This window comes from Bacillus thermozeamaize (assembly GCA_002159075.1).
Taxonomy (GTDB): Bacteria; Bacillota; Bacilli; order ZCTH02-B2; family ZCTH02-B2; genus Bacillus_BB; species Bacillus_BB thermozeamaize.
The window spans coordinates 1-44045 of the sequence record LZRT01000142.1; the positions used below are offsets into that span (position 1 = coordinate 1).

At 56.3% G+C, this 44045-nt stretch carries 33 protein-coding genes and 2 pseudogenes; 7 read left to right on the top strand and 28 right to left on the bottom strand.

Annotated features, from left to right (window positions below):
- From BAA01_04175 to BAA01_04185, 3 genes and pseudogenes are all read right to left on the bottom strand, one after another.
- Positions 1 to 352 (bottom strand): annotated as a pseudogene (locus BAA01_04175) (transposase).
- Positions 353 to 535: 183 nt separating this feature from the next.
- Complete coding sequence (locus BAA01_04180) at positions 536 to 1522, bottom strand: phosphotriesterase (protein OUM84139.1); 987 nt, start codon at positions 1520 to 1522, stop codon at positions 536 to 538.
- A 13-nt stretch (positions 1523 to 1535) separates the two neighbouring features.
- Positions 1536 to 3200 carry a long-chain fatty acid--CoA ligase gene (locus BAA01_04185; protein OUM84140.1) on the bottom strand — a complete coding sequence of 555 codons (1665 nt, stop codon included), beginning with the start codon at positions 3198 to 3200 and terminating at the stop codon, positions 1536 to 1538.
- Positions 3201 to 3434: 234 nt separating this feature from the next.
- On the opposite strand from BAA01_04185, the gene BAA01_04190 reads away from it, so the two are divergent.
- On the top strand, positions 3435 to 4301 hold the full coding sequence (locus tag BAA01_04190) for a hypothetical protein (protein ID OUM84141.1): 867 nt from the start codon (positions 3435 to 3437) through the stop codon (positions 4299 to 4301).
- 15 nt (positions 4302 to 4316) lie between these two features.
- On the opposite strand, the gene BAA01_04195 is transcribed toward BAA01_04190, so the two are convergent.
- Positions 4317 to 5828, bottom strand: coding sequence for an acetyl-CoA hydrolase (locus BAA01_04195; GenBank protein OUM84142.1), 1512 nt, complete (start codon positions 5826 to 5828; stop codon positions 4317 to 4319).
- Between the two features lie 330 nt (positions 5829 to 6158).
- Positions 6159 to 7253: a transposase gene (locus BAA01_04200; protein OUM84143.1), complete on the bottom strand. Its 1095-nt coding sequence runs from the start codon at positions 7251 to 7253 to the stop codon at positions 6159 to 6161.
- 258 nt (positions 7254 to 7511) lie between these two features.
- Here BAA01_04200 and BAA01_04205 point away from each other — a divergent pair, with 258 nt between their 5' ends.
- Complete coding sequence (locus tag BAA01_04205) at positions 7512 to 8552, top strand: transposase (protein OUM84144.1); 1041 nt, start codon at positions 7512 to 7514, stop codon at positions 8550 to 8552.
- Positions 8553 to 8904: 352 nt separating this feature from the next.
- Here BAA01_04205 and BAA01_04210 read toward each other — a convergent pair whose 3' ends face one another.
- Positions 8905 to 9576: a hypothetical protein gene (locus BAA01_04210; GenBank protein ID OUM84145.1), complete on the bottom strand. Its 672-nt coding sequence runs from the start codon at positions 9574 to 9576 to the stop codon at positions 8905 to 8907.
- Positions 9577 to 9827: 251 nt separating this feature from the next.
- Here BAA01_04210 and BAA01_04215 point away from each other — a divergent pair, with 251 nt between their 5' ends.
- Both BAA01_04215 and BAA01_04220 read left to right on the top strand, forming a co-directional pair.
- Positions 9828 to 10817, top strand: a complete 990-nt coding sequence (locus tag BAA01_04215; GenBank protein OUM84146.1) for a hypothetical protein — start codon at positions 9828 to 9830, stop codon at positions 10815 to 10817.
- A gap of 30 nt (positions 10818 to 10847) precedes the next feature.
- Positions 10848 to 11612 carry a cyclase gene (locus BAA01_04220; GenBank protein OUM84147.1) on the top strand — a complete coding sequence of 255 codons (765 nt, stop codon included), beginning with the start codon at positions 10848 to 10850 and terminating at the stop codon, positions 11610 to 11612.
- Positions 11613 to 11792: 180 nt separating this feature from the next.
- Here the strand turns inward: BAA01_04220 and BAA01_04225 are convergent, their stop codons facing one another.
- Complete coding sequence (locus BAA01_04225) at positions 11793 to 12542, bottom strand: hypothetical protein (GenBank protein OUM84167.1); 750 nt, start codon at positions 12540 to 12542, stop codon at positions 11793 to 11795.
- 319 nt (positions 12543 to 12861) lie between these two features.
- Between BAA01_04225 and BAA01_04230 the strand changes: the two genes are divergently transcribed.
- Positions 12862 to 15597, top strand: coding sequence for a hypothetical protein (locus BAA01_04230; GenBank protein ID OUM84148.1), 2736 nt, complete (start codon positions 12862 to 12864; stop codon positions 15595 to 15597).
- A gap of 243 nt (positions 15598 to 15840) precedes the next feature.
- Here BAA01_04230 and BAA01_04235 read toward each other — a convergent pair whose 3' ends face one another.
- A complete protein-coding gene (locus BAA01_04235; GenBank protein OUM84168.1) occupies positions 15841 to 17358 on the bottom strand; it encodes a hypothetical protein in 1518 nt (505 codons plus the stop codon).
- Positions 17359 to 17741: 383 nt separating this feature from the next.
- Here BAA01_04235 and BAA01_04240 point away from each other — a divergent pair, with 383 nt between their 5' ends.
- On the top strand, positions 17742 to 20264 hold the full coding sequence (locus BAA01_04240) for a hypothetical protein (protein OUM84149.1): 2523 nt from the start codon (positions 17742 to 17744) through the stop codon (positions 20262 to 20264).
- Positions 20265 to 20571: 307 nt separating this feature from the next.
- A complete protein-coding gene (locus BAA01_04245; GenBank protein OUM84150.1) occupies positions 20572 to 22947 on the top strand; it encodes a hypothetical protein in 2376 nt (791 codons plus the stop codon).
- Positions 22948 to 23113: 166 nt separating this feature from the next.
- On the opposite strand, the gene BAA01_04250 is transcribed toward BAA01_04245, so the two are convergent.
- The 20 genes and pseudogenes from BAA01_04250 to BAA01_04345 all read right to left on the bottom strand — a co-directional run bounded on the left by BAA01_04250 (position 23114) and on the right by BAA01_04345 (position 44034).
- Entirely contained in the window at positions 23114 to 24232 is a 1119-nt protein-coding gene (locus BAA01_04250; GenBank protein OUM84151.1) for a hypothetical protein, read from the bottom strand.
- A gap of 71 nt (positions 24233 to 24303) precedes the next feature.
- A complete protein-coding gene (locus tag BAA01_04255) occupies positions 24304 to 25554 on the bottom strand; it encodes a hypothetical protein (protein OUM84152.1) in 1251 nt (416 codons plus the stop codon).
- A complete protein-coding gene (locus tag BAA01_04260) occupies positions 25551 to 26048 on the bottom strand; it encodes a hypothetical protein (protein OUM84153.1) in 498 nt (165 codons plus the stop codon). Before BAA01_04260 ends, BAA01_04255 begins: the two co-directional genes overlap by 4 nt.
- Positions 26049 to 26103: 55 nt before the next feature.
- Complete coding sequence (locus tag BAA01_04265) at positions 26104 to 26811, bottom strand: N-acetylmannosaminyltransferase (GenBank protein OUM84169.1); 708 nt, start codon at positions 26809 to 26811, stop codon at positions 26104 to 26106.
- 114 nt (positions 26812 to 26925) lie between these two features.
- Positions 26926 to 28479 carry a murein biosynthesis integral membrane protein MurJ gene (locus BAA01_04270; protein ID OUM84154.1) on the bottom strand — a complete coding sequence of 518 codons (1554 nt, stop codon included), beginning with the start codon at positions 28477 to 28479 and terminating at the stop codon, positions 26926 to 26928.
- A gap of 181 nt (positions 28480 to 28660) precedes the next feature.
- Positions 28661 to 29812 (bottom strand): hypothetical protein, encoded by a 1152-nt coding sequence (locus tag BAA01_04275; protein OUM84155.1) that lies wholly within the window; start codon positions 29810 to 29812, stop codon positions 28661 to 28663.
- 57 nt (positions 29813 to 29869) lie between these two features.
- On the bottom strand, positions 29870 to 31174 hold the full coding sequence (locus tag BAA01_04280; GenBank protein ID OUM84156.1) for a nucleotide sugar dehydrogenase: 1305 nt from the start codon (positions 31172 to 31174) through the stop codon (positions 29870 to 29872).
- A gap of 94 nt (positions 31175 to 31268) precedes the next feature.
- Positions 31269 to 32423, bottom strand: coding sequence for a hypothetical protein (locus BAA01_04285; protein OUM84157.1), 1155 nt, complete (start codon positions 32421 to 32423; stop codon positions 31269 to 31271).
- A 32-nt stretch (positions 32424 to 32455) separates the two neighbouring features.
- Entirely contained in the window at positions 32456 to 33541 is a 1086-nt protein-coding gene (locus BAA01_04290; protein OUM84170.1) for an undecaprenyl-phosphate alpha-N-acetylglucosaminyl 1-phosphate transferase, read from the bottom strand.
- 133 nt (positions 33542 to 33674) lie between these two features.
- Positions 33675 to 34127 (bottom strand): 3-hydroxyacyl-[acyl-carrier-protein] dehydratase FabZ, encoded by a 453-nt coding sequence (locus BAA01_04295; GenBank protein OUM84158.1) that lies wholly within the window; start codon positions 34125 to 34127, stop codon positions 33675 to 33677.
- Between the two features lie 207 nt (positions 34128 to 34334).
- Entirely contained in the window at positions 34335 to 34877 is a 543-nt protein-coding gene (locus tag BAA01_04300) for a CDP-diacylglycerol--glycerol-3-phosphate 3-phosphatidyltransferase (protein OUM84159.1), read from the bottom strand.
- A gap of 293 nt (positions 34878 to 35170) precedes the next feature.
- A complete protein-coding gene (locus BAA01_04305) occupies positions 35171 to 36013 on the bottom strand; it encodes a hypothetical protein (GenBank protein OUM84160.1) in 843 nt (280 codons plus the stop codon).
- Positions 36014 to 36030: 17 nt separating this feature from the next.
- The gene (locus BAA01_04310; protein ID OUM84161.1) at positions 36031 to 36861 is read right to left on the bottom strand and encodes a hypothetical protein; all 831 of its coding nucleotides are present in this window, start codon (positions 36859 to 36861) and stop codon (positions 36031 to 36033) included.
- Positions 36862 to 37125: 264 nt separating this feature from the next.
- The gene (locus tag BAA01_04315) at positions 37126 to 37425 is read right to left on the bottom strand and encodes a sporulation transcriptional regulator SpoIIID (protein OUM84162.1); all 300 of its coding nucleotides are present in this window, start codon (positions 37423 to 37425) and stop codon (positions 37126 to 37128) included.
- A gap of 163 nt (positions 37426 to 37588) precedes the next feature.
- Positions 37589 to 38515 (bottom strand): hypothetical protein, encoded by a 927-nt coding sequence (locus BAA01_04320; GenBank protein ID OUM84163.1) that lies wholly within the window; start codon positions 38513 to 38515, stop codon positions 37589 to 37591.
- A gap of 62 nt (positions 38516 to 38577) precedes the next feature.
- The gene (locus BAA01_04325; protein ID OUM84164.1) at positions 38578 to 39612 is read right to left on the bottom strand and encodes a stage II sporulation protein D; all 1035 of its coding nucleotides are present in this window, start codon (positions 39610 to 39612) and stop codon (positions 38578 to 38580) included.
- Between the two features lie 238 nt (positions 39613 to 39850).
- Positions 39851 to 41119, bottom strand: a pseudogene (locus tag BAA01_04330) (UDP-N-acetylglucosamine 1-carboxyvinyltransferase).
- Positions 41120 to 41374: 255 nt separating this feature from the next.
- Complete coding sequence (locus BAA01_04335; GenBank protein ID OUM84165.1) at positions 41375 to 41644, bottom strand: hypothetical protein; 270 nt, start codon at positions 41642 to 41644, stop codon at positions 41375 to 41377.
- 160 nt (positions 41645 to 41804) lie between these two features.
- Positions 41805 to 43328: a hypothetical protein gene (locus BAA01_04340; GenBank protein OUM84171.1), complete on the bottom strand. Its 1524-nt coding sequence runs from the start codon at positions 43326 to 43328 to the stop codon at positions 41805 to 41807.
- A gap of 10 nt (positions 43329 to 43338) precedes the next feature.
- Positions 43339 to 44034: a hypothetical protein gene (locus BAA01_04345; protein OUM84166.1), complete on the bottom strand. Its 696-nt coding sequence runs from the start codon at positions 44032 to 44034 to the stop codon at positions 43339 to 43341.
- Between the last annotated feature and the right edge of the window lie 11 nt (positions 44035 to 44045).

The window sequence follows — 44045 nt, forward strand, 5'->3', positions numbered from 1 at the left end:
CGTTGGAAAGGATGAGATTTCCGTTCCGGACCCGGATGGCAGACGACTTCCACTGGACCCGAAAGTAGCGCCGCCGACGGTAGGGAGGTTTGGCTTGAGGATCTGCCTTCCGTCGTTTACGCCAGGACTTGAGGGCGGCGTAGAAGCTCTGCACCACTGCGTCCGCGCTGTGGGCATGGAGCAGGCTCGAGTTGTGCCAACGCATCATGGATGACGCTTTTAGCCAGATTCCTTTTTTGCGAACAGTGCGCCAGAACGAAACCATTACACGGCTGTACAGTTCCCCTGCGGCCATGGCAAGCGCGTCCAATTGTTCTGTTTTAGGAAGTTTCATCTTGCGAACCGAATACACGTTCTCACTCTCTCTGTCTACATTGTACTGGAGTGAGAACATGGATGAAAGATGGAATTTGGAGTGCTAAACGCCCTTACCCACCGCTAAAGCAGTGGGGTTGCGGGGGGAGTTTTTTCTGTCAACAAAATAAAAAAACCGGATCATGCCGATCCGGCCACAGCCTGTAGACTGTCATGCCAATCACTGATTTCCGCCAAACAGACGCTTCGGATTTTCCACCAGCATCTTTTGAATGGATGCTTCTGTCACACCCCCTCGCCGGAGCGCCGGCAGGATGTTTTCAAAAAGATGCGTCGGCGTCCAGTGGGCCAGAAGCTTTTTCGCCACCTCATTGGGTGTATAGGGCCGCCCCAGCCAGACGGTAATCGTGTCGTGCGAGAGCATCAGCCGATTGTCGTATCCTGCACCGATCAGGCCGAAGAGGCAGGCCAGACGTTCCTCGTCCATCGGCATCCCCACCACCTTCTGCAGACCGATCCGGTCAAAAGCGATCAACACCCCCTTTTTCAGGGTCCGCAGGTGATAGGAAAGGTCGGTGCTGCCATCCATGTGCCCGATCATGATGCGGCCGGGGTCGGCCCCTTCGGAAATCAGCAGTTCCGCCTGTTCAGGCCCCATCGTTCCCTCCTGGGTATGGGTGATGATCGGCACGCCCGTCTCCCGCTGCACCCGGGCCGCCGCCCGGAAAAACACCTGCTCGTAATCGGTGATTTGACCTTTGCTGGAGGCCAGCTTGATCACGCCTGCCTTGATCCCTGTCCCGGCAATTCCCACGGTGATCTCTGTCATCATCATTTCATACACTTCCTGCTGGATATCGCTGAACGCCCGGCGAAACTTGAAATAGGCGGGCGCCCCTTCGCCTTCATAGTAATATCCGGTGGAACAGACGATCTGCAAACCGCTTCGTTCGGACAGTTCTCTCAGGAATTCAGGGTTTCTGCCCGCCTCATTGGTCGTGGCATCCACCACCGTCTTCACCCCATGGCTTTTCAGCCGCTCAGCCACCGCCAGGCAGGCCTGCATGGCCTCCTCGTGCCGGAACGGCCCCAACGTCACATCCCCCGCATACCCCGGATAACCGAACAGAAAATGCTCATGCATCAGCGTCACACCCAACTGCTCAGGGGAAATCTCCCCCGTCACGGTCCGCACGTTTGGGGTCATGGAGGTCACCTCCTCACTTCGCCTCGCGGCCAAATTCCCGATCCTGCAACACGCGCCAGAGGATCTTACCGCTGCCGCTTTTCGGCAGCTCCTTGATAAACTCCACGACGCGAGGATATTTGTATGCCGCCATCTGCTCCCGGCTCCACTGAATGATGTCCTCCTCCGTCACCTTGCCTTCATATTCCGGCCGTAACACCACAAACGCCTTGACGTTTTCCCCGCGCCGCTCATCAGGGGTGGCCACCACGCAAGCCTCCGCCACCGCAGGGTGTTTGTACAGGACGCTTTCCACCTCAGTCGGCCAGACCTTGAACCCGGATGCGTTGATCATCCGCTTGGCCCGGTCGACGATGAAGAAGTACCCTTCTTCATCATAACGGCCGATATCCCCCGTCCTCAGGAACCGCTTCCCGTCAATCGTGACGAAGGCCTTCTCCGTCTCCTCCGGCTTGTTCCAGTAACCCTTCATCACCTGCGGCCCGCTGACCACGATCTCCCCTTCCTCGCCTGGACCCAGTTCCCGGTCGGTGCCCAGCTCCAGCACCTTGCAATCGGTGTCGGGGGCGGGGACGCCAAGGCACTGCAACTTGGGCCGGTCCGGCGGATTGCTGTGGGTTTGCGAGATGGTTTCCGTCATCCCGTACCCTTCCATATACCGGATCCCCAGCTTCTGAAACAGGCGCTCTCCCACGGCTTCCGGCAGCGGCGCGCCACCGCCGCTGACCGACCTCAGGGAACTCAAATCGTACTGATCCAACTTCGGATTGGCCAGAAAATCCACCACCATCGTGCTGATATTCACCCAGTGGGTGCAACCATACTTCTCGATGCACATGGCCGCCACGTCCCGATCCCAGCGGCTGAGGAGGACAATCGTCGCCCCGACAAAAATCGGGGTATTCATGCAATGCTGCAAACCGGTAACATGAAAGAGAGGAAGGACCGCCAGGCTCACCGCGCTCGGCGCAACGTTGTTCCAATATGCGGCACCCACGATCGTGGCAATCACAGAGGCATGCGTATGGATGCACCCTTTCGGCATCCCGGTGGAACCGGAGGTATAAGGCAACACGGCCCAATCTTCAGACCCCACCTCCAGTTCCGGCACTTGGGCGGCAGAAGACAGAAACTCCCGCCAGGACATCGTCCCCGGAACCGTCCGTTGCGGCGCCCGGACAAAATCCGGCGCCGGAATCTCCGGCTCCTCGTTCAGGTAATCGCGATACGTCACCGTCACCACGTCAAGCGCTCGTATACGATCCTTGATGGCCATGACACGTCCGGCCAGATCCTGCCCGACAAAGATTACTTTGGCGCCGCTGTCCCGCAGCATGTAATCGATTTCATTTTCCAAAAGCATCGGATTGAGCGGCACCACCATGGCATTGGCCCGCAAAATGCCGTAAAAGGCGATGATAAACTGCGGCGCATTCTGCATGTACAGGGCCACCCGGTCCCCTTTTCTCACGCCTTTGGCCGCCAGGCCGGCGGCTACCTGTTCCGCTTCCTGCTTCAACTGCCGATACGAAATCCTGTTTCCGTAATAAATGATGGCCGGTTTGTGCGGATAACGCCGCGCCGAAGTCTCAAGAAAATCCCACAACGGAACCTGCGGATAATCCAGCGACTTGGGCAAACGGGACGGCCAAAACGGAAAATGACGATCAAACGGCATTGGACACAAGACACCTCCAGCCAATTTTCGCAAGGTTATCGTTTTCAACATATCTCCCTATAAATGCGAAGATTCAATAAAGATTCAACAAATTCGCTCCAGACTCTAACAAAATTTTATAATTGTAGATAACTTTTTTCAATCGTTGATCATTGTTTTAGTTTTAATCATCCGTTAATTAGTTCAGGATCTTTACGCATCACATGCATCATGCATCGATGGGGAGGCAAAGCCATGAGTGGCAAAGATGAAAAAAGGAAAGCACCAGGACATGACCTGGTGCTCATCCATGGATTGCAAAACATGCACCGCTGGGGCCGGGCATTTCTTCAGACGCTGGCGGACATCTGGGGCTCGGGAAAGGTGTATGTCCTCTACACCAACCCATCCAACCGGATCTGGACGCGCCAGTACAGCGGAAAAACCATTACCTTTATCGGCAAAAACAGTTACACGGCCGGCAGGGCCAGTGTGGAAATCCAGGCTGCCCGTGTCGCGGAAAAAGTGCGCATCTTGCAAGAAACATATGGTTTGGGCAAAAACTTCCACGTCATAGCCCACAGCATGGGCGGCCTGATCACGCGCAAATTCATCTACGATCATCCCGGCACCGTCGTCAACGTGGTCACCCTCGGCACGCCGCACCACGGTTCCCCGCTTGCGCACACCTTCCGTTGGCTAGGGGTCCTGGCCGGTTCCAGCCAGGCCTTCGCCAACCTGACGCCTGAGTGGGTGGCGGAATTCAACCGCCAATACCCGGCCGTGGGAGCCCCTCTCTGCCCGGGCGGAAAGTTCTACACGTTGCGCGGCTTTGCCACCGGCAGCCTGAAACATCGGGGTGTATTTGGAGAGGTCTGGTTCGGCTGGCACACGCTCCGCGCCCTCCACCGCCAGACGGCAAGCGATGGCTTGGTTCCCGCCGATTCCGCCCTGATCGAAGACGCCATTCACTTGGCTGACTTTGACGACTGCGACCACTTGGGCCTCACCACCCGCGCCGACGTGGCCAAAACGTGCGCCGCCTGTCTGCTTGGTGACCAAGCCGTCATCGATGGGGATATCGATGATGTTTCCGAAAATGGGCACATGCGCCTCTCGTAAGGATTCACAAGGCGTTCATGAAAGCATGGAGACCTTTTCCAGCATGGTGCCTTCCTTCTCATAGCGGATGTGCCACTGCAACGCCTTTTCCAAAACATGCGGCGTATGCCCGCCCCGGGCCGCCGCTTCTTCGTAATAGGCCAAAAGCTGCGGACGGTACATGGGGTGGGCGCAATTCCTGATGATGGCCAGCGCCCGTTCCCTCGGAGACAACCCCCGCAAATCCGCCAGCCCTTGTTCCGTCACGATCACATCCACATCATGTTCGGTGTGATCGACATGGGACACAAAAGGCACGATGCTGGAGATGGCCCCGCCTTTGGCGGTCGATTTCGTCACAAAAACCGTCAAGCGCGCATTCCGCGCAAAATCGCCGGAACCGCCGATCCCGTTCATCATCCGGGTTCCCAGAACATGGGTGGAGTTGACGTTCCCGTAAATGTCCACCTCAATCGCCGCGTTCATCGCGATCAGGCCCAGCCGCCGGATGATCTCCGGATGATTGGAAATCTCCTGGGGGCGAAGAATCAATTTGTCGCGATAGCGGGCAAAATTCCCCATCACTTCCTTTGCCTTCCGGGGCGACAACGTGATGGAACTGCCCGACGCAAAGCGAATTTTTCCCGCATCCAACAGATCGAATATCGCATCCTGGAGTACTTCGGAATACACTTCCAGATCCGTGAAATCGGAATGCAAAAAGCCGTGAAACACCGCATTGGCGACCGACCCGACGCCCGACTGCAGGGGGGCCAGACTGGCCGGAAGGCGGCCGGCCTTGACTTCATGCCGCAAAAAATCGATCAGAAAATCGGCCATCCGCTGCGTCTCGGCATCTGGCGGAACAATGTTTGCCGCCGCATCCGGTTCGTTTGTGATCACGATGCCCTTGATCTTTCCGGGATCCACCTGCATCGCCGGCGTCCCGATCCGCCTGTCCCCGGAGGTGATCGGAATCGGCCGGCGCTGCCCCTGCGCTTCAGGTATATACAGATCGTGCACCCCTTCCAGCTCTGCCGGCTGCGCTTCATTCAATTCGACGATGACCATCTTCGCCTTGTTCACAAAAATGGGCGCATTCCCCACCGACGTGGTCGGGACAATCCATCCCTCTTCCGTTATGGCAACCGCTTCCACCAAAGCCACATCAATCGGCGGCAGGCACTCCTGACGTATCAGCTCGGCCGTGTGGGAAAGATGCTGGTCAATATACTTGACCTCTCCCGCATTGATCCGTTCGCGCATCCGTTTTTCCGACTGGTAAGGCAGCCTCAGGTTGACAATCCCGGCTTCCGCAAACAGGCCGTCGATTTCCGAATTGATCGAAGCTCCGGTAAACACGTTGATCTTAAACGGCTTCCCCTCTCTTCTGACACGTTCCACAAGGGCCCTGGGCACCGCCTTGGCATCGCCTGCCTGCGCGAACCCTCCCATGGCCAGCGTCATCCCATGCCCAATCCACTGCGCCGCCTCTTCCGCTTTCACGACCCGCGATGCCAAATCCTTGTTGCGAATGCGCTGCGACAACCGAATCCCCCCTTTGTAACCGTTTTGTCGAATTTTGATTTTTAATGACTATACCACGTTTGCTTCCCTCGATCTCCAAAACACCGATAAAACAGCATGATTCCCGTTAAAGCAGCCGATTTTTCTGCAAACCCTTCATTTTTTGAGCAAAAAATCCCGCCTCTATCCATAGAATGAGGCGGAACCATGACTTCAATACCCATAGCCCATATAACTTAAATCCCCATTTGACACTCCACACGGCTTTAAGCCGTGGGATTCTCGGGAACAGCGGCCCAACGGCCGCTTCTTGACCGAGCGATCCCCGTGTGTGTCCCACGGTTCAGTTGGCTAGGCCAACAGACGCAAGCCTTCCTGCAAGATGTTCCTTGCGGCATTGACATCCCTGTCGTGGTGAGTACCACACTCTGGGCATGTCCATGCTCTCAAGCCAAGGTTTTTCACTTCTTTGTTGCGAAATCCGCAACAGGAACAAAGCTGGCTTGATGGAAATGTCCTGGCCACAAGCACGAGGCTTCGTCCGTACCAATTCGCCTTGTATTCCAGCATGGAACGGAACGTTGCCCAGGATGCATCAGAGATAGGCTTGGCCAGCCAGTGGTTCTTCTGCATGTTCTGCACCTGCAGGTCCTCCAGGCAGATCACTTGGTTCTCGCGAATCAGCCTGGTCGACAGCTTGTGCAGAAAGTCCCTTCGGCAGTTGGACACTTTCTCATGCAGACGGGCCACCTTCAGGCGGGCCTTCTCCCATCGCCTGCCGCCTTGGGTTCGGCGGGAAAGGATGCGCTGCCAGCGGATCAACCGCCTTTCGTGTTTGTACAGATGTTTCGGATTAGCAATGACCTCACCGGTGGAAAGGACGGCAAATTCCTTTACGCCAAGGTCAAGGCCCACTTTACTATCACAAGCGGGTAACGGTGGAATCTCCTCATCCACCAGCACCGAGATAAAGTACTTCCCCGTCGGGTTCCGCCGGATGGTGGCGGAGATGATCCGGCCCTTGACCTCGCGGGACCTGGCAAACCTGACCCACCCCAGTTTGGGGAGACGAATCCGGTTTCCTTGGATGGCGATGGTTCCCTTGTTGTTTTTGGATGTGTAGGATTGCACCGGGTTCTTCCGGCTCTTAAAACGTGGGTAGCCCTTTTTTTCCCGGAAGAAACGTTTGAATGCGTCATCCAGATGCCGCAGTTCCGTCTGCAGCGCCGTGGCATCCGGTTCCTTGAGCCAATCCAGCTCTCTCTTGAGACGGGTGAGCAAAGCGGAGCAGGCGTTATACCCAAGCGTCTTTCCTTCCGCCTCGTGCACTTCCTTCCGTCTGGCAAGGAAGTGATTGAAGACGTATCTGCAACATCCGAACGTCTTATGGATGAGATCACGTTGCGTCCTGCTTGGGTAGATGCGAAACCGGTACGCCTTGTGCATTTGTTCCACCTTCTTTCCTTGTCCTTATGATACCATGGGAGAGAAGGACGGAACAAATGTTTGCCGGGAGGGGTCCATGTATCCCACCCCTGAAGGAGTGGGTTTTATTGCCCCTCCCAGACCCTCCCCTGTTTTTATAATACCTGAATCAGTGAACAATCTAGCTAAAAAATTGCTGTTATAGCAGGCAATCGCGCGTCCGACGGAGAATTTTTTTCGTAGTCAATGAAAACCATCCTTCACCTGTGAGGTGCAATCATGAGGATTCGATTTACCCGCTCAAACGACCTCCTTCTTTCAACACATGCTGGGCTCGCTACCGTCGGCGCATTGCTGGCCCATACCCGGTTGGGAAAACGCCTGAATCGGACACGTCTGACGGACATCGAGCATCCTTACCATTCCCATGCCGATGTGCTCAAAAGCTATCTGGGTCTGCTTTGCCAAGGGAAAAGCGACTTCGATCACATCGAACCGTTTCGGGACGACGAAGTGTTCTCCCTTTGTTTGCAACGTCAAAGCGTGCCTTCCAGTCCTACGCTGCGACAACGCCTGGATCGTGATTTCTTGTCCGAAAGCATCACCTATGCGCGGCGGGTCACTGATCGGCCCCTCCTTGTCCGGATGGACGCAGGCCATGACAGTCTGGAAAATCTTCACCGATGCCATGACCACCAAGTGGACTACATCATCAAAGTCAATCTGCGCCGGGAATCCAAAGAAACCTGGCTGCACATCGCACAAACCCGTGGGACTTGCCATGAGCCGCGTGAAGGAAAAAAGGAATACGTCGGTTCAATCGAGGTAAGCAAGGCCGGGTTTCCCCATCCCCTTCGCCAAGTCTTTTACGTGATCGAACGTACCATTGACCGCCACGGCCAGATCCTGCTCGTGCCTGATGTGGAAGTACAGGTTTACTGGACGTCACTTCGTTGCCAACCGTGGCGTATCATTGAGCTGTATCGGGAACATGGAACCAGCGAACAGTTTCACAGTGAAATCAAGACGGATCTGGGCTTGGAACGCCTGCCTGCAGGGAAATTTGCGACCAATGACTTGGTGCTGCATGCGGGGATGTTGGCATACAATCTGCTGCGCATCATCGGTCAGGAAAGTCTGCGCAAAGACGATGCACCCATTCGCGGGAAAGTAAAAAGGCGACGCATTCGGACTGTCATTCAAAACCTGATTTACATGGCGGTTCGGCTTGTTCGGCATGCACGTCGCTTCTATTTTGCCTTTGGCAGATACAATCCGTGGGCCAATGTCTTAGAACGAATATACCAGGCTTTTGCATAAGCTGAGGAACCAGCAGCCCCATTACCAGAAGCGATTTGTTTCAGGACTTTGTAAAAACCTGTAAATTGACAGGTTTCTTTGGCATGCTCAAAAAAGGATGAAACCTGGTTCGATTGGGGAACGAAAAGGTTGCTCCACTGATTTAGAGGTGTTCGCAGTTGAAAACTTAACCCATCGTGTCAATCCGTTCCCGACATGAATCACCGTTTGGTAGACCTTCACGGATTCAGGTATCCATCAGCATCCCCTTCCTGCCTAATCAAACCTTCATTCGGAACTGTCAAGCCCTCATTTGCCCGGGATGAAATCGAAGCCGGCCAGCATGACATCGAGAACCTGCTTGGCATTCGACCTACTTGGAATTCGTAAATTCCTGGTTCAAATCCTTGACCAACTTGACCGCCCATTCATACGCCTTCGCCTTGTGCTGGCGGGTCAGACGCTCCGCCAGTTCCGCATCCCGCAGCTTTATCGCCCGGAGAATGTCCTGATGTTCCGCATACGAATTTTCCAATTGATGCACATCCTGAAAAATACGCGGATAACGGGACGAATTATTCCACAGGTCACGGATCAAATCGGCCAGCCGCTGATTGTTGGCAAACTGGTAAATATACTCGTGAAAGGCGCGATTAAACCGGTCATAGCCCTCATAATCCCTGTTCTCGATATACTGTCTTGATTCCAGCAACATCTCCTCAAGCCGGTGAAGATGCGCATTCGACAGATGATCCACAGCGAGGCGCGTCGCCAAACCCTCCAGATGGATCCGCAGTTCAAAAATCTGCCGGATATCCTCCTCGCTCAGAGAGCTGACGATCCCGCCCGCATGCGGATGCAGGTACACATATCCTTCCGACGCCAGCCGCTGCAGCGCCTCACGCACAGGAATCTCGCTCACGTCCAGCTGCCGCGCAATCTGGGAAATGACAAGGCGCTGCCCTGGCGCATAGGTCCCGTGGATAATTCCCTCACGCAGGTGATGGTACACCTTCTCTGCCTTGGTCCGGAATTTTTGCCGCATGCAATCACCTGTTCCATCATGAGATCATGAGATAAAATTAAGATCAAATAAAAATAAGCTCCAAATCTAAGCTCCAAATTCATTGTACACAATTATCGGATACCGTCATCACACAAAAAACATCCATCTGTCATGCTCCATCATCCATCTGTGATACTCCATTATGAATTGTGCAAAAATATACGATCTACTATAATCATATACGGGTGCTATCTTTTCCATAGCAAACAATTGAAATAAGGGGGACGCTCATGAAAATCGTCAGATTTGTCCTAAAATCATACCCTCTCAACATGCCGAGATTGGGCGCCTGGCAGGACGGGAGCGTGATCGATCTGGCCGCCGCTTACCGGCAACTTTTGCTGGAAAAGGGCCAAGCCTCGGAAAAAGGCGCCGTGCGCCTGGCGGAGACCCTGCTCCCCGAAGATCTGGTCAGTTTCCTGGAAAATGGCCGGCCGGCCATGGAGGCTGCCAGGGAGGCGCTGCAATTTGCGATGACGCCGCCCGCAAGTCGCCGGCAATACCCGTTCATCCACGCTCAGGAACACATCCGTCTCTTGCCTCCCATCGAAAAACCCAGCAATCTACGGGACTTCATCTCTTTTGAAACCCATATCCGAAACGCCCGCAAAACCAGGGGGCAGGATGTCCCGCCTGCATGGTACGAGATTCCGGCTTACTACAAGGGGAACACCTCCACCATCATCGGCCCCGATGATGAGGTCATCTGGCCTTCCTACACGGAAAAGATGGACTACGAGTTGGAATTCGCCTGCGTCATCGGGAAGGAAGGTCAGGATATCAGCGCCGAGGAGGCGGAAGAGTTCATCGTCGGGTATATGATCATGAACGACTTCAGCGCCCGCGACATACAGGCAAAAGAAATGAGCGTCGGCCTGGGGCCGGCCAAGGGCAAGGACTTTGCCACAGCGCTGGGTCCCTACCTGGTGACAAAGGACGAGATTCCGGATCCTTATCAGCTGAACATGCGGGCCTACGTCAACGGGGAGCTTTGGACGGAAGGCACCACCGGCGACATGTACCGCAAATTTCCGGAAATCATTTCCTACGTCTCAACCGGCGAGCGGATCGTTCCCGGGGATGTGTTCGGCTCAGGTACCGTCGGTTGGGGATGCGGCTTGGAACTGGGTAAATTTCTCAAGGAAGGCGACCTGGTGGAGCTTGAGGTGGAAGGGCTGGGCGTATTGCGCAACAGGATTGGCAAGAAGAAAAGCGGATGAAATGGACATTCAATGTAAGGAGGACCACACATGGCCAAACGTTTCATCGATTTAAGCGTCCCGATGGATCCGGCGTCGCAAGAACCGTCCCCGCCACAAATCGCTTACCTGAACCACGAACAGTCGGTCGAACGGGCGGCCAGCCTGTTCGGCCTCCGTCCGGAGGAGTGGCCGGAAGGAAAAGCCTGGGCCACGGAAACTGTGACCCTGACCACCCATACCGGGACCCATGTGGACGCGCCCTGGCACTACTGGTTCCAAACGGGAGATCAGCCCGCCAAAACCATCGATCAATTGCCGCTGGACTGGTTCTACGGCAACGGGGTGCTCCTCGACTTTACCTGGAAACAGCCGGCCGAAGAAATTTCCAAATCCGATGTGGAACAGGCACTGGCAAAGATCGGGCACCAGCTTTCCCCCGGCGAGATCGTGCTCATCCGCACCGGTTGCGACAAAAAGTTATATACTCCCGGCTACGCGGACATCCATCCGGGAATGAGCGCTGAAGCCACAGTCTACCTGATTGAACGCGGGATCAAGGTAATGGGCACCAACGGCTACGGCTGGGACGTCCCCTTCTGGGCGCAAGCGGAAAAGTACCGCCAAACAGGCAACCCCGATGTCATCTGGGCCGCCCACTATGTCGGCAAAAAGCTGGAATACTGCCAGATCGAAAAGCTGGCCAACCTGGACCAAATCCCCGCCCCAACAGGCTTTACCGTGGTCGCCTTTCCGGTCAAAATTGCCGGCGCCAGTGCGGGCTGGGTCCGCGCCGTGGCCATTGTTGAGGACTGACATGGTGGTTGCGGATGGAACGGTTGAATACGGAGCGGAAGCCGGATGCAGCAAGCATGAAGCCCCTCCCGGAAACGCCGAAGTTCCGGCGTTTCCAGGAGGGGCTTGTCCATGTGGCCTCCATGTGGCCAAAACGGCAGACCTGCTGAAAGCCCGTTAAGTCAAAGCCCGTAAAGTTAATTAATATGAGACAACCCGCCTTGCACCATAGTAGCGGTCATTCCAATAGCGTTCGGTCAACTTGGTGTACGTCACGCCTTTGCTGGAGCTTGCGTTCAACAGCACCCCGTTTTCCAGGTACAGGGCGACATGCGTCGGTCCAGGGCCCGTCGTGCTGAAGAAAACCAAGTCCCCCGCCTGTAACTGGGCACGGCTCACCGGCTGTCCCACCTGATATTGCGACGCGGTGTTCCGTGGAATCGTGATCCCGACATGCTTCATGGCCAGTTGGGTCAACGCTGAACAGTCGATCCCGTTCCGCGTCGTCCCGCCATAGCGATAAGGCGTACCCAGGTACAGATTAGCAAATTCATACAATTGTTTTAACATTTGGCTTTTATTCTGTACCGTGGAAGGGTTCCTCGTTCGGTCGGCTCCGCTGCGAGAAGTGGTTTGCCCCTTTCGCGCCGGCTGTTGCACCTTCGCATTGCCCGCCTTTTTCTGCAGCGCCGCAAAAGTCTGCTTGCCGGCAATTCCATCCGCCTGCAGGCCGTTGGCCCGCTGGAACGCCTCAACTGCCTGCCTGGTTTTGGAACCGAAGTGTCCATCTACGGCGAGCTTAAACCCGTGTCTGTTCAAGGCAAGCTGAAGCTCGCGGACATCATCGCCACGCATCCCCTGTTTCAGCGTCCGGTTCCCCATCGCCGCAAAGGTATGGCTTGTCCCAACCAGAAAGACAGCGAGCAACGTGAGCAAACCGACGCGCCACATGAATCTCCCATACCGATTCCTCATCCCCACGCTCCTTTCCGCGCATTTGGTCCTTCTTTTCAATGCTACTATTATACAACAAATCTGGACATTTGTCCCAGATTTGCGACGAAAATAGATTGACAAATTTTATCCTGGGGTTCCAGAAATCTACATTGTTGCTATTTTTCAACTATGTTAAGCTAGAAAAAGATTACCAGAAAATTTATGGCAATCTCTGAAACTGTATCCAGTTGATGAGGCACCTTCAAGATCGTGTCATAAGATGGTCTGATGATGGTCTGAATAAAACATTCGATGGGAGAAGGAGCTGGGGAAGATGCAAGCATCATCACGTCCACATCCGCATTCAAGCGGCGGCAAAAAAATCTGGCGCCGCCTGATCATCATGGTATTGACTGGGATTCTGACTGTCGGCGGGCTGGCCTTTGAACCACCCGGCATGTCACGGGCGACCGCCCAAGAAACAGATTCCCTCTCAGGCGCAATCATCCATCAGGAACAACTGCTGCCGCAAGGGGATGGAAGCTGGGTGATGACCGGACGGCAAGGCCGTCTCACCATCCAATGGCCATCCGATGCGGCCGTCCTGCAGGTCACCCTGCCTGCGGAGGGTCCGCTGCTGAACGTCTCGGACGGATTTGAGGCAGTCATCACAGACATCGGACCGGCGGAAGTCATCCAGAAGATCCGCCCGCTTTCCGCAACCCAGCCGAAAACACTCCACCTCGAACTGTATGCCGAACCCGGCCTTACCAGCCAGCCCCTGATCAAAGAAATGACGCTGGAAGAAAAGTCGTCCGTATCCAGTCCCCGGATACAGGCGCTTGACGCCACCGGCGCAGAAAGGCCGCCGGTCATCATCACCGGCGGCGGCTACGGGCACCGGGTCGGCATGTCCCAATGGGGCGCCCAGGGACTGGCCCTGCAGGGAGTCAGCTACAAAAACATCATCAAGCACTACTATCCCGGCAGCGACGTGGTGAAACGGTACGACGACGCCACGCAAACGGTCCGGGTCTCCCTGCAAAGCCTGAAGGACTTTCGCAAAAGCTGGACAAACATCGAGGAAAAAACCACCTGGACCCTGATCGCCCCAAGCGGCGCCGAGATCCAGGACGCAAGCGGCAAATCGCTGGCCACCCTGACGGCGGGACAAAAGTACAACCTCACCTATCTGAAAGACACCGGCTACCGGTTTGAACCGGTGACGGACAGCCAGGCCAGCGAAACTACCGGCAGCCCAAGCAGCATTCAGCTCAATCAGACAACCCTCTTGCTCAAGCCAAAGTCCGGCAGTTATGTCGAGCTTTGGGTCACGGCCGTTCACCCGAAGCAACCGGCGGCAGGGAGCGTTGACGCAAAGCGCTTCTACGAAGGAACCCTGGAGCTGAAAGCGTCCCTAATCCAGGGGTCGGATCGGGGAGAAATCAGCTTCACCAACCTGGTCAACCTGCGCCAGTACCTCACCGGCGTCGTGCCGCGGGAGTCCTATGCCTCCTGGTCGGAGAACGCATTGCGCGCGCAGACGATTGCGGCCCGTACCTATGCGGCGCGGAAAGGGTTCGGCCTTGACAAGCTGTTGGTGGATACCACCAGCGATCAGGTGTTTGGCGGCAAATACGGCATTCACGACATCCAAAAACCGTACGCAGCCAAAATCGACAATGTGGTCGCTTCGACAAACGGCGAAGTGGCACTGATCAACAACCAACTCGTCACCACCACTTACAGCTCTTCCAACGGCGGCTGGATCGAAAGCAACGATGCCGTCTGGTCCAGCAGCCCCGTCTCTTACCTGCAAGCCCGCAAAGACCAGTACAAGCTGCCGAGCGGCAAGACCATCGTGCCGGAAGAGGTGGCCACCTACAACTCTCAGACAAAACAATACGGACCACACAGTCGTTACCGCTGGGAGGTCAAACTGGACCCGCAGGTGATTGAATCCAAGTGGCCCGAAATCGGAACATTCCAGAAGCTGGTGGTGGTCAAGCGCACCCCCGGCATGGGCGCAGCCCAAGTGGAACTCACCGGGACAAAGGGCAAGCTCACGATCTCGGGGACAGATTTCCGCAGCAAAATCGGCAACAGCGTTCTCTACTCGACGCTGATCGTGCCGCCTGTGTACAGCAACGAACTGGCCGGCGCCGACCGTTACGAGACCAGCGTGGCCATTGCCCGCCAAGGCTGGCCCAACGGCGCCGCTACGGTGGTTCTCGCTCGCGGCGATCTCACGGTCGACGCGCTGGCCGGCAGCGTTCTGGCAAAGCAGCATGACGCGCCGTTGCTGTTGACCAAGCCGGATGCCCTGCCGGATAAAGTCAAGGAAGAAATCGCGCGCCTTAAACCGCAGACCGTCTACCTGTTGGGCAGCCAGGTGGCCATTTCCACGGCCATTGAGGACCAATTGAAAGCGGCCGGCTATACGGTGATCCGGCTGGCAGGTGAAAATCGCGTCGAAACGGCCCTGGCCGTGGCGGAGGCAATTCAGGAAAAGGCGGGCACCCCCGTACGGGAGCTGTTTATCGCGACGGGTGATGAGAAATCGCCCGACGCATTGGCCATTGGACCTTATGCAGCCAGCCAGCAAATCCCGATCCTGTTGCAACAGGGCACTTCACTCCATCCGTCCATTCTCTCCTATCTGGAGAAGCATCCGGTGGAAAAAGTGACACTGGTCGGCGGCGAAGTGGCCATCCCGAAAACGGTTGAAGAAGCTTTGAAAAACAAGATCACTGCCGTCACCCGGATCAACGGCAGCGACCGCTACCACACCAGCATCCTGATCGCGAAAACCTATCAACTGCCGACGACGCAGATTTACTTTGCACGCGGCGATCTGTTCGCAGATGCGTTGGCCGGAACGGCATTGGCGGCGAAAATGCCGGCGCCCATCATTCTCGTCAAAAACCAGGAAGTCCCGGCATCGATCCAGCAGTGGCTCAGCCAGGAGGTCACAACGGTGGGACAGTTCACTTACCTTGGCGGACCGCAAGCCATCAGCCTATCTGTGCGGCAAGCATTGGAAAAAATCGCGCTCAACATCACCAAGTAAAGAGAGCGCAAAGCCGACAGGCAAACCGAAGCCCCGTGCAAGAGAAACCGGCAATCCACCGGCAATGAACCGGCAATCGGATGCAGCCAAAGCCAAAAAGGCCGGCATCAAAAGACTGAAGGCAAAAAGACCGGGCGGGAAATCTCCCGCCCGGTCTTTTTCATATTCTCCATCTTCTTCATCTATCTGTCCATCCTGTATCTGTCCATCCTGATCCTTCATCACGACTATCCTGATGCCGCTTCACTTGGGAGGAATCCCCCATGCCTTGGCCACCCCGTCGGCGATCGCCCGCGCCAGCTGTTCGCGAAACTGCGGATTGGCCAGCTTGGCCGCATCGCCGGGGTTGCTGATATACAGGTTTTCCAGCAGAATAGACGGCATTGTGGTTTCCCGCAGCACATGGAAATTGGCCCGTTTCATCCCCCGGTCCTTGAATTTCATCTGCTGGACGATATAAGGATGGATCACCTGCTGTTTGGCCAGTGAGGTGGCACAGCAACCCGGCTTATTGTAAACATAACTTTCAAATCCATTGGCAGCCGGATCAGCAGCAGCGTTGATATGAATCGACAGGAAGAAATCGGCCGGCCACTGGTTGGCCATCTGGGTTCTTTCATTGAGGGTCAGGTAGACATCCGTTTCCCTGGTCATCCTCACGTGAACATCCAGATAGCGGTTGCTCAGGTGCTGTGTGACCCGCTTGGCAATATCCAGGGTCAGGTCTTTTTCTTTCAACCCGTTGCCCATGGCTCCCGGATCACTGCCCCCATGTCCGGGATCGATCATGATCCGGAGCGGCTTCCATCCTTTCAGTTCCGCTTCCACCTTCCCGGAGACTGCCGCCGTCCCGCCCAGAATCACGTAACGCTCGACGGAAACATTTCGGAGCAGCTGACTGACGGACACCGGCACGGCCGCCGAACGGACAAGCAGAATGGGTGCATCCAACTTGGCGGCCAGGGCTGCGCCGGAAAGGGCATCGGCAAAGTTTTCACCCGTGGCCACCACCACCGTCTGCATGGGCGGCTTAAAGTAGCGAACCAGTTCAACCGCTGTTCCATAGCGATCATCGCCGGCCAGCCGCTGCACAGGCATCCCCACGATCTGTCGAAGCTGTTCCGTGATTTGGTCACTGACCACATTCGGACCGCCAACGACATACAGGCTGGACATCTTCGCCAGCGCCTGGCGCGTGGGCTCTGGAATCCTATTTTTTGCCACCAGCAGAATCGGCATGCCCTGACGTGCTGCGTATGGGCCAGCGGCCAGGGCATCGGGGAAGTTTTCCCCGTTCACCACGATGGCCTGCTGTCCGGAGTTGGGCAGCCGCTCTGCGATCAGCTGTGCCGTCTCGTAGCGGTCCTTCCCGCCAATCCGTTCCACTTCCTGGACCACGCTGCGCAAGGATTGCTCAACCTGTGGCGAAACAGCCGCCTCTCCCCCCAGCAAGATGACCTTCTTTGCCTGCAGTCCCCTGAGCGTCTCCAGCGTATCGTCACGCAGCCGGTCGGGATACGTCAGGAGGATCGGCGCGCCATAGAAATGGGCCAGCGGCACGCCGGCCAGCGCATCGGGAAAAAGGTCATAACGGGCCAGCAAGACCGTCTCAGCCGTTTTCCATTGCTCAAGGGCGATGGTGTGTGCGGTCGCAATGCGATCCTCACCGGTCAGCCGCTGTACCTGCGCCTGGGCACTTGCCTCGCCGCTCCAGATGATGCTTACCATCACCAAAACGGCACTCAGCATGGCCGCCACCATCACGGGCCATCTGCTCTTTTTCGTCTTGTTCAACCCGCTCTTCTGCACTCCAGTTCCTCCCCATCGGCATGTTTCAAATATACCGGTTATTTTTTAATTCAGATGTTTCTCTATGATGAAGATGTTTTATCTGTTTAAGTAAGGTTTCGTTAAATAAGATTTCGTTGATTTAAATGGAAATAAGGTCTCGTTGATGAACAAAATGGAACAAACTCTCCTACCCTACGACATTATACCAAATCCCTCCATTGCCAAAAATAGCTGGTTTTCCCGCCATCCCATGGTAAAATGGGGGCATGTACGAGGACAGCTTATTTGGGAGAGGGAAACTGATGTCAAAAAACCATCATCACCTGTCACGCTGGAGGGCCTTACGAACCTGCGTGGTTGTTTGCCTGACAGCCATTCTCGCACTGACCACGGCAGCGCCATCATCGGCCGGCGGAAACCCAGCCGCATCTTCTGCCAACGGATTCCTTGCCGCCGCACCCGCTTCCCCGGCTGCCACGAACGAAACCGCGCCAGAAGATGATGCCCGCGGCCTGATCGTCCGTTATCTGCCCGATGCAGGCCCAGCGGTCAAGGCATCCATCCGCCGGGAAGCAGGAATGCGATTGGTTGAGGAACTTCCCCTGATCAATGCGGAACTGCTCCAACCGATAGACGCACAGCGGGCCGGCGGAAGGGAACCCTTCTCCGGCTCTGCCAAACAAAACCATGGCATAACAAAAGCGAACACGGGCAAGAAAACGGAGATGGCCGTCCTCCGCCTGGCAGCCAGGGCTCTGGCTAAGCATCCGCAGGTGGCCTACGCCGTGCCGGATCGGCGCGTCCACCCCGCCCAAGTTCAGGAAAGCGCCATGTATCTGGCTTATGCCGAGCAGCCGTACTGGCCCCTGCAGTGGGGACTCCATAACCGCGGCCAGCCGATCCGGGGCGTCCAGGGAACTCCGGGAGTGGACATCAACCTGTTGGGCATGACTTCTTTTTTGCAGCACGCCGGACTGACCGGCGAAGGGGCCGCCAATGCTCCGGAAGTGGTCGTGGCCGTCATCGATGACGGCGTCGATTTCAGTCATCCCCAACTGGCCGGCCGGATGTGGACCAATTCCGGAGAAATTCCCGGAAATGGCGTGGACGACGATCAAAACGGGTATATCGACGACATCCACGGATGGGATTTCTATTATGATAAGCCCACGGTGCACGATCCGGGGGAGGACTTTCACGGCACCCATGTGGCAGGCATCATCGCCGCCGATCACCAGAATAAAGGCATCGCCGGCATCGCCCCCCATGTCCGGATCATGGCATTGAAATTTATCGGTCCGGAAGGAGGGTACATTTCTGACGCCATCCGCGCCATCCAGTACGCTTCGCAGATGGGCGCATCCCTGATCAATGCCTCCTGGGGGATTGAAGGGGAGCGGTTGGATGAGCTATTGCCCTTGCGGGATGCCATTGAAGCTTCCGGACTCCTCTTCATCACAGCAGCCGGGAACCAAGGCGTGGACATCGACTCCTCTCCCCTCTTTCCGGCCGCCTTTGATTCGCCGAATCTCATCTCCGTCGCCGCCGTCGACTCGCGCGGACGACTGGCCCGCTTCAGCAATTACGGCAAGGATCGGGTGCACCTGGCGGCTCCCGGCCAGGACATTCTCAGCACCTTTCCGCTCACGCCGCCACGAATGGTGCACTACAGCCGGCAAAACGTCACGCCAAGTCCATCTGATGCTTCCGTCAGCGGCGATGGCGAATCCCTGGTTCCAGACGACGGCTATCGCTTCCTGGACGGAACCTCCATGTCCACCGCTTTTGTCTCCGGCGTGGCTGCCTGGATGTCCACCATTCACCAGGAATTGTCTTCCTACGAAATGAGACGCATCCTGATGGACAGCGGGCGCACGCTGAAGCAAACCATCGGTTATACCAGCACCGGTAAAATGGTGGATGCGGCTTCGGCCGTCCAGCAAACCCTCGAAACACGGGGACCGGTGCGGCGGATGGCGGGAAACAACCGCTATGAAACGGCCGCCATCCTCGCAGCCAACTATTATCAGCCTGGGGTCCAGACCCTGCTCGTCGCCACCGGGGAAACCTTCGCCGATGCGCTGGCAGCCGGACCGGCAGCCCAATTGCTGAAATCGCCGGTTCTTCTGGTCAACCGCGATCAGATTCCGCCCGCCACACGCGCAGAACTGCTGCGCCTGAAGCCCAGGGAAATCATCCTCCTCGGCGGCAAGGAAGCCGTCAGTGACAGCGTTCTCAGCCAGCTTCGCGGGTTTACCACCCGGTACCGGGCGTTCAGGATTCCCGGCACCGATCGATACGATACGGCCGCGCGCCTTTCACGGCAACTGTTCCGTCCGGGCGTCCCCGTCGTCTATCTGGCCACCGGCGAACACTTCCCCGATGCTCTCGCCGCCAGTGCAGCGAGCAGACATCTTCAGGGACCCATCCTGCTGACGGCCAGGGATGTCTTGCCGGCTGCCACAAGGGAGGAACTGGAACGCCTGCAACCCAAGCAGATCATCCTGCTCGGCGGCGAACAGGCCATTTCACGGGCGGTGATGGCAGAACTGCACGGCCTGACGAGCGGAACAGTCCGGCGGATCGCCGGGGAAAACCGTTATGACACAGCCGCCCAGATCTCGGCCACGTGGTTCCCACCCGGTACCGCAACCGTATTTCTGGCCACCGGCGAACACTTCCCCGACGCCCTCGCCGCCGGCCCGCTAACCGGCATTGGAAAAGGCCCTCTCCTGCTTGTCACGCCGGACGCCATTCCGCCGGCCACCATGAACGAATTACAGCGTCTAAAACCCAAGCAGATCATTCTGCTCGGCGGCAACCAGGCCGTGTCCGGAACGGTGCAAAACCAGCTCCGCCAATGGCTCTCGCAATGAATCCATCCAAAGCGATACAAAGAAAAATTTCAATGATGGAAAAGAGAAGAAAAAGATCTCAATGAACATCCCAACGAACGAAATGAACCCATCTTTCTCACAAACGACAAAATAAGCTGCCCGCGAAATTCAGGGCAGCTTTGTTTATGGGAACGGCAGGAATTCCTCTCCTCTTATAGAATATCTTTACAATCACATTTTCTTTTCAATCATCGGATGTTCCGTCCCGGCGGAGGAAACCTTCCGGCGGAGGAAACCACCGTTCATATGCAAATCAGATGATCACTTATGAAAAGGATGTGAAAAAATGCAGCGTAAAACCAGGTTCACTTTGGCAGCCATCGTTCTCAGCTCAGCCCTGACAGTAAGCGCACTGCCGGGCGACCTCGGCGCAGCGATGGCCGCCGCGGAAAAACCGCCGGTCAATGTGAGCAGCAAAAAACAGACGCAAGCCACCTTGACACGGGCGCAGTTTCTGAAGCAGGTTGTGGATGCACTCAAGTTGCCGAAGAAGGATCAAAAAGGCAGTGCATTCAAGGACACGGGCAAGCACTGGGTGGAAACACAGGGATATATCGACGCCGCCATCAAGGCCGGCATCATCGACAAAACGTCCAAGTATTTCTACCCCAACACGGCCATTACACGGGAAGCAGCGGCGTCAATGCTGGCACGGGCTGTCCGTACCAAACATCCCCTGCCAGCGGCCAACCACGTCCCACCCTATCTGGATGCCGGCCAAATCAACAAGGCTTTCTATCACGACATCAACTGGGCCACTTGGTTGGGACTGATCACCCCAGACAGCAACAGCCGGCTGTCGCCGAAAAAAGCCCTGACCCAGACAGAACAAAAACAGCTGATGCAACGGCTGAACACCCTCCTGCAGAACCTTGCCAAACAGAAAACCCTGCCCGCTCCGCCAATCATCCCCCTTTCCCAGATCAAGCCGGGCATGGAGGGCGTGGTGCACACCGTCATTGAAGGAAACAAAATCGAATCGTTCACTGTCAAGGTGATTGATGTCCTCAAGGGAGAGGGAGAAGGAGGCGGCGACATCATCCTCGTCCGCGCCTCCGGCGAACTGCTGAAGCGCTCGTATGGCGTAGCATCCGGCATGAGCGGCAGCCCGGTCTACTTTAACGGCAAGATCGCCGGTGCCCTGGCATATGGGTTTACCGACCCGATGCTGGCCGGCTTGACCCCAATCGAAGCCATGCTGAACGGCGCGCCCGTCAAACCGAAAGCCACCAGCCTTGCACTGAAGCAGCCGCTTCAGATTGACGGCGTCTCGTACAAGAAAGTGCAAATCAGCGCCACGGCGCCAAAGACGGGCCAGAAGACTGCACCATCCACCTTGTTGGGGTACACCCTGCCCACACCCCTGTTCGTCTCCGGGCTGGGAACAAAGACCTTCAACGCCCTGCAGGAGCAGCTGCAACAGAAAGGATATACCCTGCTCAACGCGTCACCCTACAGCGGCCAGCCGGCCTCGATGAAAGCGCTGGGACGTCCCCTGCAGCCCGGTGACGCGATGGGATTGGTCCTGGCCTCAGGCGATCTGCGGTCCTATGGCATCGGCACCGTCACCTATGTGGACAACAACCGGCTCTGGGCATTTGGACATCCGGCCTTGTGGACCGGTGAGACCAACGCCCTGCTGACGGAAGCCTGGATTACCACGGTCATCAGGGGAGCCGGCGATGGCTTGATTTCCCCCTTCAAGTATGGCATCCCCGGCAAGGCAGTGGGCACCATCACCGAGGATCGGGCTGCGGCAGTGGCCGGCATCATCGGCAAAACACCCCAGCTCGTCCCTGTCAACGTCAAGACCAAAGATCTGGATCGCAACCGGGAACACACGCTGAAAACCAGCATCATACCCAACCAGGATATTCTGCCTTCCTATGCCGCCGTCACCGCTGCGGAAGGGATCTACCGCGCCATCGATCGGTTGGGTGACACCCGTGGCACCAACCGGTTTACCGTCCAGGTGGAAACAGCCGAATTCGGCACGATCACCCGTACCGACATGCAATATGACAGTTTCGATACGGCATACGCTGCCTATGCGACGTTGCTGGAACTGATGAACATCCTGACCAACAATCCGTACCAGCCGATCACCATCAAACAGATCAGCGTCAACAGCGAAGTCAGCAAAAACAACACCACAGCCAGAATTGTCAATGCCCAGCTGAAACATCCGGATCTGGCGATCAAGCCCGGAGATTTCATCGTGTTCAGCATCACCTTGCAGCCCTGGAGAGCGCAACCTGTAACCCTGGATGTGCCGGTAAAAATTCCGGAAGACTTGGCGCCGGGCGCTTACGAAGTGCGTATCCTCTCCAGCCAGAATGACTTTTTCTTCCGTCCGTTGAACGGCTCCGGCGAGGAACCGCAGTCGCTTCAGGAGATGATTGACGATTTCATCAGCGCACCGAAGGGCAACGACATCATCGTCGATCTCTACCCCCTCGGGACCGAACCCGGGGCGGAAGCGCCGGAAATGGAAAATCCCGGCCTGGACAAACCGGATTCCGGGGAAGACGAGGCTATCAAACCCATCCGGAGTACGTACAGCACCCGATGGGCCATCCAGGGAGAAGCCAGGAAGCCGCTCACGATCCTGGTGTCAGCAGGCAGCGACGTTCCCGGCGAGGAGCCCGTCCCTACACCGTAACCTTACCATACACGACCCTCCCGATGCTGCCGAGCACGCATCAACGCAACGCCGCAAAATGTACAAAAAAGCTGTCCCGTTGCCGGGACAGCTTTTTTCCCATACATCTGCTGGGTTACTCTGCTGAACTACAGCTTCGTCTGTCGATCTACAGCTTTTTCCCATTCTACTCCTGACCTGTAGAGGGATCGGTCGGCTGTTGCTCCAACAGCGCCGCAAAGATGGCCTTCACCTCGGCCTCCACCTCACTGCTGACCGCCTTCTCCCCGCCAAAGATGGTGACCGTGGAATCCTCATACAGCACAGCCTCCAGGTAGAGACCCACTTCCTCATCCAGTTTGCCCGCATGCGTGTAGATAATCGGAGCGCCTAGCAGGGAACCCACGTAGCCGGCGGATACGGCATCGGCCAGTCCTTCCCAGCCTACAAGCAGGACATCAGCAGCCGGCAACAGCTCCGCCAGATACAGGCTGGTTTCCATGCGGTTATCCCCGCCAATTTGCATCGCTTTCATCTTGACGCCATTGACCGTGGTTCCAGGTAACAGGTTGTTCAGCTGGCCGAGAACAGCATCGGAAACCACCGCTTCTCCGCCAACCACGAACGCCGCTTTCACTCCCAGCTCCTGAAGGCCTTTCAAGGTGACCTGCGGGATGCTGTCCTTATTCACCATCAGAAGCGGCATGCCTTGCCCGGCCAAAGGCCCGGCCACCAGCGCGTCGGCGGGCGCCCGTCCGTTGACGATCAGGGCCACTTCCTCAAAATAATCAGGCGCAAGTTGCTTGGCTTTTTTGGCAATTTGCACCGCCGTCGCTTCCCGCGTCTCTCCGGCGATCCGCTCCACCTGATACTGCTGTTTCAAGGTTTTCTCCACCTGGGCGGAAATGGCCTGTGGCCCGCCGATCAGGTAAATTTCCTTCACTTCGGCGCTTGCCAGATAGTCGGCGACGACATCCGGCACTTGCCCCGGCTGGGTCAAGAGAATCGGCGCATCAACAGCCCCAGCCAGCACACTGGCGGCCAACCCATCTGCAAAATCATTGCTGTTGGAAACGAGGATCACGCGCTCTGTGACCGGGTAGATCTCGGAGGCAGCAGCCACGGAAGTGGCAAAACGATCTTCCCCCGCAAACCGGAACACATGGTCTTCCTCTGAAGCGGAGACGCCCACTTTCCCTGCGGCAAAGGATGCCTGGGGAAGACAAAAAGCCAATGCCAGCAGGCAGGTGAGCATCATCATGGCGAAACTTCCCTTGCGGCGATGATGTACTGGATAAATGTTCAATCTCGGTTCTCCTCTCTGATGATGTTTTATGTATCAACCATCATCCAGTCTACTCCCGCAGGGAAATGTTGTCACGGACCAAATTCTTCCTTCCTTGAACGGTTGGCAAGGGAGAGCCAGACGGCGACAAAACGCCACACGAGATAGCCAAACACGAGCATGAGAAAAGTCGAAATGTCCAGGATCCCGGTATGGATGCCGATGAGGGACATCCCCAGCAGGAACGCGTACAGAAAACCAATCACCTGCTGTTCAATGCCTCTGGCCTTTTTCATCAGGATGTACAAACTGCCCAGGACCAGCCCCAAAAGCAGCATGCCCACTGCCACTCCAATCAGCCCGAAATCCACATAAAACGGGCCGATCAAAGAAGGAGTGGTCGTAACCTGGGGGCGGTTGCCGAGAAGGTTGGTGACGATCCGCCTGGGAGAAAACTGTTCTCCAGGCATGGCCGAGAGAAAGGCGGACAGGTGAAACTGCCCAAACATCCCGCCGGATGGCGGAATGAGGTATGCCAGCATCTGGAAAACCGAAACCCCTTCCCGCGTCACCAAGTGAAACGGAACCAGCCAGGACCATGCGGGGTCAATCCCGATCCGCATGACATAGTCATTCCACCCGTTCACGCCATAAATGAGAATTTGGCGCAAATAACTGAAAAGCGTCCCGCTGAGAACCACCAGCAGGCCAAAAAAACCCAGCTGAACCGCGGTGACGGGGCGGTGCTGATAATGCCACCAAAGCAACAGGATAAACGCCAGATAAATCAGCGGCGTCCGGTAGGCCAACAGCACCAGAAAAAGAACAATCATGCCCGTCATGAGAAAAAGGGCCCGCCAGCCCCTTTCCAGTCTGCGGCTGGCTCCCACAAAGAAATACAGCCCAAGACCGAACCACAGGCCTTCCGTCAACATTTTCACCGCTGCATTGATGTTGCCCCGGTTGTCAGGATTAAGGATGGGAATGCCGCTCCGGATGACCAGCAGGGAGGCAAGAAATCCCAAACCGATGATCAGATAAGACAACCAGCGCAATCGTTGCGCTGCCTTCTCCTCTCGCTCTTTCAACGGCTGGTCGGAGGCATTCACGCGAACAATTTTTTCATAAAACAGCAGGTTGGGCGCGTCCCGCAGAATCCGGCTTGCCAACAACGCACCAGCCAAATAAAACACCAGACCCATGCCAAACACCAGCAGCACAGACGCCGGCGGATACCAGAGATTGCTCATGGGCAACATGCCTAACAGCACATATCCGATATAGACCAGCGGAAACAGAATGACCGGTGAAAACCAGTCCAGTTGTCTTGCTTGGCGGTTCACTGTCCCTCTCCCCTGGTGATCCTGATATCCGCGCAGACACCTCTGTAATGCCAGGCGTTGGAGTAGATATCAATGGTGTCGTTCAGCTTTAAAGGACGGCCTCCCACGTAAAGGTTTATCCCGTTATACTCCCCCGGTCCCTTCACGGTGATGAGCAAGTCGTACTTGATCTGGGAATCCTGCGTCACCAATTTGCCGTCTGCTGTCGGCACCTCCACCTTGGCAGGGCGGACGGCAAAATCGGTGACTTTTCCCGCCGCATCTGCCGCCACATCGAGTCGCACCTCTTCCCCTACCTTCACCTTCTCGGCAAGTTCGGCACGGATGTCGGGAACCAATATGGTCCAGGTGGCTTCCACTTCTTCCATCGGGCCCACTTTTCCAGCCATGTTGATATAGACCAAAACGCCGACCACAGCCCCTACCACGATCAGGCCAATGATGATGAGATCGATCCATGTCAAAGGACCCAGGACTCGTTTTCTCGCAGCCAATGCCTTTCCTCCTCTGTGACGTTTCCTCTCAAATTTACAAAAGCATGAAACCCTTTCATTTTCTGCTCCACAACAGCCAAAGAAATTTTGGCAAGGCCAGCTGCCTGCGCCAGCGGGAGGGTTCTTTTAACAATCGGTAGAACCATTCCAATCCCGCCTGCTGCATCCATTGCGGAGCGCGCGGGATGTTCCCGCAAATCACGTCGTAACTTCCTCCCACTCCCTGGAAGATGGCAGGTATGAGATGCTGGCGATGCTGCAGGATCCAGTACTCCTGCTTTGGGCTGCCCATGCCCACAAAGAGAATCTCGGCGCCGGACCGGTTGATCTTCTCGAGCACCGCCTGTTCATCTTGAAAATAGCCATCCTGCGTACCCGCGATTTGCAGCCCCGGAAAGCGTGCCTGAAGAATGCGGGCGGCCGCATCCGCGACCCCCGGCTTGGCGCCAAGCAGGAAAACGCGATATCCTTTGGCGGCCGCGTGCCGGCAGAGAGACAACATCGTATCAATGCCGGTCACCCGGGAACGGATGGCGCCCCCCTGCAAGCGCGAGGCCAGGAGAATCCCGACCCCATCCGCAATCGGAAACTCCGCCCGGTTCAACAGCTCCAGCAGGGCAGGGTCGGACTGGGCCTTGATGATTTTTTCCGGATTGATGGCCAGGATCATCCCCTTCCTGCCTTCCTGAATATAGCGGTCCACTTTTTCCAGTAAGGTTTCGTATGTAAAGGCCCCGACACGCACGCCGAGAATGGTTTCCATCGGTACGTCAAACGGGTCCGGCTGATCGCATTGCCGATGGGCTTCAGATTGCGTATCCAACGGACAACCCCCCACACGAGTCAGAATCGATTGAACATCTTCCGGAAATATCCCTCACCGGTGCGTCCCGGGAAGATACCGCCGAATGATGGCCAGCTCCTTCACCCGCAAGAGCCGGTACCCGATAAGAAGAACGGCAAGCCCTGACACCCCTCCCGCAAAGAGGTGCAGGCAAGCGGCGCCCGGAGCCGGGAGATGGAACCAGAAGCCTGTCTGGGCGGCCAGCCAGCTCTTGATCCCCAGTGAGATCGCCGTGGCTGCGCCAGTAGGCAGCGCCACCTGGAGGAGCAGGATGAGGATGGTTCGGGCATGTTCCCGCAACGGCAGCTTGGACTGAATCAGACCCCAGAGCCAAACGGAATTCAACAAACCGGTCACGCTGACAGCGGCCGCCAGGCCGTTCAACCCGAAAGCAGGGCGCAGGAACCAACTCAGCAGGCCATTCAAGAGAAGGACCACCGCCAGCGAGGCCAGGACGGGCCGCCAGTTGTCTTCCAGCGAATAAAAAAATCGCAACCAGAACAGGTTCAGCGCATGAAACGGCAATCCCCATGCCAGCACGGCTAGCGCGCTTGCCGTGCGAACGGCATCTCCAGCAGTAAAGGCGCCGTAGCCGAGCAGCATTTGCACGATCTCGGAAGCAAAAGCAGACAAATAAGCGGCCAGCGGCACCAATGACAGTATGGCCATCCGCGTGCCGCGGATAAACGTATCCGCCATGCGGGAGTACTGACCGCCGCGGGCATCCTCGGCAATTCCGGGAAAAAGGAGATTGGCAAACGTACCGACCAGCACCGTCAACGGCAACTGCATGAGCAACATCCCGTAGTTGAAGGCAGCAATCGATCCTTCCGGCAAACCTCCAGCAAAAAAACGGCTGACCAGGGCGTACAACGGCATCACCGCCCCACCCAGAGCAATGGGAACCGATACCAGAAAGATGCGGCTTGTCCCGGGGTGGGACATGCGCAGGCGGTACCTGTAGCCGATGCGATAAAGCTGCACGGCTTGCAAAAAAGCGAAACTGACGGCCCCAGCCAGCACGCCCCAGGCGGCCGCCGCGATCCCGACCGGCCTGGCGCCTGCCAAAAGGAAAAGGATCACCGCCAGGTTCAGGGACAGATAGGCCACAGCGGCCAACTGAAAGCGGCGATGGGCATTCAGCATGCCTGTGAAAATCGATCCGGCCATCAAAAAGAAAGCGGCCGGCAGCATGATCTGATACAGGCGTGCGCCCTCGGCCAACGTTGCGGCCGGCGCCTCCGGGGACAGCCAGGAAATAAAGGTTAACGGCCAAAGCTCACCACAAACAAGAAGCAGGGTAAAACCGAACAACAACTGGTTGACCAGGGCGTTGGCCTTATCCCATCGTTCCTGCGGCTCGACATCTCCCACCAGGTAAGGAATGATGGCGGTGGTCAATGCGCCACCCACCACCAGATAGAGAAAATTGGGAATCGTGTAGGCCAGCAGAAAGGCGTCTGTGGCTGCACTGGCCCCAAAATAATAGGCCAGGATCATCTCGCGTACAAAACCAAGCAGGCGGGCCAGGATGTTGACCAGCGCCACCCACCCGAACAGTTTCAGAAAATGTTTGCGCGACTCCATCCCATTCAGGCCCCTTTTCACCCACACTGACATCCGCCCGCAACAGGCAGAGAAAATCAGGCAGAGAAGGTCAGCGGCTCTCAGCGGCTCTCGAATCGATCCTTGCGAAATCAATCCTTTCAAATCGATCCTCTTGAATCGATCCTGAATGATCCTGCAGAAAATGATCCGCTGAAATCCCCTACTGAAGAATTTCCCGGTAGATGGCCATGTGCCTGGCGGTGAACGTCTGCAACGAAAACTCCTCCCTGACGCGCCGCTGAAGCTGTTCAGAAAGCTGCCGCAATCGTTCCGGATGCGCAAACAGCGCCCGCAAGGTGGCGGTTAAGCCGGCGACATCCCCTGGCTCCACCAGGCACTCCTCCGGCAACAGATCCGGAATTCCTCCGACACGCGTGGCCACCACCGGTGTCCCCGCCTTGATCGATTCCAGGATCACGTAGGGAAAACTTTCGCTCCTGGAAGTCAACACGGACAGGTCGGCCGAGGCCAGCAGCGCTTCCACATCCTCCCTGAAACCCATCAAGCGGACATGAGAAGTCAGGTCCAGCGAATAGACAAGCTGCTGGAGACTCTCCCGTTCCGGCCCGTCTCCGACCACCAGCGCCTTGACCGGCCTGTTTTCCTTCAACAGGAGGGACAAACTTTTCAGGAACAGGGGAATATCCTTGACGGGATGGAGGCGGCCCACCATGATCAGCAGGCGGTCCTCCGGCCGCAAGGTTAACCCGGCCATCTCGGACAGCTGCTGACGTGAATAAGCCGGCGCAGGGTCGTTCAGATCGATCCCATTATACACCACGCTGATGCGCTCCGCCGGAAATCCCTGCGCTGTCAATTGTTGGGCAAAGGTGCGCGACACCGCGATGTAATGGTCGAAACGTTTCAATGCCCAGAGGTTCAAGCGGGTAAAGAGAAGCCTTTTCCACCAGGGCTGGTGGATGTAATCCTGATGGATGTCGCTGTGAATCGTGGTCACAAATCGGAGCGGCATGCCGTTCCCGCCCGTTTTTTGCCGCTCCTTTTTCAGGGCGGCAGCGACAAAATTGGCCCTCCCGCCGTGACTGTGGAAAATCGTATACCCTTCTTCCGCAATCCGGCGGGAAAGCTCCCTGACCACACGCATGTCGCGGCGACTGGCCTGTTCAACCAGGGAGACAGGCAACCCCGCTGCCATCGCCTGCTCATACACGGGACCCTGGATCAGACAAACCAGATGGATCGGAATCTGAGAGGACAGTTCCTTGAGCAGGGTAAGCACGTGTTTTCGGGAGCCGCCTGTCTCGCCGCCGCTGATGAGCATCAGCACTTTTGGCGTTTGACGTTGGGGCATCGGGCCGCCTCCTTACCTGATCAGCCTTACAGGGAAACAGCCACTGCGTCTTCTGGCTCAGATTTTCCAGAAATCAACCTTCAACCTCTGCAGTTCTTCTGCCTGGTAGACGTTCCGCGTGTCCACCACAAACAGCTGTTCCGCAGCCAGCGAACGCCACTCCGCGATCCTGTCAAAGGGGATCTCCGCCTGCCGTGCCAGGATCATGATGACATCCGCCCCCCGCACAGCTTCGGTAAAGTCCGCCACCTTGTAAGGATACTGGGTCGGCACCGCCGGATCGTATGCCTTGACCTGGTAGCCTTCCTGCTGCAGCAGGCGAATCGTCTCGAGCGGCGGACTGATCCGGTCATCGCTGGAATAATCTTTCATCGCGATGCCGAGCACCGTCACGCGCACATCCTGCGGCCGGCGCTGCCTCTTTTGTGCCCAGAGATTGACCTGCTCGACAAGCAGCCCGGGAATCGAGTCATTGATCTGACGAGCCAGCCGCAACAAATGGAGCGGCACATTCATCTCCTCCGCCTTCGGCAACAGATAGTACAAGGCATTGGGCAAGCAGTATCCGCCCACACCGGGACCGGGTGTCAACAGATTGACACGTTTGTGCGTGTTGGCCACCCGGATCACTTCGTGAATGTCGATACCCAGCGCCTCGGTAAAACGGGCAAACTCCTGCACCATCGCGATGTTCACATCGCGCGAAACATTTTCAAATACTTTGCTGGCTTCCACCACCATCATGTCGCTGGCGCGGTAAATGGGAGCCCGTGTGGTCACCTTGGCGATGATCGCCTCGGCCGCGGCTGCCGAACGGCCATTGACACCTGCCAGAACGGCCGGCATGCTTTCAAATTCCTCGAATGCTTTGCCTTCGGCAATCCGCTCCGAACAATACGCCAGATCAAAATCCTCTCCGGCCACAAGACCGCTGGTCTCCTCCAGGATCTGACGGAGCATGCCGCCCGTCATGCCCGGGATGACCGTGCTGCGGATGATCACCACCTGACCAGGTTCCAGGTATTGGCCGATGCTGGACATCGCGGACCGCAAGTAAGAAGTATCCGGATCCCCGGATTGAATCGGAATGCCGACGGTGACAACGATGGCCAGCGACCCCGGAATGGCTTCACTGTAATCCGTCGTCGCCCGGAAGCGACCGCTCTGCAGCTCTTCCTGAAGGATTTGGCGAATGCCTTTTCCCGCGTAACTTTCCAGATGATGGGTAATGCCCCGGTTAATCTCCTCCACCAGCGCGGCATTGGTGTCCACGCCGATGACAGGCGTCCCTTTCATCGCAAAACTCAGTGACAATGGCAGCCCGATATATCCCAGGCCGATCACGGCGACACGTTCTCGCATCACTCTTCCCCTTTTTCCTATATTTTACAACAAACATGGCACCCTGTGGTGCCACGCTGCATCATCATGTGCTGCATAAACATGTACGCTAAAACTAAAAGATCATGCTCCAGAGTTCGTTTAACTTGTCTAGCCAGTCGGGGCGCTCCTTCTCATGCTGGGCGTCATCTCCTCCTGCACGCTCTCTCACCTCGGCCGACGAAGCCAGCTGCTGATTTGCCGCCGGCGTGAGAGGAGGAGCCGCATCGTTCCCCGCCTGCACATCCGGTTCGGCGTCCATGCGGGCGACCAGTTCGTCATGAATGCGCTGGCGCTCTTCCTTATCGACGAGAATGTACCAAAGATTTTGGGGCCCCATTCGCGTGCTGGTCCCTTGCATGGTCAACGAATCGATATCCGATCCTTTCAGATTCCGGAATTGCGCCATCAGATGAGGAATCTCTTTGGGAGGGATATTGTGCTGCACATTGTCTCCCAGGATATCCAGCATGGCAAACAGATTGTCCAGATTCCGCAAGGATACCGCCTGATCGACCAGGGCCCGGATCACTTGTTGCTGACGCCGGTTCCGGCCGAGATCCCCTTCCGCGTCATGGCGAAAGCGGGCATATCCGAGCGCCTCCTCCCCATTGAGGACCTGCAGCCCTGGCCGCAGGTTGATACGGGCATCCGATGAATGATACACCATCCGTTTTTCCACGTCGATTTCGATGCCGCCCAGTTCATCAATCAACTCTTCAAATCCCTTGAAATTGATAATCACATAATAATCAACGGGAATGTCAAGGAATCGTTCCACCGTCTTCAACATCGTACCCGTGCCATAGTTATAGGCGTGGTTGATCTTGTCCTGCTTTCCCCTGCCGGCAATCTCCACATAGGTATCACGCGGAATCGACAACAGGGTGACCTTCTGTGTCTTGGGATTTGCGGCCGCCAGGATGATCGTGTCCGGCCGTCCCCGATCGCCTTTCCCGCGGGAATCGGTCCCCATCAACAGAACCGTAAACGGTTCATCCTTCTTTTTCTTGACCGGCTCAATGGGCAAATCCTGATCGCTGGAAGCCTCCACAGGCTGATAGGTCTTGTGAAGGGTATTCCAAACCTTAAACCCGGCAAAGCCGATAAATGCCACCATCAACACCGACAGCAGCAGCACCACGCGCCGCAGGGTACGGTATCTTTTTTTCGGCTTTCTCCCTTTGGAACGCATGCGCCCTCGGGAGTGTTTTTCAGAACGCGGTTCCACGCGAAGGACCCCTTTCTCTCCTCTCCGAGTGCTTACGGCTTCTTGGACTCGGAACTGAAGCTGACTCTCAGGCGGTACTGCACCCGTTTCAACAGGTTGATGACCGGCTGATACCGCTTGCTGACGAGACCAATTTTTTCCACGCCAATCTCCGCCGCGATCAGGATGATGATCACCAAAACGATGGCTTCCAGCGCGGTGGCCTGCGAGAGAAAGACCGCCAGCATCCCGAAGATGGCTGCAATCCCATAAATGCTAAGCACCGTTTGCCGGTGAGTCAGGCCCATTTCCAGTAGCCGGTGGTGGAGATGGTTCCGATCCGGCTGCATGACCGGCTTCTTATGGAGAAGACGGCGGATGATCGCGAAAAATGTGTCGGAAATGGGCACCGCCAGGATCAGAATCGGAATCACCAGGCTGACGAAAGTCACCTGCTTGAATCCGAGCAAGGACAAGACAGCCAGGCTGTAACCAAGAAACAGCGAACCGGAATCACCCATGAAAATCTGCGCCGGGTGAAAGTTGTAAAAGAGAAACCCGATCACGCTCCCAAGCAACAGGCTGCACAGAAATACCACCGGCCAGTTGCCCATGATCACCGCCATCACCAGCATCGACGTGGTGGCGATGGCCGCGACCCCTGCAGCCAAGCCGTCCAGCCCGTCGATCAGGTTCACCGCATTGGTCACGCCAATCACCCAGATCAGGGTGACCGGGATGCTGAGCCATCCCAGAAAGACGCTGTCGCGATCAAAAGGAAGGTTTAACAAATTGACCTGAAAGCCGTAGATGATCGGCACCAAGGCAGCCAAAAATTGGCCGATCAGCTTGGCGACAGGCGATATCTGAAATTTGTCGTCCAATATTCCTACAAGCAGGATGATTCCCCCGCCGATCAGCAGCACATACACGGATGGATGTCCTGGCCAGAGCAACAAGAGCGCCACGGTAAACCCAAAGTACATGGCCAGGCCTCCCAGCCGCGGCATCACCTTGCGATGCACCTTGCGCGAATCCGGCCGGTCCACCGCGCCAATGAAAAAGGCCAAGCGCTTCACCAGGGGTGTCGTGAACGCGGTCACGAGCAATGCGATGAAAAATCCGATGAATTCATCCATATAAAAGACCAAGCGGCTCACCCCAAACCTTGCTCTCTTTCACTATACTACCTGCAACGCTTTTCGTCCAATCCTTGGTCCTTTGTCCGCGAAATATCTTTGTTTGTTTATAGTTTATAGAGTTGTCACGCCTTTATAGGTTTTCGTCGCCATCTTCCCGTTTGGGTCCAATGGCAAGGAGAACCTCCCCTTCTGCCGCCACCTTTCCTTCCACCGTGGCAACACAGCGGGCCCTAGCCATCTGTCCGCGTGCACGAAGGATCTCCGCTTCGATGCGAAGGCAATCTCCCGGGCGGACCTGTTCGCGAAAGCGCACGCCATCGATCCCGGCAAAAAAGCCAAGGCGTCCTCTGTATTCCTCCTGGGCCAGCAAGGCGACACCCGTCACCTGAGCCATGGCCTCTACGATCAATACGCCGGGCATCACCGGATAGCCGGGAAAATGCCCCTGAAAAAAGGGTTCATTGTATGTGACATTTTTCAACCCCACGGCACGCTTGCCAGGCTCGATCTCGATCACCCGGTCAATCATCAAAAACGGATAGCGGTGCGGTAGAATGTCCAGCAGTTGTTGGATATCTTTCATCTTTATCCCCCTATGAAGATGAGACGGATCAGGCGGCGCAAAGGTAACGAGAATCGTGCTCCGCCAGGTACCAGGCAGCGCCAAGGAAAAGTATAAATTCACCGGGCCTGTCAACAATATGTACTGTCCCAAGCTGGTGCTTGGGTTCAGATACAGGAGCATCGCCAACGGCGCGATGCTCATTTATTTCAGAGGCCATTTACTTATTTAAGAGGCGATTCGCTGCTGTCGGCCCTTTTGTAAATAGTTCCAGCTCGTAAAAAAGGAAAAACAGATGACAAATCCCAGAAAATGGACACTATAGGGCACGTCAAAGACAATCAAAAAAATCGCCACATAAAAGAAGAAAGTGGTCGCTTTTCCCCAATGATCAGCGGGAATGGGCTGATGTCCCCCGACGGCCAGGAGGGCACCCCCAACAATCATACCCAGATCCCGCAAAAAGACAAGTACGGCCAGCCACCACTGAATGACGCCCGATATGACGAGGGACAGGATGACAGACAACATCATCAGCTTGTCAGCCAGCGGATCCAGGATGATTCCCAGCTCCGTCACCAGTTTGAATTTACGGGCCAGATAACCATCCAGAATGTCGGTCAGCCCTGCCAAGAGAAAAATGCCAAAACCCCACATCATGTGATGCGGAATGCCGGAAAAAAAAACGAAAAAATACACAGGCACCAGCAACAAACGGAACGTAGTCAACAGGTTCGGCAGATGTTTCAAGTTCTTCCTCCTCCTCTTCATCCGCTCTCTGTCAGGAGGACTTATCTACTAATATACCCGAACCTCGCCTGCTGGGCATTGCATCGTTATGGAAGCAGAGGAAAAACATGGCAAACCATCGGATCATGGAGCAAACACCAGGTCCCAAACGTGCTTCCAGGTGGCCCAGCGAAACACGTCACCCAACGATTCTTTCCCCAACAGGGTATATCCCACCGTCATCCCGAGAAAAAAGCTGAAAAGGAGGACGGCCGGAAACGAAAGCAGCAGGATCAAAAGCCAACGCCTTTTTTTCCTCATTCTGTCATCATCACCTATCCGCGAAGCGAGTTGGCCAGACCCAACAGGCGATCAGCCGAACTTAACACCTGCGCATTCAACTGGTAAGCGCGCTGGGCAAGCATCAGCTGGCTGATCTCCCAGGCCAAATCGACGTTGGAAGCCTCCAGATAACCCTGACGAATCGAAACGGTTCCTTCTCCGCGCATTCCTATGGGAATCGCTTCCCAGACAGGCGGATCACCCGGCTGGTTGCCTGCCAGCACGGCGTCAGGAATGCGATAGCGGTTTTCCCCGATGGACTCCAGGATATCGGATGAACGAAAACGAACGAGGGAAATCGCCTGATTCAGGGTTTCAACCTGTCCGTTTTCCCGTTCTATCGTCATGCGTCCCTGCGGATCGACGATCAGCTTGCGGAAGCGCGGCAACACCAGCGGCTGGCCATCCGTTCCCAGCAGCCGGTGTCCGGAAGCGGTCACCAGATGCCAGTTGCCATCCCCCGCCGGCGAAAGGTGAAAATTGCCGTCACGCGTATACCAGGTCTCGCCGTCTGCCCCTTCCAACGCAAAAAAGGCATCTCCCTGGATCATCCAGTCCAGCTCCCGTTCCGTGTGCAGCGGCTGTCCCGCCCGCCAATCCGCCAGCGTTCCAGCCAGCCGCACGCCGTTCCCCTGGCGAAGCCCTTCCACTGTCAAACGGCCCTGGGCTCCCAGCTGCCGGGGCTGCTGAAGATAGGCCAGGAACAGGTCACCGAACGCCGCTTCCCGGCTTTTATAACCGGTCGTCTGAAGATTGGCCAGGTTGTGGGAAGTGATGTCAATGGCCTGCTGGCTGCTGCGCATGGCCATCGCGGACATCAGAACAGAAGGGTTCATCGGTTCACCTCCGCTTGCTACACGCGCCCGATTTCATTTACGGTTTTGTCCAGCGTCTTGTCGTACGATTGGATGACGCGCTGATTGGCTTCATAAGCCCGTCCCGCCAGCATCAGATTGACCATGCTGCGGGCCGGATCGACATTGGAACGTTCCAGGAACCCTTGCCTGATCACCCCCGCCGCAGGCGCAGGCGGCGGAAGCTCCCCGTCCTGCATGCGATACACCCCGTCTCCTTCCCTGATCAGGGAATAGGGGTCATCCACCGTCACCGTGGCCAGATACAGCGGCTGATCCGGCATCGGATCATTGTCATACAGGATGCGTCCTTCAGGGGTGATGCGGAAAGGACCGTCAACAGCAATCGGCTCCAGGACGGGAGCTTGTCCGGCCGGCGGCTGACGGAAGCCCATCACACGATACCCTTGCGGCGTCACCCACTGACCCAGCTGGTCCTTCGTCCATTGCCCGGCACGCGTCAACGCATAGGTACCATCCGGCAATTGGATCGTGAAAAAGGTGACCGGCATCTGTCCTGTCTCCGGATCCGGACGGGGATCGTCCAGGATGGCCACATGCAAGGGCTGGCCCGTTTCAACAGGGGTTCCTTGCTGGAACAGGGGCAGCCGTTCATCCACCAGGACGCCGTGAGGAAGGGAACCCAGCTGGGGCGCTCTCCCCCTCGTCCCGCCCAGCCGCCAGACGAGGTATTCGGGAAACGTCCTCATCACGGCCTCTTCCGCCTTGAAACCAATGGTGTTCAGATTGGCCAGGTTGTTGCTGACCGTATCATGCCACCGCTGGCTGATCATCATCCCGGCAGTGGCCAGGTCCAGTCCACGTAACATGCTTTCCCTCCCTCGGCCTTTGCTTCATCTCCTCTGTTGCGAACAACCTATGTATTCATGTGTATGCATGCCAAACTTTTCAGCTCAGAAACTTGTCCCCGTTCATGCGTGAGAAGAGGCGGTACCCGTTCGTACCACCGGATGATCACTGTGTTGGAATTCGCGTTTCGCCAATACCGCCTTATTGGTTATTCGCCACCGGCTTGAAAATTCCTGCCAGATCCCCACTTTTTTCGATCCATTTCGCGGCGATTCGTCAAAACCCTATCGCTTGGCTGCTTTGCGGGTGGCTGCAAGGGCTGGTTGTTCCTCCTGATTTTTCTTTTTATACTTGATTTTTGTGGCCTCTCCGCCACGCAGATGCCGGACCGATTTATGATGTTCCAGAATTTTTTTAACTTCTTCATAAAGTTGCGGGTTGATTTCCGGGAGCCGTTCCGTAAGATCTTTGTGTACCGTACTCTTGGAAACGCCAAATGCTTTGGCTGTCATGCGAACCGTATTCCGTGTCTCGGTGATGTATCGCGCGATGTTCACGGCCCGTTCCTTAATGTAGTCATGCACACCCCTCGCCTCCCTGCTTTTCACAATGTCTGGTACATTATATGAGGGGGGACTGCATATATTCGATATTTCCAAGCCTGACAAGCCTTGATTTCGCGTATTTTGCAAAAAAGACATCCCCCGCGCTTTTTCAGGCGGGGGATGTGTGCCGGTTTTGCCTGTGTCAATCCTGTTCCTCTGCTTTTTCCTCTGAATCGGTTGTCTTTTTCTCCGTATCAGTGGTTTTTTCCTCTGAACCAGTGGCCTTTTTCTCAGACCCGGCCGGCGAAGGAGGATTCAGGTACGCAAGGGGTGAAACGGGTTTTCCGTCCTTGCGGACCTCAAAGTGCAGGTGGTTGCCGGTATCCTGCTCGTATTCGTTCCGTCCGGCAATCCCCAGCACGGTACCCTGCTGCAGGACATCTCCTTCTTCCACGTACACTTCGGACAGGCTCTGGTACACCGTCACCAGCTGATCATCGTGGGTCATCTCGATCAAATATCCGACCAGCGGATCCTGCGCCACGCGGGTGACCTTGCCGCTCAGGGCAGCAATCACCTCAAACGGCTCGCCGCTTTTCAGCGCATAGTCAATGCCGTTATGGGCCGTATAGCTGTCACCGTACTTGACCATCGCCTGGGCATTTTTTTCCCCGGCCTTGTCATCGAAAAAGTGGCGAACGACGACCATCTCTGCATCTTTTTTGACCGGCTCGATCATCACTTCCTTCTGGCCTGTGACAGGAACGCTTTGCTCCTCATTCTGGGTCAGGTTTTGTCCCTCCCGGACCGAAATGCCGAGATCCTCCTTATTCAAGGGATAGTCATTTCGATCCTGAAGCTGCCACATAACAGTAAAGATGATGGCTGCCACAGCCAGGTAAACGACAGGCGGTACCCATTTGTTTCGGAACCAGGTTTTCCACTTGGCTCCCTTTGCCCGGCCCGTCCCTTTCCTTGCCGTCTGCGCCATCACCGTTTCAGCTCCTGCCTCTTTCACGGTTTTCTCTTGTTCTGCAGGAGGCTGATCCGGCAACATGTCAACAGCATCCATGGACTGCGCGGCATGTTCCAACTCGTGGGAATGTTGCTCATGTTCCTTATGATTCATTTTTTGCATCACCTCAGGATCCATTGTGGACCATTTTCGTCAATTCTAAACCTGAGGGATGTTCAGTTTTGCGAATCGTTTTTTGCGGTCTGTTTAATCCACTGGCGGTAGTCTTGCAATTCGACCCCCTGGTAGTAATAGCGGATGATCTCCTCCGCCTTTTTTCCTTCCTTGGCCATGCCGTCAGCGCCATACTGGCTCATCCCGACACCATGGCCGTAGCCGTTTGTCGTAAATTCCAGCTCATCTCCGTTCACCCGGACGGTAAAATCGGATGAATTCAGCCCCAGCGCTTCGCGAATCTCCCGGCCGCTGAACAGCTTGTCCCCGATTCGCACCTCTTTGACCCGATGGCCGGTGGTTTTGGAAACCACTTCGATCCAGGGGCGTCCATCCGTCGTAGCGGTCACCTCCGGCTTGAGCGACAACTTGGCGAGAAATTTCTCGAGCGGCAACTTGACGGTGGCCTGGAATTTGGGGGAACGCGCATCCCACGGCGAAGGAACGCTCTTGAGGTAGGGCAAGGCGTTGCCGTGCCAATATTCATGCGCATTTTCCGTATATCCGTTGCTGGTGGAAAAAAAGGTGGCGTAGATGGGCTTTCCTTTATAGGTAATGACTTTCCCGCGCGTTTCGGCCACTGCCTTTGTCAGTTTGGCCATGTTTTTCTCGTAGGCAAGCCCCCAGCGCGCACGCAAGGTATTTTCGTCCAAGTAGGCCTGGTGTTGGACCGTATCCGACACCATGGCGCCTGCCGGAACATCTGAAAAATCGCCGAGAATCAGCCGCTGCACGATGTAGGTTCGGGATGCGATGGCCTGCGCTTTGAGCGCTTCCAGTTCAAAATCGATGGGCATCTCGGCGGCCACCACCCCACGCACGTACTGTTCCAGCGGCACCTGGATCACCCGCTTTTCCTGACTCAGGTACACCGTGACCAGCGGTTCTCCAGCCTCCGGGTCCAGCCGGATCGTCTCCTGCCGGGCGGCAGCCTCCTCCACCTGGCCTCCCTGTTTGAACCCAAGGACCAGCAAAGAGGGGATCAGGATGATGACAAGACTCATTCCGACGATGAAAAGGAAAATCTGTCGCTGCAATCGTTTCTCCTCCTTTTGCCTCCTCCGCATATGCCATCCCTTTCACCAGCTCGTCCATATGATCCTATGTTGCGGTCCCAGGGTTTAGAACCACAAAAAAACCCCTGACATCGTTTGTCAGGGGTAAAGATGTTGTCAGGAGTAAATAGAATCAGCTCAGGTTTGCCACGGATTGGGTTTCCCGCTCCTCATCGCCGACGCGTTCTTCCTGGGGAAACGGAACCAAATTCCGGGGTGGCGAGGGCTCGCTCTCCGGCACGCGCTCCACGTCCGCGCCCAAAGCTTGCAGCTTTTCGGCAAAATGAAGGTAACCGCGATCCAGATGCTGCAATCCATACACATGGGTCGTGCCTTCCGCCGCCAGCCCGGCCAAGACAAGCGCCGCCGTGGCGCGGAGATCGCTTCCCGTCACGTGCGCGCCTTTCAGCCGGCAAGGACCTTCGACAATGGCGGTACGGCCCTCGATTTTTACTTTTCCGTTCATCCGGTTGAACTCCTGAACATGCATAAAGCGGTTTTCAAAAACGGTTTCCGTGACGACGCCAGGTCCTTCCGCCACCAGCATCAGGGCCATCATTTGCGCTTGCATGTCCGTCGGAAAACCAGGATAGGGGAGCGTCTTCAGATCGACATTCCGAAGCGGCCCATTGCGCCTGACGCGGATTCCCTGCTCCTCTTCCTGGCAGATCACCCCCATCTCCGTCAGTTTGGCGATGACGGGTTTCAAATGTTCGGCAATCGCGCCCTCCACAAAAACATCCCCGCCCGTAATGGCGGCGGCCACCATGAAGGTACCGGCTTCAATGCGGTCCGGGATGACGGTGTGGCTGGTTCCGTGCAGATCCTCCACGCCCTCAATGCGGATGGTTCCGGTCCCTGCCCCCCGAACCCTTCCACCCATCGCATTGAGAAAATTGGCCAAATCCACGATCTCCGGCTCTTGCGCGGCATTTTCGATGACGGTGGTGCCCTTGGCCAGGACGGCCGCCATCATGATATTTTCCGTCGCCCCTACACTGGCCACATCCAGATAGATGGTATTGCCAGTCAGCCCGTTGGGTGCGTATGCCTCGACATATCCGTTGCCGAGCGTCACGCGAGCGCCTAATGCTTCAAAGCCCTTAAGATGCTGATCAATGGGACGCGACCCAATGGCGCAGCCTCCGGGAAGGGAGACACGGGCCTGGCCAATCCGCGCCAACAGCGGCCCCATGACCAAAAAAGAGGCTCTCATTTTGCGCACCAGTTCGTACGGGGCCTCTCCGCTTTGGATACAGGTGGCATCCACGGACAACCCATTCGCCCCGTAACGGGTCTTGGCACCCAAAGATTTCAGCACGTCGCACATGGTGTTGACATCATCCAATTCAGGGGCATCCTGAATCAAGCTAATTCCCTTCTTCGCAAGGAGCGAGGCAGCCAGGATGGGCAAAACCGCATTTTTGGCACCTTGGATTTTCACAGTACCATGTAAAGCTCTACCTCCACGTACGACGATTTTTTCCACTTTATTCCCTCCAAGTCAGTTGTTCCAAGGAGAACCGCCGTGAACACACCCGCACTATGTATACCTGATGCAAGGCTGTCCGATTCTGCAACTCGCAGACTCGCGTGGCATTTCTCTGTACACTGATGACCAGTGTATCATTGAATGGCTGCAAAGCCAAGTGCCGAAACCCGTTATTTCTAATATGGTCAACAAGGCGGCGTTGTATTCGATAGATACAGAGTTATAGATTTAGGCCAAAGCGGTTCAAAAAGCTCAAAATAAGTATCGCAACAGCGTGGACCAGTTCAGATAATCCATGACAAAACGGGCAAACGCATGTCCCAACGTGAGGGAGAGCAAAACCAGCAAAAGCTGGAACGAACGATCTTTCACATTTTTGACAAACAGGTCCCAACGAATGGCTTGCAAAGCATACCACGCCAGCAGTATGCCGACAAGGGAAACCACCATGCTCAGCAAGCCGGCCCAGGCGACTTGGTTCACAGCCCCCTCCCCTTTCCTCCCTCCAGCGAGGGTGTACATGCCAGTGACGCTCTCTCCTCATCATTAACAGACGATTTTCTCAGACGTTGGTATCGACAAAAACCCACATAATAAATCAAGTCGAAAGCTATTTCCAGTTTCAGGCGGTGCGAGAAAAAATCCGGGACGCGTTGTCCCGGATCCAGGTGTACGCCGCTGCTTACAAGGCCGGGGTGGCCGGCGTGAAGAACTGCTGGATGACTGGAAAGTACTGGTGCATCAGATCAAAAGCCAGCCCTGGGTAAACCCCCAGCACCAGGGTGCCTACCGCGGCAAAGAGGATGAGCAATCCGAGGACTGGCGGGACTTTCAGGCGATCAGCCACGGCGGGAACGCGGAGGTACATCTGCCGGACTATCTTGAAATAGAAGGCGTAAGAGATCACCGTCGTGACAGCCATCAGTACCGGCAGCCACCAGTTCCCCATAGCGAGGGTGCCCAGAAGAATGTAGAACTTCCCGAAAAACCCGGCCGTGAAGGGAAAGCCGGCAAGGGACAGCAAAAAGAGCGTTGCGGCAAGCGCCAGCCAGGGCGAACGCCGGTACAGCCCGGCAAAGATCCGGAGGTTTGTATCCCCCGATTGGCCGACAACCAACAGGACCGTGAACAGCCCCAAATTCATCAACAAATAGGCGACGAGGAAAAAGAGCATCTGGTCAAACATCAAGGTGCTCATCATCGCAAACGGCACCAGCAGATACCCGGCCTGACCGATGCTGGAATAGGCCATCAGCCGCTTGACATCCACCTGGTGGAGGGCCGTGGTGGTCCCGATGATCATGCTGGCAGCCGCCACAATCGAAAGAAGCCAACCGATCGCCGGCAATTTGGATTCCATCAGATCGCCGTAAAAGGCGAGAAAGAAGACCCGCATCATCATCGCCAGACCAGCCGCCTTGGAAGCCACCGACAAAAAGGAGACCGTGGGAATGGGCGAACCTTCATAGACATCCGGGGCCCACATGTGGAACGGCACCGTGGACACCTTGAACCCGAAACCGACCAGCATCAGGCCAAAGCCGATCATCAGGATGAAGGAATATCCGGAATTCCAGGCTTCCGGCAGGCGCTCACCGATGGTATACAGGTTGGTCGAGCCTGTCAAACCGTAGATGAAAGAAAACCCATAGAGCAGCGCGGCTGACGCAGCGCCGCCATACACGATGTATTTGAAGGCCGCCTCGTTTGATTTGACATCCCGCTTGCGAATCCCCGCCATGATATACGAAGCGATGCTCATCGTCTCCAGCCCGATATACATTGGGATGAGATCGGCTGAGGAAACCATGATCATCGCCCCGAGCGCGGCGGTCAGCATCAGATACAGGTACTCGGCGCGGGTGTCCGCCTCCTTGCGCCCGCCATCATAGATGATCTGGACGAGCGAAAAGGCCACAGCCGCCAGGATGATCAGCTTGAATGCCTGGCTGAAGGCGTCCATGCGAAACTGTTCGCCCAGGATCTCCTTCGGCTCTCCGCCCAGATGGGCAATCATCAACGCCATGGCCAGCAGGACGCCCAGGACGGCAAAAGCGCCCAAAAAACGGCGAGGGTTCTTCCGGGGGAGCAACAAATCGCACACCAACACCAGGATCGCGGTGACCAGAACCACGAGCTCCGGCGCCATCAATCCCCAATCGTATGAAAGCACCGGATGAAGCTTTGTCTCAACTTGTGTCTCCATACCCATCGCTCTATCCCCCCAACCTCAGCAATAACGACTGCAGCGTATTTTGAAGCGGATCTCCGAGGACTGAGGGGATCACCCCAAGGAGCAGAACCAGTGCCAGCAAGGCAATCGCCGGGATAAACTCAAGCACCCGCACATCGTTCACGCCTCCCTCTTGCAGCCGAGGAATGAGCGGGCCAAAGGTAATCCCCTGCATCGCGCGCAGCAGATAGGCTGCCGTCAAAATCATCCCCAGGACGCCGACCGCGGCAAATCCCGGCAACCGGTTGAAAAGCCCGTGAAAGGTGAGAAATTCGCTGACAAACCCGGACATCAGCGGCAACCCCAGGTAGCCCATTGCGGCAGCCAGGAAGACGCCTGACAGCACCGGCATCACCCGGATCAGTCCGCCCAGTTCGTCCAGGCGGGTCGTTCCCGTCCGCAGGTAGATGATCAGGAGAATGTAGAACAACAACGGTGACAAAAGACCATGCGAAACCAACTGGAAAATCACACCCTGCCATCCGCTGGCATTCATCGCCGCAAGCCCGAGGAGGACAATCCCCATGTGGCTGACGCTGGAGTAGGCCAGCACGAGCCGGATGTCGGTTTGCCGGAAGGCGATCAGCGCGCCGTACAGGATGTTGATCACGCCAAAGACCGCCAGCGCGAAGGCGAAATCCCGGATCTGTTCGGGGAACAGCCCCGCGCCGAACCGCACGAGACCATACC

Bases quoted from the DNA above. Each gene is read 5' to 3' on its own strand.
- BAA01_04340 (OUM84171.1), bottom strand. From the start codon at position 43,328: ATGGAGACACAAGTTGAGACAAAGCTTCATCCGGTGCTTTCATACGAT.
- BAA01_04270 (OUM84154.1), bottom strand. From the start codon at position 28,479: ATGGAGTCGCGCAAACATTTTCTGAAACTGTTCGGGTGGGTGGCGCTG.
- BAA01_04335 (OUM84165.1), bottom strand. From the start codon at position 41,644: ATGTACACCCTCGCTGGAGGGAGGAAAGGGGAGGGGGCTGTGAACCAA.
- BAA01_04230 (OUM84148.1), top strand. From the start codon at position 12,862: ATGCAAGCATCATCACGTCCACATCCGCATTCAAGCGGCGGCAAAAAA.
- BAA01_04290 (OUM84170.1), bottom strand. From the start codon at position 33,541: ATGGATGAATTCATCGGATTTTTCATCGCATTGCTCGTGACCGCGTTC.
- BAA01_04235 (OUM84168.1), bottom strand. From the start codon at position 17,358: ATGGTGGCGGCCATGCTGAGTGCCGTTTTGGTGATGGTAAGCATCATC.
- BAA01_04220 (OUM84147.1), top strand. From the start codon at position 10,848: ATGGCCAAACGTTTCATCGATTTAAGCGTCCCGATGGATCCGGCGTCG.
- BAA01_04200 (OUM84143.1), bottom strand. From the start codon at position 7,253: ATGCACAAGGCGTACCGGTTTCGCATCTACCCAAGCAGGACGCAACGT.
- BAA01_04305 (OUM84160.1), bottom strand. From the start codon at position 36,013: ATGAACCCTTCTGTTCTGATGTCCGCGATGGCCATGCGCAGCAGCCAG.
- BAA01_04280 (OUM84156.1), bottom strand. From the start codon at position 31,174: ATGCGAGAACGTGTCGCCGTGATCGGCCTGGGATATATCGGGCTGCCA.
- BAA01_04300 (OUM84159.1), bottom strand. From the start codon at position 34,877: ATGAAGAGGAGGAGGAAGAACTTGAAACATCTGCCGAACCTGTTGACT.
- BAA01_04185 (OUM84140.1), bottom strand. From the start codon at position 3,200: ATGCCGTTTGATCGTCATTTTCCGTTTTGGCCGTCCCGTTTGCCCAAG.
- BAA01_04210 (OUM84145.1), bottom strand. From the start codon at position 9,576: ATGCGGCAAAAATTCCGGACCAAGGCAGAGAAGGTGTACCATCACCTG.
- BAA01_04265 (OUM84169.1), bottom strand. From the start codon at position 26,811: ATGGAAACCATTCTCGGCGTGCGTGTCGGGGCCTTTACATACGAAACC.
- BAA01_04225 (OUM84167.1), bottom strand. From the start codon at position 12,542: ATGTGGCGCGTCGGTTTGCTCACGTTGCTCGCTGTCTTTCTGGTTGGG.
- BAA01_04205 (OUM84144.1), top strand. From the start codon at position 7,512: ATGAGGATTCGATTTACCCGCTCAAACGACCTCCTTCTTTCAACACAT.
- BAA01_04180 (OUM84139.1), bottom strand. From the start codon at position 1,522: ATGACCCCAAACGTGCGGACCGTGACGGGGGAGATTTCCCCTGAGCAG.
- BAA01_04215 (OUM84146.1), top strand. From the start codon at position 9,828: ATGAAAATCGTCAGATTTGTCCTAAAATCATACCCTCTCAACATGCCG.
- BAA01_04275 (OUM84155.1), bottom strand. From the start codon at position 29,812: ATGCCCCAACGTCAAACGCCAAAAGTGCTGATGCTCATCAGCGGCGGC.
- BAA01_04190 (OUM84141.1), top strand. From the start codon at position 3,435: ATGAGTGGCAAAGATGAAAAAAGGAAAGCACCAGGACATGACCTGGTG.
- BAA01_04310 (OUM84161.1), bottom strand. From the start codon at position 36,861: ATGTTACGTGGACTGGACCTGGCCACTGCCGGGATGATGATCAGCCAG.
- BAA01_04295 (OUM84158.1), bottom strand. From the start codon at position 34,127: ATGAAAGATATCCAACAACTGCTGGACATTCTACCGCACCGCTATCCG.
- BAA01_04320 (OUM84163.1), bottom strand. From the start codon at position 38,515: ATGAATCATAAGGAACATGAGCAACATTCCCACGAGTTGGAACATGCC.
- BAA01_04245 (OUM84150.1), top strand. From the start codon at position 20,572: ATGCAGCGTAAAACCAGGTTCACTTTGGCAGCCATCGTTCTCAGCTCA.